Consider the following 40,477-nt stretch of genomic DNA (forward strand, 5'->3'; position numbering starts at 1 on the left):
ATCCGGACATGCGAAAAGGCGCGCAAGCCGGGCTTGCACGCCTTTTCGCGAACCGTATCGTCACGCCCCCGGAAGGGAGCGCAAGGATCAGGCGGCGACCTGGATCTTCTTCAGTTCGCGCTTCACCTTGACGGCGCGCGGGCTGAGCTTCGTGTCCGAGGTCTTCAGCAGCCAGTTGTCGAGACCACCGTTGTGCTCGACCGAACGCAGGCCGTGGGTCGAGACGCGGAACTTGAAGCTGCGCTCAAGACCGTCCGACAGCAGCGTGACGTTCTGAAGGTTGGGAAGGAAGACGCGCTTGGTCTTGTTGTTGGCGTGGCTGACGTTGCAGCCGACCTGGCGGCCCTTGCCGGTCAGTTCGCAGATGCGGGACATGTCTACTCTCGCTCGAAAAAGTCTGTGGCCGTAAATACGGGAAGGCGCGCCCTTAGCGATTCCCCGGGTGAAGGTCAAGTTGCGCACAGCTTTTTGAAGGTCTAGCGCATTGCCATGACCCGCTGGCCCCTGCCCGAATACATGGAACTCGCTCTCGCGCAAGCCCGTGAAGCCGCCGATTCAGGCGAAGTGCCGATCGGTGCGGTGGTGGTGAAGGATGGAAAGGTGATCGCGGCAGGCCGCAACGGCCCGCGCGAACGCCACGATCCCACGAGTCACGCCGAGATCGAGGCGATTCGCGCCGCGGCGCTGGTTCTGGGCAACGAGCGGCTGGAAGGCTGCGAGCTGTGGGTCACGCTGGAGCCTTGCGCCATGTGCGCGGGGGCGATCGCCCATGCGCGAATCTCCCGGCTCTATTACGGGGCATCCGATCCCAAGGGCGGTGCGGTGGAACACGGCGCCCGCGTGTTCGAGCACGACCAGTGCCTGCACAAACCGGAAGTCTATTCGGGAATCGGCGAATCGGCGGCAGCGGAAATGCTGCGGCAATTCTTTCGGCAGCGGCGCTGATCGTCAGCTGAAGATGGTTTCGTTGTCCAGGACGATGCCCTTGCGCGCGAACCAGGCGCGAGAATCGGCGCGGAACAGGTTGACGACTGCGGTGACCTGAAGCGCAGTGACGGCCGCCATAAAGATCAGGTCCAGAGCGGAACCTGCGGCGAGGATCGGCAGTGTTGGAATCATGACGAGGAGGCCGATCGCGGTCAACACGGTCAGCACCCACTTCGCCGCGTTGTTGGCGCGGCGCGAAATCAGGAACCAGAGCAGTATCATCAAGGCCATGCTGAAAGCCTGGACGCCGAGAACGAATCCGACGCTGACGGCGGACAGGGTATCGCGGGCGGCCAGGAGCGCGTTGACCACGCCCAGAACCAGAGATCCGAGATAGAAGCGATCGAATTTCACCATGGAATATGGACGCACGGCAAGTTCCCCCCGGTTGCCTGTCGGACGCGAGGGAACATGCGAGGGTCCGGCTAATTGCGCAAGATCTTCTAAAGCGGCGTGAAGTCCAGCCCGATATCGGCAGCAGGAGCGCTCTGGGTGAGGCGGCCTACCGAGACGTAAGTCACGCCGGAGGCGGCAATCGCGCCGATGGTGGCCAGGTTAACGCCGCCCGACGCTTCCGTGGGCACGCGTCCGGCGACGAGCGCCACGGCTTCGCGCAGGATGTCCGGGCCCATGTTATCGAGCAGCAGGTGATGCGCACCGGCGGCGATGGCCGGTTCGATCTGGTCCAGGTGGTCCACCTCGCAGATGATCTGCGTGACGCCTGCGGCCTTGGCGCGTGCCACGGCCGGGCCGACGCCGCCCGCCACGAGGACGTGGTTGTCCTTTATCATAGCGGCGTCCCACAGGCCCATGCGGTGATTGCGGGCGCCGCCCATGCGGGTGGCGTACTTTTCGAGGTGGCGCAGGCCCGGGATGGTCTTGCGCGTGTCCAGCAGGGTTGCATGGCCGCACATGGCGTCGACGTATTCGCGGGTCATGGTCGCGATGCCGGACAGGTGCTGGACGGTATTGAGGGCGGACCGCTCTGCAGTCAGCATGGCGCGGGCATTGCCGGTGAGGCGCATGAGCTGCGAGCCCGGCTCGACCCGCGCGCCTTCCTCGACGAGAATCTCGATTTCCATCGCAGGGTCGAGCTTGCGGAAGAACGCCGCCGCGATCGGCAGGCCGGCGACGGTGATGGCATCGCGCGAATCCATCGCGCCGGAGAACCGGGCTTCGGCTTCGATCACGCTTTCCGACGTCACGTCGCGCCCGCCCCCTGGCAGGCCGACGCCGAGGTCTTCGGCCAGGGTTGCATCGACGAAGGCGGAAAGGTCGAAACCGGGGATCGCGAAAGTGCTCATGGCCGCGTCTTTTGCGCGTTCCGGCGGGAATGTCGAGATTGGGAGAGGGGGGCATCGGCGAAGAGGGCAAGAGAAAAGGGGCCGGACCTTGCGGCCGACCCCTTCCCCGATCCCGCTTTCGCGGAAACTGGCGATCAGCGCGCCGACGATGCCTCGTCGGTCGTCACCGGCGTGATCTTGATCTCTACGCGGCGGTTCTTCGAACGGCCCTCGGCGGTGGTGTTGTCCGCCACCGGGTAGTCCTTGCCCATGCCCTTGGTCTGGATGCGGGCCGAGGACACGCCGCGGCTGATGAGGTAGCGGGCCACCGAATCGGCGCGGCGCTTGGACAGGTCGAGGTTGTAGGCTGCCGATCCGGTCGAATCGGTATGGCCGTACACGTCGACCAGGCTGTTCGGGTACTTGACCATGCTCTGCGCGACATTGTCGAGCGAGGCCTGGAACGAGGGGCTGATCTCGGTCGAATTGACGGCGAAGGTCACGTCCGGGAGGTTGACGAGGATGCCGTCGCCTTCCTGGCTGACGTCGATGCCCGAACCGGCGGTCTGTTCCTTCAGCTCGCGGATCTGCTGGTCCATCTGGTACCCGACCACGCCGCCCGCGACGCCGCCGATGCCGGCACCGACGATGCGCGCGGTCTTGCCGCCGATCACGCTGCCCAGAAGGTAGCCCAGGCCCGCGCCGCCCGCGCCGCCGATGGCGGTGCGCGAAACTTTCCTCTCACCCGTGTTGGGGTCGGTGACACAGCCCGATACCGCGACCAGTGAAAGCGCGGCGACGGCGGAGGTCAGCAGGCGTGACTTCATCATGATGTTCCCCTTCCTGTTGAGAAATTCTTCCACGACGGGTCTGTGTGGTAGTGAACATGAATAGCATATGGATGATCCGGGCAAAACGAGTGTGTCGGCAATGTGTTCCCGTGGTTACAACGGACTATTCGCATTTCGCGGAGCCTTGCCGGCGCATGACAAAACGGCCGATCCTGCAACGGCCACTTCGCAGGTGCGGCGAATTCTGCTAGCGCAGGATCACTGTGACACCTTTTCCCTGGACCGACCTCCTCATCATCGCCGGCCTGATCCTGATCAATGGCCTGTTCTCCATGTCCGAACTGGCCATAGTCTCGGCGCGCGCGGCGAGGCTCAGGGTCTCTGCCGACAAGGGCAGCGGGGCGGCCAGGACCGCGCTGGAACTGGCGGCGGACCCCGGCAAGTTCCTCAGCACCGTCCAGATCGGCATCACCCTCATCGGCATCATCGCCGGCGCCTATTCGGGCGCGAGCCTGGGCGGGCCGGTGGGCGAACGGCTTGCCGCGATGGGCGTCCCGATCCGTTTTGCAGGTGAAGCGGGCTTCACCCTGGTCATCATCGCCACGACTTTCGCCAGCCTCGTTATCGGTGAGCTGGTGCCCAAGCAGCTTGCTCTGCGCGCGGCGGAGCCGGTGGCGCTCATCATGGCGCGGCCGATGGCTTGGCTGGCCAAGGCGATGGCGCCGTTCGTCTGGCTGCTGGACAAGTCCTCGGGCCTGATCCTGCGCCTGCTGTCGGTGCGCCGGGGCGGCGAGGAGCAGCTTACGGCGGAAGAACTCCAGATGATCTTCGCCGAGGCGACCCGTTCGGGCGTCATCGAGGAAGAGGAGCGCGCGATCATGACGGGCGTGCTGCGCCTTGCCGATCGCCCGGTGCGCGAACTGATGACCCCGCGCAACCAGATCGACTGGATCGACGCGGGCGCAAGCGAGGAGATCCTGCGCGCCAAGATCGAGGCTTCGCCGCATTCGATGCTGCCGGTGGCGCAGGAAGGCTCGCCCGACAACATCATCGGCATCCTCAAGGTGCGTGAGGTGCTGGCGGCGATGCTGGCCGGACGACCGGTCGAGATCACCGCCATGATGAAGAAGGCCGAGATCCTTCCCGACCAGCTCGATGCGATGGATGCGCTGCGCAAGCTCCAGCATGCCGAAGTGACGATGGCGATGGTTCATGACGAATATGGCCATCTCGAAGGTCTCGTCACCACGTCGGACATGCTGGCGGCGCTGGCGGGGACTTTCGTGGGCCACCAGGACGAGGGCGACGAGCCCATGGTGGTCGAGCGCGAGGACGGTTCGCTGCTGGTCTCCGGCGCGATGCCGGCGGATTCGCTGGCCGACCGTCTGGACATGACCCTGCCGGACGACCGCGAATATGCCACCGCCGCGGGCTATATCCTCGCCGTGCTCAAGAAAGTCCCGCGCGAGGGGGAATACTTCATCGACCGGGGCTGGCGCTTCGAGGTCGTCGACATGGACGGGTTGAAGATCGACAAGATCCTCGTCTCCCGCCTGGACGACGATTCCGGCGACGACGGCGTGGCGGGAGAGGGCTGAGGCCCCGATCCGTCCATACCGGATACGAAAAGGGCCGGAGCAGCGATGCTCCGGCCCTTTTCGTTTGGCTGTTCGGGAAAACCGATCAGGTGCCGACGGCGGTCTGCGCGTCGCGGCCGTCGCCTTCGGGGGCGGCGAGGATCGCGCGGGTCACCTGGCCCTTGGCGACGGCGAAGGTGCCGGGATCGCCAACGGTCGAACGGATCGCCGGGTCTGACGGGCCGGCCAGGTTCAGCGTCGATTTCTCGATGTCGCTGCGGGCCTGCGGACCGCCGAACAGCGCATCAAGCGTCTGCTGCTGGAGCGAATCGTCGCTGGGGCGAGGCTGACCCTGCTTCGGCGGGGCCAGCGAGAAATCGGGCGGGACAACGAGCGGCGTCTGGCGCTGCACGGCGAACTCGTCGGGACCGGCGTGGTTCAGCAGGCCGGTGCTTCCGCAGCCGGACACCAGCGCCGCGCCCGCGGCGACGAGAATCAGGGCTCCGGTCTTCATCATGGGCATCAATTCAAATCTCCGGGGCGGCGCCAGGCGCCGTGTCATGTCCGCCATTCGTTTCCGGCTTGTCGCGCGAAAGCAGGGAGCGGGCAAGGATAATCAGGACGCCCACCGTGATGGCGACGTCGGCGATGTTGAAAATGAGGAACGGACGGAAGTTGCCGAAATGGAGGTCGGCATAGTCGATCACGTAGCCCATGGTGAAACGGTCGCGGATGTTGCCGAGTGCGCCGCCAAGCACCAGCGCCAGCGCGGCGATTTCGCCAAGCTTGCGTTCGCGCAGCATCCAGATGAACACGAACAGGGCGATGGCGGCGGTCATCGCCACCAGCGCCCAGCGGCCTTCGGGCGAATCCGCCGTGAACAGGCCGAGCGAAACGCCGAGGTTCTTGGTCCAGCGCAAGTCGAAGATCGGCAGCAGCTCGATCACGTGCACGTCGCGCAGCCTGAGCCCGTTCACGACCCAGGCCTTGAAGCCCTGGTCGATCACGAAGACCACCGCCGCGATCAGCAGGCCGATCAGGCGCTTGCGCCAGATGGACATGCTGCCGGACACGGCGCCGCTCACGCCTGCTCCTCCAGCGCGCCCACCACGTCGTCGCAGCGGTCGCACAGGTCGCCATCTTCCGAAACGTCGGGAAGGTGGCGCCAGCAGCGGCCGCACTTGTGGTCGGTGGAGGGGGTGACAGTCACGTCATCTCCCTGCCCACGCGTCACTGTCGCAGTGATGAACAGTTCGGCAAGATCGCCTTCCGGCGCGGAAGCCGGAACCGTCACGGTGGCGGCGAGGCTGGAGCCGACGATCTTTTCGCGGCGCAGCGGCTCGATCGCTTCGGTCACCTTCACGCGCAGGGCGCGCAGTTCGGCCCAGCGGGCGGCGTCGGCTTCGACGGCAGGGACGACCGGCCATTCGAGCAGGTGCACGCTCTCAGCGCCGGGGAAGCGGCTCTGCCAGACTTCCTCGGCGGTGAAGACGGTGACCGGCGCGGCATAGCGCACCAGCGCGTGGAACAGCATGTCCAGCACGGTGCGATAGGCGCGGCGCTTCGGATCCGAAGGCGCGTCGCAGTAGAGGCAGTCCTTGCGGATATCGAAGAAGAAGGCCGAAAGGTCTTCGTTGCAGAAGTCCAGCAGGGTGCGCACGTAAGTGTTGAAGTCGAAGTCCGCGACCGCCTTGCGCAGCGTGGCATCGACGCCTGCCAGCAGCGAGAGCACGTAGCGCTCCAGCTCGGGCATGTCCTCAACCGGCAGCTTCTCGTCGTCCGAGAACCCGTCGAGCGCGCCCAGCAGGTAGCGCAGGGTGTTGCGCAGCTTGCGGTACTGGTCTGCCACGCCCTTCAGGATCTCGTCGCCGATGCGGTGATCCTCGGTATAGTCGACCGAGAGCGCCCAGAGGCGGATGATGTCGGCGCCGTTGGTTTCCATCACCTTGATCGGGCTGATGGTGTTGCCGAGCGACTTCGACATCTTGAAGCCCTTGGCATCCATGGTGAAGCCGTGGGTCAGCACTGCCTTGTACGGCGCATGGCCGCGCGTGGCGCAGCTCTCGAGCAGCGAGGACTGGAACCAGCCGCGATGCTGGTCGCTGCCTTCAAGATAGAGGTCGGCGGTGGGGCCGGTGTGATCCTCGGCCGGCACCAGTTCGGGCCAGCGGCCGGATTCGAGCACGAAGGCGTGGGTCGAGCCGGAATCGAACCAGACGTCGAGAATGTCGACCACGCGCTCGTAGTCATCGGCGCTGTACTTGGCGCCGAGGTATTCCTGCGCGCGGGCGTCCGACCAGGCATCGACGCCGATCTCGCGGATGGCGTGGATGATGCGGGCGTTCACTTCGGCATCGACGAGGTATTCGCCAGACTTGCGATCGACGAACAGCGTGATCGGCACGCCCCAGGCGCGCTGGCGCGAAAGCACCCAGTCCGGGCGGCCTTCGACCATGGCGCCGATGCGGTTGCGGCCCTTTTCGGGGACGAAGCGCGTTTCGGCGATGGCTTCGAGCGCGGCCTGGCGCAGTGTCGGCGAGGCTTCGGCGGTTTCGTCCGTAGGATCGATGGCGCCGCCTTCCCCTTCCCAGCGGCGCTCGGCGCGGGTCTTGGAGGGCAGGTGGCCCAGAACCTTGTCCATCGGTACGAACCACTGCGGGGTGCAGCGGAAGATCACCTTGGCCTTGGAACGCCACGAATGCGGGTAGGAGTGCTTGTAGTCGGCCGAAGCCGCCAGCAGCGCGCCGGCCTCGCGCAGGTCCGAGCAGATCGGGCCGTCGGGGGCGTTGAACTTGGGGTTGATGACCGAGCCCTGGCCGCCGAGCCAGCCCCAGTCCTCGCGATACTTGCCGTCGGCCTCGACCACGAACTTGGGGCCGATGCCGTTGGCCTTGCAGAGCAGGAAGTCGTCCTCGCCATGGTCGGGCGCCATGTGGACGAGGCCGGTGCCGCTCTCGGTGGTGACGAAATCGCCCGCGAGCAGCGGACGCGGCTCGGCGAAGAAGCCGCCCAGCGCGTGCATGGGGTGACGGGCGAGGGTGCCTGCGAGTTCGGAGCCTTTGCCGTGCCACTCGTCGAGGTCGACGAGGCTCGCTCCGGGCCAGAAATTGCGCAGACGTTCGTTAAACTCGGAGCGGAGGACATTACTGTCCGCGATAAGAACCTTCCGACCTTGCAGCGCTAGCACTGTCGGATCAGCGAAGACGTCAACGCCGGGCTGCGCATCGACCGACACCCCGATCTGATACAGTCGATACTCAACCTCAGGCCCATAAGCGAGCGCCTGGTTGGTCGGGATCGTCCACGGCGTGGTCGTCCAGATCACCGCATAGGCGCCGACCAGTTCCTCGATCGGCGATTCGGTGATCTCGAAAGCCACGTCGATCTGGGTCGAGACGATGTCCTCGTACTCGACTTCGGCTTCGGCCAGCGCCGTCTTTTCGACCGGGCTCCACATCACCGGCTTGGCGCCGCGATAGAGCATGTCGTGCTCGGCGAACTTCAGCAGCTCGGTGACGATGGTGGCTTCGGCCTGGAAGTCCATGGTGAGGTAGGGCTTGTCCCAGTCACCGTTGACGCCGAGGCGCTTCAGCTGCTCGCGCTGCACGTTCACCCAGTTCTGGGCATAGGCGCGGCATTCGGCGCGGAATTCCTCTGCGGGAACCTCGTCCTTGTTCTTCTTCTTCTTGCGGTATTCTTCCTCGACCTTCCACTCGATGGGCAGGCCGTGGCAGTCCCAGCCGGGGACGTAGGGTGCGTTCTTGCCCAAGAGGGTCTGGGTGCGCACGACCATGTCCTTGAGGATGTGGTTCAGCGCGTGGCCGATGTGCATGTCGCCATTCGCGTAGGGCGGGCCGTCATGCAGCACGAACTTTTCGCGGCCCGCGCGGGCTTCGCGGGTCCTGGCGTAAATGTCCTGTTCCTGCCAGCGCGCAAGAATACCCGGCTCCTTCTGGGGGAGCCCGGCCTTCATGGGGAAATCGGTCTTCGGCAGGAAGACGGTCGCTCTGTAATCGCGCTGTTCGGTCATATGCGCTGCGCACTAGAACAAATGCGCGGCTCTTGGAAGTCCGTCGATGGCGTGTCGGCGTCAGCCGATGTGCGAAAGCAGTTCGCGGGCGCGGTCGCAGTCACGGCCCATCTGCACGACCAGCGCGTCAAGCGAATCGAACTTGGCCTCGGGACGGAGGAAGTGGTGGAAGGCCACCTCGATCTCCTGACCGTAGAGGTCGCCCGAAAAGTCGAAGAAATAGGGTTCGAGCAGTTCGATCGGCGGTTCGAAGGTCGGGCGCACGCCCATGTTGGCCGCGCCGGGCAGCACGCGCCCGTCCGGCATGCGGCCGGTCACGGCGTAGATGCCGTAGCGCGGGCGCAGGTAGTTGTTCATGTTGATGTTGGCGGTGGGGAACCCGATGGTCCGGCCCAGCTTGCCGCCGTGCTGCACCACGCCGCGCGCCGCGAAGGGGCGGGTGAGCAGGCGGGCGGCGGTTTCGCACTCGCCCAGCTTCAGCGCGTCGCGGATGCGGCTGGAGGAGATCACGCCCTTGTCGTCATGCACCGCGCCGACGGTACGGCCGATCAGCCCGAAGCGTGCGCCGACCTCGCGCAGGACCTGCGGGTTGCCGCCGCGTCCCTTGCCGAAAGTGAAGTCCTCGCCCGTGACGACGCCGACGCAGCCGAGCTGGCGGCCGAGCACCTGCTCGATCCAGTCCGCTGCTTCCATGGAGGCCATGGCGCGGTCGAAGTGGAGCACCAGCATGGCGTCGGCGCCGGCGGCCTCGAACAGGTCCTGCCGCTGGTCCAGCGTGGTTAGCCGGAAGGCGGGGGCGTCGGGCTGGAACAGGCGGACGGGGTGCGGATCGAACGTGGCGACGATCGCCGGACGGCCCAGTTCGCGCGCCCAGCGAATCGCTTCGCCGACCACGGCCTGATGGCCCTGGTGGAACCCGTCGAAATTGCCGAGCGCCAGAACGGCGCCGCGCATCGATTCGGGAATGGCTTCGCGGTTGTCGAGACGAATCATGTCAGATCAGGCCTATAGGTCCCGGACCAGGGTGACGAAAGCGTGTGCGGGAAATTCACCGGCGGCCGGATGTTCCTCGCGTGCGCTCTCCTGCCACTCGGTGTCGTTCTGTGCCATCTCTGTGTCGCCAGGGTAATCCGCGTGAATCTCGGTCAATTCGATGCGCCGGGCGAGCGGCAGGAACAGCCGGTAGATTTCCGCGCCGCCGATAACCGCCACTTCTCCCTCGCCCGCAAGGGCCAGGGCTTCGTCTAGGGAATGCGCGGTTTCCGCGCCCTCGGCGCTCCACGCCCTGTCGCGCGTCAGCACGATGTGGCGGCGGCCGGGCAGGGGGGAGGGGAAGCTGTCGAAGGTCTTGCGGCCCATGATCATGGCCTTGCCCATGGTCATGGCCTTGAATCGCCTGAGGTCGGCGGGAAGGCGCCACGGAAGCGCGCCGTCACGGCCGATCACGCCGTTCGCGGCGCGGGCATAGATAAGGAAGAGGTCCTGCGCCAAGTGCCGGTCAGTCGCGCCGGAAGGTGAGGCGGGTGACATGACCCATCTTGCGGCCGGGGCGGGCTGCGCCCTTGCCGTAGAGGTGCAGGTGGTTGGCCGGGTCGGCGAGGATTGCCGCCCAGTCATCCGCCTCGTCGCCGATCAGGTTGCGCATTTCCACGGCGTCGGCGGCAAGGCCGGTATCGCCGAGCGGCAGGCCGCAGATCGCGCGAACATGGTTTTCGAACTGGCTGGTGACCGCGCCCTCGATGGTCCAGTGCCCGGAATTGTGCACGCGCGGCGCCATCTCGTTGAAAACGGGTCCGTTTTCTGTCGCGAAGAATTCCAGCGTGAGCACGCCGACATAGTCCAGCGCCTCGGCCACCTTGGCGGCGAGCGCGCGCGCGGCGGGAACCTGTTCGAGCAGGCGCTGCGGCGCGGGCACGGTGCTGAGCGCGAGAATGCCGCTCTCGTGCACGTTATGGGCCGAATCGAAGTAGCGGATGTCGCCGTCCGCGCCGCGGCACAGGATCACCGAGAATTCCGCGAAGAAGGTGACGAAACCCTCGTAGATCAGGGGCTGGGCGGGAAGGTCGAGGCCCTCGGCATCCGCGGGGGTCATGATGCGCCACTGGCCCTTGCCGTCGTAACCGTCGCGCCGGGTCTTGAGGATCCCGGGCGCGCCGATCGCGGCTATGGCCTCGGCAAGGTCCTCTGCCGAATCCACCGGAGCGAAGGGGGCAGGGGTGCCACCCAGCCCGGTGACGAAACGCTTTTCGTTGAGCCGGTCCTGCGCGGTTTCGAGGGCGCGGGCGTGGGCCAGCAGCGGCACCTCGCAAAGCGCCGCGAGCGGGGCGACAGGCACGTTCTCGAACTCGTAAGTGACGACGGCGCAGCCCGCCGCGAAGCGGGCCATGGCTTCGGCATCGTCCCATTCGGCGCAAGTAAATTCAGCGCTGACTTCGGCGGCGATCGAATCGGCCTCGGGCGCGTAGATGTGGCTGCGGTAGCCGAGCTGGGCCGCTGCCATCGCGATCATCCGGCCGAGCTGGCCGCCGCCGAGAATGCCGATGGTTTCGCCGGGAGGGATCATATGCCTCGTATCACTTGCGTTATGTCCGTGCCCTTCGACAAGCGCAGGGCGAGCGGACCTTGGTAAGGTATGGGCTTCAAAACCCAAACCCGCGATATATTGCGGGCTCAAGCCCAGGTCCGCCCGTGCTGGGCTTGCCGTACCAGCCCAGCCGAGCGGCCGTCATCAGACCGGCTTTTCCGCCACGCTCGCCGTCTGGTCCGCGCGGAAGGTCTTGAGGCGTTCGGCCAGCGCCGGGTCCGACGTGGCGAGGATCGCGGCGGCGAGCAGGCCCGCATTGGCCGCGCCCGCCTCGCCGATCGCCAGCGTGCCCACCGGGATGCCGGCAGGCATCTGGACGATCGAGAGCAGGCTGTCCTGCCCCGAAAGCGCCTTGGACTGCACCGGCACGCCCAGCACGGGAAGATGCGTCATCGAGGCGATCATGCCGGGCAGGTGGGCGGCGCCCCCGGCTCCTGCGATCACGACCTTGAAGCCTTCGCCGTCCGCGCCCTTGGCGAAGTCGACCAGGCGATCCGGCGTGCGGTGTGCCGAGACGATGCGGGCGTCATAGGCGACACCCAGCTTGTCCAGCATGTCGGCTGCGCGCTGCATGGTCGGCCAGTCGGACTGGCTGCCCATGACGATGGCTACAGGAGTCCCCACCCCGCTCATCTCAACGCTCCGAAAGGTAATAGCGGTCGAGCACCGCGAGATCGTCTGCCAGTTCGTAGACGATCGGTTGACCGGTCGGGATTTCCAGACCGGTGATCTCGTCGTCCGAAATGCCCGAGAGGTGCTTCACCAGCGCGCGCAGGCTGTTGCCGTGGGCGGAGATCAGCACGTCGGCACCGGCCTTGAGGTGCGGCACGATCGAGCCTTCATAGTAAGGCAGGACGCGGGCGATAGTGTCCTTGAGGCTTTCGGTCTGCGGCACGTCGATCCCGGCGTAGCGCGGGTCGGTGGAGAGATCGAACTCGCTGCCGATTTCGAGGACCGGCGGCGGCGTGTCGAAGCTGCGGCGCCAGATCTTGACCTGATCGTCGCCGTGCTTTGCGGCGGTTTCGGCCTTGTTGAGGCCGGTGAGGCCGCCGTAGTGGCGCTCGTTCAGGCGCCAGTCCTTGGTCTCGGGAATCCACAGCAGGCCGGCGGCTTCGAGCGCGAAGTGCAGGGTGCGGATCGCGCGGGTCTGGAGCGAGGTGAAGGCGACGGTGGGCATAATGCCCTTTTCCTTCAGCAGCGCACCTGCGGCGCGGGCTTCTTCCTCACCCTTTTCGGTGAGGTCGACGTCCCACCAGCCGGTGAAGCGGTTCTCGAGGTTCCATTGGCTCTGGCCGTGGCGGACGAGGATCAGGCGAGGCAAGGCGTACTCCCAGGTCTCATCGGCGATCCCCTCGGGAAACGCCCGTTGGCAGACTGACTGAATGTCTGGGCGCAGCCCCTAGCTTTCCGGGGGCGATTTGGAAAGCCTGCCTGATTCGTTTTCGCTTTCCGATTCGGACAAGGGCGCGGAATCCCCTCCCGCGTTCAGTGCACGGGCCTGCTGCTTGCGGCGGCGAAGATTTTCGCGGAGCTTGGCTGCAAGCCGTTCCTCGCGGGATTGCTGGGCATTCGTCATGGTCCGGGCGTCTTTCGAAGGGCCTTCGATGGCGGGCGAAATGGCTTTCTGAAAAAGAATACGCAAGAGCCGCTTGACAATCCCCCCCGTCACGGACATTAGCCCGCCCCTGTCCTGGGTCGCCAGGACGGACGCCTCCGGAAACGGACATAAGGCGCTGCTGTAGCTCAGTGGTAGAGCGCGTCATTGGTAATGACGAGGTCGGGAGTTCAATCCTCCCCAGCAGCACCATTTCCCTCACATCGATAAATGGTTGCCCGCAGTTTGCTGCGGCCGCACGCGATCGGCTGCGGCGCGTGGCTGTGGCCAATATGCTGCACTGCGGCGATGTCATGGAAGTGCCACGCTGTCGGCACATAACTGTCATGAACGATGCCTAGAGGCGCCCCTGAATTCGTCGTCATATTCGTCGTAATACAGGGGCCTGCCCAGAATGAAGACTTCCATTCGCCTGATCGCGGGACTGCTCGCATCGGCTTCCTTCGCAACCATCGCCCATGCCGGCGAAGTTGTCGGCAGCGTCCATGATGCCTCGGGTTCTCGCCCGTTGCAGTCCGCTTCGGTCCGCATCGTCGAGCTGAACCGTTCTTCCGAAACCGACCGTACGGGCAGCTACGTGTTCGGTGACGTGCCCGCGGGCACTTACACGCTGGAAGCGCGCTACGTCGGCGCCGAAGTCACCACGCAGACCGTTTCGGTCCCGGCGACCGGCCGTATCTCCGGTGACTTCGATCTCCCGGCGATCGGCGGCGGAGACATCCTCGTCACCGGCCAGACCGCGAACCTCACCAGCGCCCTGTCGCGCCAGAAGGCCGCCGATGGCGTTGTCTCGGTGCTCACGCGCGACGCGGTGGGCCAGTTCCCCGACCAGAACGTTGCCGAATCGCTGCGCCGCCTGCCGGGCGTGAACATTCTCAACGACCAGGGCGAAGGTCGCTATGTGTCGGTCCGCGGCCTCGATCCGGATCTCAACGGCACTTCGCTCAACGGCGTGCGCATGCCCGCGCCGGAATCGGATGCCCGCTCGGTCGCTCTGGACGTGGTTTCGTCAGACACGATCGAATCGGTCGAAGTGAAGAAGTCCTTCACGCCGGACATGGACGGCGACTTCATCGGCGCGTCGGTGGAGATCAAGACCACCAGCGCCTTCGATTCGAAGAAGAACCGCTACTCGCTCAGCGCCGAAGGCAGCTGGAACGATTATTCGGGCAAGGTCACGCCGAAGGGCGCCTTCGACTTCACCCAGAAGCTGGGCGAAAACTTCGGCATCGCCGGCTCGGTCAGCTACTACAAGCGCAAGTTCGAGACCGATAACGTCGAGACCGGTGGCTGGCATGCTGACGACGATGGCAACGCCTGGGCCGAATCGGTCGAATACCGCGACTATGACGTTGAACGCACGCGCATCAACGCGGCGCTTTCGGCCGACTGGCGCGCATCGGAAACCACCAAGGCCTATATCCGCGGCAACTGGGCGCAGTTCGACGATCACGAATATCGCCGCCGCACCACGCTGGACTTCGGCGATTTCGACACGCCCAGCGCGATCACCGCGACCGGCGCGACTTTCGACGGCGCAGACGAGCGCATCACCGTGGAACGCGATCTCAAGGACCGTTTCGAACGCCAGCGCATCCGCTCGGTCGCCATCGGCAGCGATACCGACACCGGCACGCTGAAGTTCAACTGGCAGGCCAGCTATGCCAAGTCGTCCGAGAAGGAGACCTTCTCGATCGATCCGACCCGCTTCCGCGCCCGTTTCCGTGCCGGCACCGTCGTCGACATGGATTACTCGAACACATACTATCCGACCTATTCGGTGACGGAAGGCGCGGACACGTTCAACGACGCGTCCGAGTATGAATTCAACAAGATCGAATTGACCACCCTGTCGGACAGCCAGGACGAGGAATGGGCGGTAAAGGCCGATCTCGCCCGGACTTTCGCGGGTGACAACGGCGACTTCACCGTCCAGGTCGGCGGCAAGGCGCGGTGGCGCAAGAAGTCCTACGACTTCAACATGACCTATTACGAACTGGCGGACGGTGCGGACTACACCTTGGCCGACGTGCTGGGCACGCAGACCTATCGCCTGCTCGACATGGGCCCGGTCTCCAGCAAGACCGGCCCGGCCGACTTCCTGCTGGCCAACCCCGATGCCTTCGTGGTCAGCGACTACGACAGCGTGCTCAATTCGGCGGTGAGCGACTATTCGGTGCGCGAAGACATCCAGGCCGGCTATGCACTGGCGCGCTGGGACAGCTCGACGCTGCGCGTGATCGGCGGCGTGCGCATGGAGCGCACGCACAACAAGCTCAACGGCAGCCTCGTCTCCGACGACGGCGACACCGTCACCATCGATCCGGTGACCTACAAGCGCAACTACACCAACTGGCTGCCAAGCCTGACGATCCGCTACAGCCCGCAGCAGAACCTCGTGGCCCGTCTGGCCGGCTACAAGACGATCGTGCGTCCCAAGCTTTCGCAGCTTGCGCCGCGCTTTACCGTCAATGAGGACAACGAGGCCGAATTCGGCAACCCGAATCTCAAGCCCTACCAGGCTTGGAACTTCGACGCCGGCTTCGACTACTACTTCGCCAACAACGGAGCCTTCTCGGTTGGCGGGTTCTACAAGTCGATCAAGGACTACGCGGTCGATCGCCGCTTTTACGACTACACGATCGACGGCGCGACCTATGACGAAGTGCTGATGCCGGTGAACGGCGACAAGGCGGAAATCGCCGGCGTCGAAGTGAGCTACAGCCAGGTCTTCTCGATGCTGCCTTCGCCCTTCGACGGCCTGCTCACCCAGTTGAACTACACCTACACTTATGCCCGCGGCACGGTGTTCGACGGTGACGACGTGGCGCGCCGCATCTCGCTGCCGAATGCGTCGAAGAACACCTTCAACGTCGTGCTCGGCTACGAGAAGGGCCCGGTCAGCCTGCGTGCTGCCGGTACCTTCCGCGACAAGTACCTCGACGAAGTGGGCGACGACGCCGAGACGGACCGCACCGTCAACCAGCACTTCCAGCTTGACCTCTCGGCCAAGTACAAGCTGACTGACAACATCCGCCTCTTTGCCGACTGGGTGAACGTGAACAACGCCAAGTACTTCGCCTATCAGAACCTGGCGGGCGCCAAGCGCGTGCTCCAGTACGAGGAATACGGCTCGACCGTGAAGTTCGGCGCGCGGGTGACGTTCTGATGAAAGTCGATTTCACGAACATCGCCGGTATCGTGAAGCAGGGGTCGGGAGCTTTGCTCCCGGCCCTGGTGCTTTCCGGCGTGCTTTCCGCCGGCCTGCTTTCCGGTTGCGCGACCACGGGCGGCCCGGCTCCGGTCATGCTGCCCGCGGTCGACGTGCCGGCACAGGCGGAAACCCAGCCGGTCGGCACCGCGAACGTCGATGCGGCGGACGATCCGGCGATCTGGCGCAATGCGGCCGATCCCGCCGCCAGCCTGATTCTGGGAACGGACAAGAAGGCCGGGCTCTACGTTTACGGTCTCGATGGCAAGGTGCGCGATTTCGCGGCGGCCGGGGCTCTCAACAATGCCGACCTTCGCGAAGTGCGCTTTGCCGACGGTTCGAAGCGTATCCTGGTGGGGGCGAGCGATCGTACCGACCGGGCAGAACCGCGCATCGCCCTGTTCACGCTTGACGGCGGGACCGGCAAGCTCGCGGCGCTGGGGGCGGAGGCGTTCCTGCCTGCGGGTCATGCTCCGGCCGAGGCTTACGGTTTCTGCATGGGCAATGCCCTGGCGCGCGACGAACTGGCGAGGGCCTATGTCGTGCTCAAGGACGGGTCGGTGGCGGAAAGCCGATTGGTCGAACGGGAAGGGCGGATCGCCGCCGACTATGTGCGTCTGGTGAAATTCGCCACCCAGTCGGAAGGCTGCGTGGTCGACGATGCCGGCAAGGTGCTGTTCGTGGCCGAGGAGGACGTCGGCATCTGGAAGGTGCCGCTGGCCGGCGAGGCGCTCGTGGCCCAGCCCTTCGCCCGCGTGGGCGCCCAGGATGGCCTCGTCGCCGATGTCGAGGGGCTTGCCGTCGCGCGCGAGGATGGCGGCCGGGCGTGGCTCGTCGCCTCGAGCCAGGGCGACAATGCCTATGCGCTGTTCGACCTTTCCACCGGCAAGCCCGCGGGCCGGTTCCGCATCAATGGCGGCACGATCGACGGCACGAGCGATACCGATGGCATCGAAGTCATGCTGGGCGATTTCGGTCCAGCATTCCCCGAAGGCCTCATGGTCGCGCAGGACGGCAACAATGCGCCGGAAGCACAGAACTTCAAGTTGCTTTCATGGAAGTCGATTCGCACCGCACTCGGCATCGAGTGACGGGGTGAGCGGTTGGTCGCGTAAGTGTTGAGACTTGCGCGGCTGCTGCGGTAACAAGGCCGCGATGGTGAGATTTCCGAATCGCATGAACGGCACGGCCGCCGCTGCAGCAATGGCTGCGGCGGCCGTGGCGATTCCCGGTACCGCTTCGGCGGACGTGCTGGAAATCGGTTCCGGCGGCTATCAATGGGTGGCGGGCGGCCCCGCCAAACCTGCGGTGGATCCACTGGCGGCTTCTGCGGGCGAGGCTCCGATGGTCGAGTTCGCTAACGATGCTGCTGCCGCCGCGCCGGGCTCCGCGCCGACCGAGATAGATGCCACGCTGTTGCATCCGCGTTCGATCACGGAAGCTCTCGACGCTGCCGGTCCGATGCGCTGGCGCGCGCGTGTCGCCGAACTGGCGGCGAAGTATGATATCAGCCCGACCCTGCTCGAAGCGGTGGTCTGGCAGGAAAGCCGCTGGAACGAATTGGCGATGTCCCCCGTTGGCGCGCGCGGTCTGGCGCAGCTCATGCCGGGTACGGCCGCACAGATGGGCGTGAATCCCGGCGATCCGATGGCCAATCTGGAAGGCGGCGCGCGCTATTTGCGCATGCAACTCGATGCGTTCAACGGCGATATCGAAAAGGCGCTGGCGGCCTATAACGCCGGGCCGGGCCGGGTCCAGAAAGCAGGCGGGATTCCGCGCATTCGCGAAACCCAGGCCTATGTCGCCTCGATCATGGCGCGGTTGACCGATCCCGTTCGCCGATAATTTTTCGCAAAAAACCATCGAAGGAGCGGCCGGAGACGGAGCGTCTCCGGCACCGCAGCCTGTTCAGCCCAGCAGCTTCCGGGCGATGCTGCGCACTTCCTCACCCATGTCCGCCCGGTCGAGCGCGATGGCGAGAGTGGCTTCGACGAAGCCGACCTTGGAGCCGCAATCGAACCGCTGGCCGGCGAAAGTAACGGCGTGGAACGGCTGCTGGCCGATCAGCTTGGCCATCGAATCGGTGAGCTGGATTTCGCCGCCTGCCCCTTTGCCCTGGTTGGCCAGCAGGTCCATGATTTCCGGCTGAAGGATGTACCGGCCCGAGACGATCTTGTTGGAAGGCGCCTCATCGACCTTGGGCTTTTCGACCAGACCCTTGACCTCGGTGAGTGCGCCATTGCTGGCGCCGGGGGCGATGACGCCGTAGCTGGAAACTTCCTCACGCGGCACTTCCAGCACCGAGACGAGGTTGCCGCCGACTTCGTTATAAGCCTCCACCATCTGGGCCATGCAGCCCGGGGAGCCATACATCAGTTCATCGGGAAGGAAGATCGCGAAAGGTTCGTCGCCGATCACCGCGCGGGCGCACCAAACCGCATGGCCGAGGCCGAGGGGAACCTGCTGACGCACCGTAACGAGATTGCCGGGCTGGATTCGCGTCGGTTCCAGGGCATCGAGCGACTTGCCGCGCGCGGTCATCGTGGCTTCGAGTTCGTAGGCCGTGTCGAAGTGTTCGACGATTGCCGTCTTGCCGCGACCCGTAACGAAGACGAATTCCTCGATCCCCGCTTCACGCGCTTCGTCTACCGCATACTGAATCAGCGGCCGATCTACGACAGGTAGAAGCTCCTTCGGAATCGCCTTGGTGGCGGGAAGAAAGCGGGTTCCAAGGCCGGCGACCGGGAACACCGCTTTACGGACGGGCTTTTTGTACTGTGGTGCAGACATGGTTAAAGGTCTGACTCCGTTTGGTTACAATGAAGTTAAAGCCGCTTCGCAGACGCAGCGCAACAGTCTATCCAAGTTTCTCCGAGCCGTGCTTGCTGCACGGCCAAATCCCGTTAAAGAGCGGGCAATGGACAAGATCATCATCGAAGGCGGCAAGCGCCTTTCCGGCACCATTCCCGTTTCCGGTGCGAAGAACGCGGCGTTGACGCTGCTGCCTTGCGCCTTGCTCACCGAAGAGCCGCTGACGTTGCGCAATTTGCCGCGTCTGGCGGACATCGACGGGTTCCAGCATCTGATGAACCAGTTCGGCATCTCGACGATGATCGCGGGCAGCCGTCCTGAAGATTTCGGCCGTGTGATGACCTTGCAGGCGCCGCGCATTACCAGTTCGGTGGCGCCCTACGATCTGGTGCGCAAGATGCGCGCTTCGATCCTCGTGCTCGGTCCGATGCTGGCGCGCATGGGCGAGGCGACCGTTTCGCTGCCCGGCGGCTGCGCGATCGGCAATCGCCCGATCGACCTGCACCTCAAGGCGCTCGAAGCGCTGGGCGCACAGATCGAGATGGCGGCGGGCTACGTTCGCGCGATCGCGCCGGACGGCGGCCTGCCGGGCGGCCGCTATTCCTTCCCGGTGGTCTCTGTCGGCGCGACCGAGAACGCGCTGATGGCGGCCGTGCTCTGCAAGGGCAAGTCCACCCTGCACAATGCAGCGCGCGAACCGGAGATCGTTGACCTTTGCAATCTGCTCGTCGCCATGGGCGCGCAGATCGAGGGTATCGGCACGTCCGACATCACCGTTCACGGGGTGAACCGCCTGCACGGCGCGACTTACATGGTCATGCCGGATCGTATCGAGGCGGGCTCCTATGCCTGCGCGGCGGCTATCACCGGCGGCGAAGTCACGCTGAAGGGCGCCAAGATCGAGGATATGGAAGCCACCGTGCAGGCGCTGCGCGATGCGGGCGTCCATGTCGAACCGACGGCCGAGGGGCTTCACGTTGCGGCGGATGGTCCGCTCAGGCCCGTCACGCTTTCGACCGCACCCTATCCGGGCTTCGCCACCGACATGCAGGCCCAGCTCATGGCACTTCTGTGCCGGGCCGAGGGTTCGAGTGTCCTGACCGAGACGATCTTCGAGAACCGCTACATGCACGTTCCCGAACTGAACCGCATGGGCGCGCATATCGAAACCAAGGGGCGCACCGCCATCGTCCACGGCGTTCCCCGGCTCACCGGGGCCGAAGTCATGGCAACCGATCTTCGCGCCTCGATGAGCCTCGTGATCGCAGGTCTGGCGGCCGAGGGCGAAACGCAGGTCCACCGTCTGTACCATCTCGATCGCGGTTATGAACGTCTCGAGGAAAAGCTCGCTCTGGTCGGCGCACAGATCGAACGGGTCGGCGGCGAGTAAGGCAACCGTTCGCGATCATGGCGCGTTGCTCTTACTGAATACCCGAGAGGAGCAACGACCATGGGCCTGATCAAGTTGGCCGCAGCCGGCGCAGTCGGCTACGCACTTTACAAGTACGCGAACCGCGACAAGGAAGAAGCAGCTGCCGGAGGCGGTTTCGGCCACGTCCGCGATGCCGGGCCGGAAAGCATGACGACCAAGCCGCCGCGCTGGTCGAAGACGGACGAGGCGATCGACGAGAGCTTCCCGGCCAGCGATCCGCCTTCCAGCTACTGAATTCTACCTACTGAGTTTCCTGCGAGCCATCGCAGTGTACCCGAGGGGCGGGGCCGCAAGGCTTCCGCCCCTTCCCGTTTTCAGGCCGGCTCAGGTCCGCAGCGTATCGACCAGCCAGACGCGGATGGCGCTGGCCAGGCCGGGAGGCGTTTCTGCTTCCAGGCGGTCCGCATCGATCCGCGCGACCAGCGCGTTCAGCGGCACGCGCTGGCGCACGGCGATTTCCTTGAGCATGTCCCAGAACAGCGGTTCGAGACTGATCGAAGTCTTGTGCCCGGCGATCTCGATCGAGCGCTTGATCGGCGGGTGGTAAAGTTGGGTCATGGAAGAGAGCGTAGCCGGGTTGGGGAGGAGGGGAAACGTCAACATCGCGCCGGGATGGGGTCCACGCCGCCTAGCGTTTGGTGACAGCCAGTGCCGCACGGTCGAGCGCCTCACGCAGCTTCCAGGTTCGCGCCTCGAATGGGCCGGGCGTCAGTTCGTTGGTCATCAGGATCGCGACGACATCGTGAGCCGGGTCGGCGAAGAAATAGGTGTTGGCCGAGCCTGACCAGCTGCCGGCGCCCACCGGCAGTCCCCCGCGCGCTTCGGTTCCGGGGTCGCCTATCGCAAGGCCGTAGCCGAAGGGGCTGTCGAGATGTTCGCCGCCGCCCGTCCTCAGGCGAGGGGTGTACATGGCATCGACCGATTCCGGTTTGAGCAGCCGCTTGCCGTGCCACTTTCCGCGACGGGCCAGCATTTCCGCGAAATGGCGATAGTCCTCCAGCGTTCCGGCCAATGCACCGCCGCCATCGCGCAGCCGCGCGGAGTTTCGATATTCCGACGTTTCCGGCAGGTCCACCGCACGGAGGCCCTGTTCGGTCGCCAGGTAGCCGGTGACGAGACGTGGTGCCTGCGTGTCGCTGACGACGAAAGTCGTGTCCTTCATCTCCAGCGGGTCGAGGATGTTGCCTTTGAGGAAAGCATCGAGGCTTTCGCCGGAAACGCGCTCGATCACCGCGCCGAGTACCGTGGTGGAGAAACCATAACTGAAGCGCTCGCCCGGCTGGTGGAGCAGGGGGGCCTGGCCCAGGCGGGCCACGAGGTCATCCAGCGTCGCGGCGGGCGGCACTTGCGCATGGGCGCTGGCGACGGCGGTGGCGCGGCTGACGCCTTTTTCGCGATACCAGCGCTGGACCGGGGTATCGCCCATGAATTCGTAAGTGAGGCCGGAGCGGTGGAGTAGCAGGTCCTCGATAGTGACCGGACGTGTAGCGGCAATCGTGTCAGCCGTTTTGCTGCCGTCCCAGACGCGCAAGTTCGCCATTTCCGGCAGATACTTGCCGACAGGATCGGTCAGCGCGAGCTTGCTCCGTTCGGCCAGCATCATGATCCCGACCGAGGTGATCGGCTTCGACATCGAGTAGAGCCGGAAAATCGCATCGCGGGCGATCGGACGCCGGCTTTCGATATCGGCGTAGCCGCTCGAAAGCTCCACTAGCGGCTTGCCGTGCTGTTCGATCAGCACCAGCGCCTGTGGCAATTCGCCTGAGGCGACCATCGCGTCGAGTTCGCGTTGCAGTGTCTCGGCTGGAGCGGCGGCAAGCGAGGGCGCTGCGGAAAACAGCGCCGTCGCCGCAAGCAGCAGGTGCAACTGCATCGACGGGCTCAGAAAGGCCGGTCGCCGGCCACCGTCACGCGGAAGCCCGAGCGGACCTCGGGGAAGTAGTCCCATACCGCGAAGTGCTGGGTGCAGCGATTGTCCCAGAAGGCCACCGAATTCTTCTGCCAGCGAAAGCGGACGTGGAAATTGGCGTCTTTCACATGGTCGAACAGGAAATCGAGCACGGCCTTGCTCTCGGGGCCGGACAGCTCGTTGATCTTCGTGGTGTAGGACGAGTTCACGAACAGCAGCTTGCGGCCGGTGACCGGATGGGTGCGGATCACCGGGTGCGAATTGCAGGGGTAGGTCTTGGTCGAATCCGGGAAGATCGCCTTGTAGACGTGGTTGGCGTCGTGAACGGCGGTCAGCGGATCGAGGAAGGCCTTCATTGCCGGGGACAGCGCGTCATAGGCCGCATACATGCTGGCAAAGAGCGTATCGCCGCCGTCTTCGGGCAGGGTGTGGATGTGCAGGATCGAACCCATCGGCGGTTCGGCATCGGCTGAGAGGTCCGAATGCCAGTTTTCGCCCGCGACGAACTTCGAATTCTCGTCGGCATGGATCGCGACGACTTCGGGATGGTCGGGAAGCCCGGCGACGCCCGAGTGAATCGCCAACCGGCCGAAAGCGCGGCCCAGCGCCTTGTGCGCCTCGTGATCGATATCCTGATCGCGGAAGAACACGACCTGGTGCTTCATCAGCGCGTCGTGAATCTCGGCGAAGGCCTGGTTGCCGAGCGGCTGGCGCAAGTCGACCCCGAAGATTTCCGCGCCGATGCGCTTGGTCAGGGGGCGGACGTCGATCAGTTCATAACCCATTGTCGGGCTCCGGTTCTTGTCTTCTTGGGCACGCACCGGACGCGGAGTGAGGGCTCTCGCGTCCGGTGCGTTCGGTTTCATTCGGGATCGCGAACGCTGCCCTTCTCGGGAAAGATGCGGCGTTCGATGCGGCAGTGGATGCCCTGCGTGCCGTCGACCACCTGAGTCACGCCGAAGTCGGCAGCGACGCTCATCAGCGAATAGCCGTCGTTGCGCGAAAGGCCCTGATGCTCTGTGAGGAGGTGGAGCATGTCCAGCGAGGCGGACTTCATCGCCTTGTCCAGATTCTCTCCGAAGCCGTGGACGATCCAGCAATCCGGCGTTTCCAGCAGCGGCGAGGGGAAAGAGAAGTCCTTGCGCAAGATGATCTGGAACAGCACGTCGAGCGAGGATTCGATCGCGGTGCCGCTGATCTCGCCATCGCCCTGGCTGATGTGGGGGTCGCCGATCGAGAACAGGCCGCCCTTGACCTGCACCGGGTAATACATCGTCGCGCCCGCGCCGATGCGCCAGTTATCGATATTGCCGCCGTGAAGGCCGGGGGGAATCGTGCTCACCGCCTCGTTGACGGCCGGCGCGACGCCGGCGGTGCCGAGGTGCGGACGGGCCGGGATTGTGATGCCGGGTAGCGCGGTGGAGCGGTCGCATTCCGGGCAATGGGTGATGCGGCCGGGCACGACATATTTCTCGTCCACGTCATAGGCGTAGAGCGCGCTGGCAGTATTGGCGTTGGGATCGATCTTGTAGATCGTGACGCGCTCGGTCTCGCCGAACTCCTCGTAGAGATGGCCCCAGTTGGCGGCGAGGTTCGAGCCGTAGTTGAAGCGCGGGCGCATCGCCATGTAGCGCACTTCCAGCATGTCGCCCGGTTCGGCGCCCTCCACGAAGATCGGGCCGGTCATGATATGGCAACCCGGCGCACGGGTGGCGGGATCGATTTCGGTGAAGATGCGGCGGATGTCATCGTCGAACATCAGGTCCGGATCGTCGCCGGCATGGTGCGTGACGGCTTGCGCCTGGATCAGGTCGCCGCTCTTCACATAGAGCGCCGGCTTGATCTCGGGCGAGAAGTAGCCCCAGTGCACCGTTTCCGGCGTGGCCCGAAGATGGTGCAGGGCCGACGGCTGGAGAGCGGCCTCCCTGGCGGGCTCGGGCTTAAGGCTGATCAGTGCCATCGGAACTCCTGTTGGGAAGGAAATGGGGTGCGGGCGCTTATTCGGCGCCGATCAGCACGCTCGTCATGCTGAGCGACTTGTGCTGGATGAAATCGGGTTCGAAGGTTGCCGCCTCGTCCTCGTGGCGGGCGCCCAGGACGTAGAGCAGCGGCAGGAAATGGTCGGAACTCGGCACCGAGAGCCGGGCGGCATCGCCCAGTGCCTCGTAGTCGATCACGGTCTGCGGATCGTCGGAGGCGATCGCCTTGCACATCGTGGAGTTGAACTGCTCGGCCCAGGGATAGGGATCGGCGGCCGGGTTGGCCCAGTCCATCGCCGGCAGGTTGTGGACGATGTTGCCGGTTCCCATGATCAGCACGCCCTCGTCGCGCAGCGGGCGCAGCATGCGGCCGACCAGCCAGTGCTCGGCCGCGCTCTTGCCAAGATCCATGCCAAGCTGGATCACCGGAACGTCCGCTTCGGGATAGGCATGGACCAGCACAGACCAGGTGCCGTGGTCCAGCCCCCAGTTGGCGTCCATGCTCACCGGCATCGGGCTGAGCAGTTCGCGCACGCGTGTCGCCAGTTCCGGATCGCCGGGGGCGGGGTACTGCACGTCGAACAGAGCCTGCGGGAAGGCGCCGAAGTCGTGGATCGTGCGCGGCTGGGCCATGGCGGTGACGGCGGTGCCGCGCGTCTGCCAGTGGGCCGAGATGCACAGGATTGCGCGCGGCTTGCCGATGCCCTCCGCGATCTGGTTCCAGGTCCGGGTGACGGCGCTCTTTTCCAGCGCCACCATCGGGCTGCCATGTCCGAAGAAAACGATGGGAAGGCGGCTCATTGTGCGTCTGGCTCCGGGTATAGCTTCGATGCGTGCAGGCTATGGAGAAGCGGGGCGGGCGGTCTTGCGGCGGCGCGCACAAGAACTTGTCGCGCCGCCGTGGAAGCCCCTGCCTATTCGCGCGTGTAGTCCTCGGGAATCTGCGGATTCTCGCCGGCCTTGCCCCACAGCAGTATCTCGTTGCCCCAGGGATCGGCGAAGGCGTGGTTGTAGCCGTTGAATTCCTTCCAGTAATGGTTGCGCCAGAGCACCTTGCCGCCCAGCTTTTCGGCGGTGGCGAGAATGCGTTCGGGGCTGTCGTCGTCGCCGATCAGCACCCAGATGCGCGCCTTGCGGCCATCGGTGGACAAGGTGCGCGGCTCCACGCCTTCGGGATTCGGGTGCGGGCGGGCGTTGTTCGCGTCGAACACGCCGAGGTGGAGGTTGCCGATCTGGCTGTCCGACCCGTCCTTGTTCTGGAAGAAGCCGCCAGGGACCATGCGGTGGTAGATACCGTGCGGGCGCGCGTCGTTTTCCCAGCCGAAGACTTCCGCATAGAATTCGCCGGCCTTGGCGGGATCGTCGGTGGCGAAGTCGACGAAGATGAGGGTGTTGGTCATGTAGGCGTGCTCCCGTTGGTATGGAGACAGGCCTAGCCGGTAGGTTTGCGGACGCTCGCCATGCCGCGCACGAATCGTTGATTCCTCGCGCCTGCCCGGAAGCGCGGATAAAAAGGCGGCGCCCGGTACGAGACCGGACGCCGCAGACCGTCGGGAATGGGTGACGGTAAAACTCTGTAAATCAGGCGCGCAGGCGGGTGACCGGGGCAGCCAAAGGTTTCTGGGGCCCGCGGCGGCGGTCCCATTCGCGGCGATAGCGCTCCACCAGCCAGACGTTGAGCAGGCGCTGGGCCCCCTCCTGCCAGGAGTAGCGACCGCGCGGCGCGAACTTCGAGCGCAGGCCCTGCTGGACCAGCTCGTCGACGTGGAAGTCCTGGCTGACGATCTCCTCGACCGCTGTGTCGTTCATCTTCATCTTCAGCTCGAACAGCGGATCGTCCATGGCCTCGGGCACCATCAGCGTGCCGATGGTCAGGGCGTGCGACTGGGCCGAGCGCGGGTCCATGATGAGATAGAGCACGGTGTCGTTCAGCACGACCAGCGAGAGGCTGGGCGGCAGGTTCACGAAGAGGAGCCGGTTCTGCTCCTCCTCGGTAAGCTTGGGGAACACCGGGAAGACCGACTTCTGCGTGGCGTTGAAGGCGGCGTTCTTGTGAAGCGTGCCGTTGAGCCGGTAATAGCCCGCCGAATCTTCCGGCACTTCGGGGAAAGTGGCGAGCCCGCTCGGGATGAAGTCGTGCAGCGGCCCTGCGTGCAGGCGGCTGGCGTGGTAGCCGTCGTTGTTGTTCTCCAGCATGACTTTCCAGTTCCAGGGGAACACGGTGGCTTCCTCTGGACGCGGCCCGCGCAGGTTCGCGAAGTCATAGTTGGCGACGACATCCTCCAGCCCGGAAAGGCGCGGGGTCAGCGGCTCGGCTTCGGGGTCGAGGTTGATGAAGACGAAGCCGTGCCAGATCTCGTGCCGGATTTCCGGCAGGCTGGCGGCCTTCTTGTCGAAATTGCAGGTGCGGTTCATCGCCGGTGCGCCGACGAGCGTGCCGTCCAGATCGTAGGTCCAGTGATGATAGGGGCAGACGAAGGCGCGGGCATTGCCGTGACCCTCCGCCACCAGCATGGCGCGGTGCTGGCAGACCGCCGAAAGCGCCTTGACGGTGCCGTCGCGCGTTTTGGTGACGATGATCGGCTCGTCCGCGCGGGTCACGGTGAAGAAGTCACCGGGCTTTTCCAGCCACTCGGCACGGCCGACGCAGAGCCATTCGTGCTCGAACAGGGCAGCTTTCTCGAAGTGGTGGAATTCCTCGTCGGTATAGCAGGCCGGAGGCAGCGTGTCGGCTTCGAGCGTGTCCTTGATGGAACTGCCAAGGCTGTCGAAGAACTGATCGTTGAGTAGAGTCATTCCTGCCTGATCCCCGTATCGGTGAGACCGGGGAGAACGCCGTGCGTCCTCCCGCAACAGGGGGAGACTAGCGGGTGCCGCAGGGCAGGGCTTTGCACTGGGCGCAGTGACTTTTGGCAGGAATGGACACCGCTCTGCGAAGTCCGCTTCAAAAAAATGCAAAAGCCACCCGAAGCGACTACCGCGCTTCGGGTGGCGTTCACTTCCGGCGGGAACTGCTTATTCGGCCGGGACCATTCCGTCTTCGTCGATCGCGGCTGGCTGCGGGGCGGCTGGTGCGGGGCGATAGACCGGCGCACGCAGGAACAGCACCGCAACGATCGTGGCGGCAGCCAGCAGCAGGGCAAACACGAGGATGGCCAGCGAATAGCCGCCGGTCACGTCGGCGATCCGGCCGGCACCGATCGGGCCGAGGACCGCAAGGGTCGTTGCCGTGGTGGCCATGGCGGTCATATCGCCGGCGATGCCGGCGCCGAAGTAGCGCAGGAGGAGGATATGGGCCGAGAGCCAGGCCATGCCCCAGCCCAGTCCGAACAGCGTGGCGGCTGCCGTGGCGACAAGCACCATCGAGGCGGACCACAGCAATGCCATGGCCAGGGCCTGCAGGGCGAGTCCCGCTACAAGAATGCGGCGCGGGTCGATGCGTTCGCACAGGGTGCCGGTCAGCCCCTTGGCGCCGGTGCCGGCAAAGGCCAGCAGGCTCATGGCGATCGCGCCGGGCGCGGCGCCTTCGCCGAGGTTGGCGATGTGAGCCACGAGAATGGAGTGCGCCGAAGTGACCGCCGTCTGCACCACCGTCATGATGAGGGCGAGAATCAGGAAGCTCGGGGTCATCAGCGCCTGCTTCACGGTCCACACGCTGTTCTGCGCCGGGGCGGCCTGCTCATGGCCCGCGCCCTTGACCTGCTCGACGCTTTCCACCTTCACCGCGTCGCGGATGCAGGCGAGGCAGATCAGGCCGAGGATGAGGGCGCTTACGGACATGACCAGCCAGTGCAGGCGCCAGTCGCCGGTCAGGCCGACGATGCCGCCGACGATCAGGGGGCCGACGATGCCGCCTGCCGCGCCGGTCATGAAGTAGAAGCCGATCATCCGCGAGGAGGTGCGCGGGAACCATGTCGCCAGCAGGTAGACGGCGGGCGAGGGAGCGACGAGCGAGAAGCCGATGCCCATCAGCGTGGTGGCCACGAAGAACAGCGTCAGGTGCTCGATCTGCGAAGCGATGAAGAACCCGGCGGCAAGGGTGAGGCAGCCCGCAAACATCGTCAGCCGGGTGCCGATGGATTTCATCAGCAGCGGCGGCAGCGGGCTGGCGAGACCACAGGCGAGCCCGAGCAGCGAGAAGCTGAGCCCCGCGGCCGCCTTCGACCAGCCGAGCTGCGCCACCATCGTATAGAGCACATAGCCGAGAGAGGTGAAGGTCGTCGCCGTCACGAAGAAGAACCCCAGCGAGGCGGCGAACATGACGAGGGCACTGCGCGGCATTGCTACTCCTGCGGGCTCCGTCCGGATGGAATCGCCGGACTGACACGCCGTGCAGGCTCTCATGCTGCGGCTGCACACTCTTGATGACCTGCGCCTAGATAGTTGATCGAGGCTGCGGAACAAGGATCGGCGGCACTTTGTCCGAAAAGGAAAGGGCGCGGAGACCGAAGCCTCCGCGCCCTTTGCCGTTCCCGCGACCCTTTCGGGCCGGATCAGAACTTGTAGCCGACCGAAAGGATCACCTGACGCGGCGGAATGAAGGTCTCCATCACCTGGGCGCTGCCGTAGGGGTCGGAGAAGCGCGAGTTCACGCCGTTCTTATCGAAGAGATTGACGACGCGCAGGGTGACGTTGGTGTTGGTGTCCTGGGGTTCGTACTTCAGCATCAGGTTGACCTGCGTGTACGAGGGCGTGATGTCGACATCGCCTTCGTTGAACAGGCGGTACTGGTACTTGCCCCGGTAGATCAGCTGGGCACGGGCGGTCAGTTCGCCCGGACCGACCTGACCGTTCCAGGTCGCGGCCACATTGCCCTGCCAGCGCGGCAGCTTGGGGATGCGGTTACCCTTGATATCCTCCCGCGCGGCATCGCGTGCCGCCACGGCGGCGGCGAAGTTGGTCCAGAACAGGTAGTCGGGATAGCCCGCCGCGTTCTGGGCATTGGCGGCGTTGGTCGGATCGAGCGCGAGGTAGTGCGACGTGAATTCGCCCTCCAGATAGGACATCGAGGCGTCGAAGCGCAGTCCTTCGGTGGGAATGTAGGAGCCTTCGAGTTCGAGGCCGTAGACACGCGCCTTGGGGGCGTTGCTGATGCCCTCGCCGTAAAGGATCGGGTCTTCCTCCAGGAACTGCATGTTGCGATAGTTGTAGAGGAAGGCCGAACCGTTGATCTGGAGCGTATCGCCCAGGAACCGGTTCTTGGTGCCGATCTCGAACGAGTCGACGGTTTCCTGCTTGTAGGTCGGCAGGATCGAGTAGCTGTTGCCTGCGGAAGCGGAAGAGTTGATGCCCCCCGGCTTGAAGCCGCGCGTCCAGCTTGCATAGACCATGTTGTTTGGCGTGATCTGGTAATCCAGCGCGACCTTGCCGGTCCATGCATCGCCCTTGCGGCCTCCCGTGGAGGAAGGCTGGAGATAGGCGCCCGAGGTCTGGCTGGAAGTGCCGCCGGACATGCTGTCGAACATGCCGGTGGCCTTGTCGTGGTTGTATCGCACGCCGGCGGTCAGCTTGAGCTGGCTGGTGAGATCGTAGGTGCCCTGTGCGAAGAAGGCGTAAAGATCGCGCTTGATCGAGGACAGCTCGGCATAAGTCAGGTTTTCGATCGCGGGATCGTTCCAGGCCGTGCTGGTGGGCAGCGCCGGGGAAAGGATGTCGCCGGTCGAACCGCGGTATTCGTTGATGTACTGGCTGTTCTTGGAGTGCAGGTAGACCCCGCCGAGAACCCAGTTGAACGGGCCGCTGCCGTTGGAGGTCAGGTTGAGCTCCTGGCTCCAGCTCTTGGTGTCCGATTCCCACAGCGGCACATGGTCGTAGGCCACGCCGGTGAAGCTGATCGGGTTGTAGGTGTTCTGGAAGAACGTTTCGGTGTCGAGGCCGTCCGAATCCCACGCCTGTTCGGAATGGAGCTTCTGGTAGCCGGTGATCGACTTGATCGTGGCGAACGGCGTCTCCCACTTCACCACGCCGGTATAGAGCTGCGTCTTGACCTTGGAGCGCCCCGGATAGTCCTGCGTCAGTACGCGCGGATCGGTTTCGGGATCGAGGATGTTCTTCTGGGCGGGGCCGTTGGTCTCGCTGTTGAACTGCACCGTGTTCAGCACGACCGAGAAGTTCGAGGCAGGCTGCCACTTGGCGCCGAGACGCCAGCCGGTCTCGTCCTGATCGTCGAGGTCGTACTTTTCTACACCGGGCACCTTGGTGGCATAGGCGTAGCCGTCATGCTTGGTGTACTGGAAGGCGCCGCGCACCGCGAGGGTGCTGGACAGGGGCACGTTCACCGCGCCCGAGCCCTCCATGTAGTTGTAGTTGCCGATCCCGGCGTTGAGATTGCCGCTCAGGCTCTCGGTGCTCGGCTCGATCGATACGACGTTGATGGTGCCGCCGGTCGATCCCTGTCCGAACAGGGTGCCCTGTGGACCGCGCAGTACCTCGACTTGCGCCACGTCGATGAAGGCCGCGCTCGCGGCGATCGAGTTGAAGATGTAGACGCCGTCGATGTGATAGGAGACACCCGGCTGGGTGTTGGTGTTCTCGGGCGTTTCCGAACCGATGCCGCGGATCGAGATGATGCGCTCGCCGCCGCCGCTGCGGGCGACCACGAGACCGGGAACCGTACCGTTGAGGCCGGTAATGTCGTTGATGTTCGAGGCCTTGAGCGTTTCGGCGGTGATGGCGCTGACCGAAAGCGGCGCCTGTTGCAGGCTGACGTCGCGGCGCTCGGCAGTGACGACGATATCGGTAAGGCCTTCGGACGGCGCGGCGGCAGCGGTGGCTGCTGCTGCTGCGGCTTCCTCGGCGTGCGCGCTGCCCGATGCGAACGCGAGGAGAGAAACGCTCGAGGCGAGCGCGTAGGCGATTCGTGACTTGCTGATCATGGTAGCTCCCCGAACAAAGTCAGACCGATTCCCGGTTTTGCGGCTCGTGCTTGTGCTTGTGGCCGCTTGTCGGAAAATCTGGCGCGGGGAACGGACGCGGTCTTGTGCATTTGCGAATAAGTACTTGACCGTTGAAACCTGCGACGGAGGGCGAAGTTAGTACGAATCGCCGGTTTTCCAAGGCTTGTACGGGTTAACGAACAGGAGTTTTCCCGCAGCCCGCTTTCTTGCAATGCAAAATCGGCGGGGCATGGCGTCTTGCGTCAAGCTGCCGGGTGGTCTGGCGACAAGACCGGGCGCCGGAGGCATGGCAATGGCGGGATGAGTTCGAAGGTCGGCGGCGCAGGCTTTGATCACGCCGCCCCTCAGGGAGAAGCATGGCCATGACCACCGGCATCGCAGAAAGGCTCGCCACCCGTCCGCTCGGTTTGACGGGCATGGAGATCAGCCGCGTCGGATTTGGCGCCTGGGCCATCGGCGGGCCGGACTGGGCGGTCGGCTGGGGCGCGCAGGACGATGCAGATTCGATCCGTGCCATCCGCCATGCCGTGTCACGCGGAGTGAACTGGATCGACACGGCGGCGATCTACGGCCTTGGCCACTCCGAGGAGGTGGTCGCGCGCGCCCTTGCGGAGATGCCCGTTCACGAACGGCCCTATGTCTTCACCAAGTGCGGGCAGGTCTGGGATCCGAACGACCGCAATTCCAAGATTCGCGTCGGCCGCAAGGCGTCGATCGTGCAGGAGGCCGAGGATTCACTGCGGCGCCTGCGCGTGGAGCGGATCGACCTGCTGCAGATGCATTGGCCGGCAGAGGACGGCTCGGCGCTGGACGAATACTGGGGCGCCTTGCTGGAACTGAAGGCGGCGGGGAAGGTGAGGGCGGTCGGCCTGTCCAATCATGATGCCGGGCAACTGGCCGAGGCTGAGGGCATGGGCCATGTCGACACCCTTCAGCCGCCGCTTTCGGCGTTGAAGCGCGGTGCGATGGAACGGGACCTGCCATGGTGTCTTGCCCGGGATACCGGGGTGATCGTCTATAGCCCGATGCAGTCGGGCCTGCTTTCCGGGGCCTTCTCGGCCGAGCGCGCGGCGGCGCTTGCCGCGGATGACTGGCGTAGCCGCCATCCTGACTTCACCGGGGAAAATCTTGTTCGCAACCTGGCCGTGGCAGCGGCGATGAAGCCGGTGGCAGAGCGGCACGGGGTGTCGCAGGCTGCGGTGGCGGTTGCCTGGGTGCTGGCTGTTCCGGGCGTGACGGGGGCCATCGTCGGCGCGCGCAGCCCGGCGCAAGTGGACGGCTGGGTGGCCGCGGCCGGTCTAGTGCTGAGCGATGAGGACTTGGCCGGAATTGCCGCCGCCATTCGCGATTCCGGTTCGGGCTCCGGTCCCGTTCCCGGCTGATTTCCTTCTTTCCCTCGATCAGGACTCTCCATGAATCGCCTGCTTTCGCGCCTGAGCATCGACCCTTATCTTCTCCTGCTGGTCTCGACGGTGGGGCTGGCCTCGGTGCTTCCGGCGCGCGGGGTCTGGGCGGATGTGGCGGGCGGGGTGGCCGATGCGGGGATCGCGCTGCTGTTCTTCCTGCACGGCGCCAAGCTCTCTCGCGAGGCTATCCTCGACGGGGCGCGGGCGTGGAAGCTGCATCTGACGGTGGCCTGCCTGACTTTCGTGCTGTTCCCGCTGATCGGCCTTGGCGTGAGTGCCATTCCGGGCCTCGAACCCTCGCTGGCAACCGGGGTGCTGTTCCTGACCCTGCTGCCCTCGACGGTGCAGAGTTCGATCGCCTTCACCGCGATTGCGGGCGGCAATGTGGCGGCGGCGGTGTGCAGCGCCTCGTTCTCGAACCTTGCGGGCATTTTCCTGACCCCGGTGCTCACCGCGCTGCTCATCACCGGCAAGGCGCAGGGCTTCTCGACCGATCCGATCGTCACGATTTCGCTCCAGCTGCTGCTGCCGTTCGTGGCGGGGCACCTGCTGCGGCCGTGGATCGGGGGCTTCGTCCAACGGCACAAGAAGCTGCTGGGCTATACGGATCGCGGTTCGATCCTGCTGGTGGTCTATACCGCGTTCGGGGCCGCCGTGCTCGAGGGACTGTGGCAGAAGGTGACGCTTTCCGAACTGGCGCTCATCGCGGCGCTTTCGCTTGGGATTCTGGCGCTCGTGATGGTGCTGGGAAATGTGCTGGGCAGGCTGCTGGGCTTCAATCACGAAGACCGCATCGTCATCCTGTTCTGCGGCTCGAAAAAGAGCCTGGCGACCGGCGTGCCGCTGGCAGGCGTGCTGTTTCCCGCCGCGCAGGTGGGCGCGATCATCCTGCCGCTGATGTTCTTCCACCAGATCCAGCTCATGGTCTGCGCCGTTCTCGCCCGAAGGCTCGCCGCCAAGGCCGAAGAGCGGAAGGGCGACGGGGCGCTTTCTCCGGGGTGAATCAGGCTGCCACCGCCAGTTCCGCTCCACTGTGGAAGCGAGCCCGATAGTCGCCGGGAGTCAGGCCAAGTATCCGGCTGAACACGCGGCGAAACGCGGTGGCGTCCTCATAGCCCACCGACCAGGCGATCTGGTCGATCGAGCGCCGGGTGAATTCCAGCAGTTCGCGCGCCTTGCCGATGCGCAAGTGCTGGACGTGTTCGGTGGGCTTCATCCCGGTCGCGCTCTTGAACCGGCGCTGGAGCGTGCGTTCCTCAAGCCCGGCCATATCCGCCATTTCGGCCACGCTGGCCGGTCGGCCGCCGCGTGACTGCAACCAGTGCTGCACCTTCAGGATCGCCTCGTCGCCATGCGTGAGTTTCGGCGCGAAGCTGGAATAGTGCCGCTGTTCGCGCCCGGCGGGATCGACGAGCAGGAACTTCGCGGTTTCGATCATGACGGTCGGGCCAAGCAGGCGGTCAACCAGCCGCACGCCCAGATCGGTCCAGGCCATGAGTCCGCCTCCGGTGATGATGTCACCGTCCTCGATCACGATCTTGTCAGGTTCTACGAGAACCTTGGGAAACCGCTCCCGGAAGTCCTGCGCGAAAAGCCAGTGCGTGGTTGCCGGACGGCCGTCGAGAAGCCCGGTTGCGGCGAGGATGAAGGCGCCGCCGCAGCTGGAGGCCAGCGTGGCGCCGCGTGCATGGTGCTCGCGCAGCCATCGGGCATAAGGGGCGGCTTCTTCCAGGCCGGCAGGTCCGGAAAGGCGGCCGGGGACTATCAGCACCGAAGGTTCTCCCGGCCGGTCCGCCGCGGTGTCGTGGCATCGCGCGAACTGGCCCTCTTCGCTGCGCATCCAGTGACTGACGCGAAGGGCCGGCCCGCCGCGCCCGGTGGAGAAGTGGGAAGCTATGGCGAAGAGGTCCGTAATTCCATGGATCATCGCCATCTGGCAGCCGTGGTAGAGTAAGAGGCCAACTTCCAGTTCAGGCCGCGAAGTCGGTTTCATCGTCGCGAACATCCTTTGTCGGTTTTGGCCTGCTCAATGTCGCAAGCGCCGCGCCCCGAACGGGACGGCAAAGCCTATCTCCAATCGTGCCCGGCGCAAAGACACCGACCCCGAAAGCAATAGAAGCCCAGGAGAAGTACGATGAGCAAGAACACCTACCTCGTTACCGGCGCTTCCGATGGCATCGGCGCGCTCTATGCCGACCGTCTGGCCCGTCGCGGGCATGACCTGATCCTCGTCGCTCGCCGCAAGGACAGGCTGGCCGATCTCGCCGCGCGGCTCGAGGCGGAAACCGGCGTCGCGGTGGAAGTGATCGCTGCCGATCTCGCGGTGGCCGAGGATCTGTTGCACGTGGAACAGCGGCTGCGCGCCGACGATGCGATCGTGGGCCTCGTCAATAATGCGGGCATCGCCAACGAAGGCTCGATCGTCGAAGCCGACCCCGACTATCTTTCGGGCATGATCGACCTCAACATCCGCGCCGTAACCCGCCTTTCGGCGGCGATCGCGCCCCGGTTGGCTGCTGCGGGAGAGGGGACCATCGTCAACATCACTTCCGTCACGGCGCTGATGCCGGATGCCTTCACGGCGGTCTATCCCGCCACGAAGGCCTATGTGCTGGCATTTAGCGAAGCGCTCGCCGCCGAACTCGGCCCCAAGGGCGTTCGCGTCCAGGCGGTTCTGCCGGGGATCACTCGCACCGCGATCTGGACCGATGAGAAGATGGCGACGCTTCCCGCGCACATGGTCATGGAAGCGCAAGACATGGTCGATGCCGCGCTCGCCGGTCTCGACATGGGAGAAGCGGTGACCATCCCGGCGCTGCCCGACATGGCGCAGTATGAAGCCTATCTGGCGGCGCGCCTCGCGATGCGTCCCAACCTTTCGCTTTCAACACCCGCGCTGCGCTACGGCGCGGTGGCGGCCAACTGAGGGAGCGTGTCATGATCCTTGGTCTCGATATCGCCCAGTTCACCGCACTCCATGTCGCGATCAGCTTGGTAGCGATCGCGACCGGGATCGTGGTCATGCTGGCCTTCGCATCGGGCCGCGTGAGAGTGCGGTTCCTCACAGGGCTCTTTCTCGTCACTACGGCGGCGACGACGCTCACCGGTTTCCTGTTTCCGATCCGCGCGATTACGCCGGCGCTCATTACCGGAATCGTCTCGACCCCGGTTCTCGCAGTCGCCTTCATTGCGGTCTACCGTTACGGGCTGAAGGGCCGCGCGAGGGCTATTTATGCTGTGAGCGCGAGCCTGGCGCTTTACCTCAACCTGCTGGCCTTCGTGACACAGGCCTTCCTGAAAGTGCCGTCGCTTCATGCTCTCGCTCCCCAAGGGACCGAGACTCCATTTCTCGCGGCACAACTCGCGACGCTCGCCGCCATGATCGCACTGGGCACCCGTACTTTCTCGGTCGCCCGCCGGACAGCCGCCTGACCCCTGTTTCGACACCTGCCTCCGCCTGAACCGGCCTCCGGCGGAGGCGCCATTTTGCCTTGCCAACCAAAAAGGCTGACAATCTGTGAAATCACGGCTTAACGGCCTTGCCATCGGCTCTTGCGCTGCTGCATGACGGGAACGTGCTTTCGCAGAAAACCCGATACGCCATCCGCGCCATGCAGCATCTTGCCGACAACTACGGGCAAGGTCCGATTCAACTCGCGCAGATCGCCGAAGCACAGAACATTCCCGCCAAATTCCTGACGACGATCCTGTCCGAACTGACCCGGTTCGGCATTGTCGATTCCCAGCGAGGCAAGGATGGCGGCTACCGGCTTGCGGTCTCCCCGATCGACATCACTTATGGCGATCTCATTCGCCTGATGCGCGGATCGCTCGCACTCGTGCCCTGCGCCAGTCGTTTCGCGCACGAAAAGTGCAAGAATTGCCTTGAAGAAGGTGAATGTCGCACTCGTGCCTTGATGCTGGAAGTGCGTGATCGCACCGCTGAACTGCTTGACGGCGTGCGTCTTTCTGACCGGATCGACCCCGTTCCCGCGCAGATCGACGAAGACGTCTAAGCGCGGAAGCGCCGCCCCGCGCGGCAAGTAAGTATCCATTTTATTTATATTTTTCGCGAAGCGATGCCGTCCGGATAGCCGGGCGGTCGATGGCTGCGATCCCTATTTGCCATCCTGTTCAAAGGGGGGAGCCATTCATCGCTTCGGCGTAAATAGATTTTGCTTTGGCGTGAAAACGAGAAACTTTCGGGTAGGCGTATTGTCAACTTATTAAGTTGAGAATACGAGTGCGGACGGCGGCAGGATAAAGCCGCGCTCGGAGGAAGATTCGCAATGTCTCAACCGTCATCGGACAACCAGCGATCGGGACTGCACCTCTCCAGGGATTCAGAGGGCACAAATCCCAAGGCGGCACCTCTTCAGGTAGTCGCCGATGCCCTGGATCAGATGCGCTACGGCGTCATCCAACTGACAGTCCACGATGGAAAGCTCGTTCAGCTGGACATCACTGAACGGCGGCGCTTCGCCTCGTAGGCGTGCGCTTCACCGGAACCTGACAGCCTGCCGCGCAGACCGGACCGCCGGATGTGAGGCCCTTCGAAAAACATAAGGGGGACTTCATGAGAAAGTTTATTCGCGGGCCGCTTCCGGCCCCGCTTCCACTCGCTTGCCTATCGTTCACGCTCATGCTGGCCGCGACGCCCGCATTGGCCGAGGAAGCCGCGGAACCGGTGGCGACGACGACATCGGTCAATGCCGACGGCACCGAAGAGGGACCGCCGACCTCGGTGGGCACGGGCGCCCACGATCGCGGTGGTGAGATCCTCGTGACGGCACGTCGCCGTCAGGAATCGAGCCAGGAAGTGCCTTTGGCGATCTCCGTGGTGGGCGGCGAGCATATCGACTCCACCGGCTCGTTCAACGTCGGCCGCCTCCAGCAGCTCACGCCTACACTGCAGTTCTATTCCTCGAACCCGCGCAACACGGCGGTCAACATTCGCGGTCTCGGAGTGCCGTTCGGCCTTACCAATGACGGTATCGAACAGGGCGTCGGTATCTACATCGACGACGTCTACAACTCGCGCGTCGCCTCGGCCACGTTCGATTTCCTCGACGTCGCCCAGATCGAAGTGCTGCGCGGACCGCAAGGCACGCTCTACGGCAAGAACACCACGGCCGGCGCGATCAACATCACGACGAACCAGCCCACCTTCGACTTCGAAGGCAAGGCCGAAGTCTCGATCGGCAACTACAACTTCAAGCAGGCCAAGGCCGCTGTTTCCGGCCCGCTGACAGACAAGCTGGCGGCACGCATTGCCATCTCCTCGACTGACCGTCGCGGCACGATCTACAATGTGACGACCAACCAGTGGATTCAGAGCCAGGACAACCTCGGCCTGCGCGGCCAGTTGCTCTGGAAGCCGACCGACACGCTGGCGATCACGCTTGCAGGGGATTTCAGCACGCAGGATGCGAACTGCTGCGGTTCGGTCTACGTCCGCACCGGTACGACCCAGCGTGCGCTCAACCGCCAGTTCGCCGCGCTTGCCGCAGCGCAGGGCTATGCACCGCCCAGCACCGATCCTTTCGACCGTCTTACCGATCTCGACACGCCGCTGAAGGCGAAGAACAAGATCGGCGGCGCTTCGCTGCGCGTGAAGTGGAATCTCGGCGCGGGCGAACTGACCTCGGTCACCGCCTGGCGTTTCTGGGACTGGGATCCGTCCAACGACCGTGACTTCACCGGCCTGCCGATCGTCTCCCTGTCGCAGAACCCCTCGCAGCAGGACCAGTATACGCAGGAACTGCGCTACAACTACAGCAGTGACAAGATCGACTTCGTCGTCGGTGCCTTCGGCTTCTACCAGCGCATCGATACGCAGGGCACCGAAGCGCAAGGCGCCGCCGCCAGCCGCTGGAGCATCAATCCGGGCAACGACTCCGTCGTCCCGCCGGGCTCATCGGGCTGCGGCCCCACGACGTCGAACCAGCTCGCCTGCGATCCTTCGGTGCTGAACGGCCTGGTTGCCTACAACACGCAGTATCTCAAGAACACCAGCGCTGCGCTGTTTGGCCAGTTGAGCTGGCATCTCACGCCGGAACTGACGCTCCAGCCCGGCGTGCGCCTGAACTATGACAAGAAGGAAGGCTACTACCAGCGCCGCGTCTTCGATGGGCAGGGCAATGAACTGCTGCTCGGTCAGGCGTCCTATACGCCGCGCCAGACCGCGCAGTTGGCGATCTACACCCCGCAGGAAATCTCGCCCGAATTCAGCGACTGGAACTTCAGCTACGATTTCAACGCAAGCTACAAGATCACGCCGGACGTGCTGTTCTATGCAACTTACGCAAAGAGCTTCAAGTCGGGCGGTATCAACCAGAACGGCGTGCCGGTCGACCTTCAGAACAACCCGATTCTCGCCTCGGCCACGGTGAAGCCGGAATCGGTTCATAACTACGAGGCCGGCATCAAGACCCAGTTCTGGGACCGCCGGGCCACTCTGAACCTTTCGATCTTCCGTACCGACATCGGCAATTATCAGGCCAACGTTACCAACGGCCAGTATGGCGTGCTGCGTGGCTATCTCGCCAATGCGCAGAAGGTTCGCTCGCAGGGCGTCGAGTGGGACTTCTCGGTCCGTCCGAGCGAGCGTTTCAACGCCTACGTCAACGGCGCCTATACCGACGCGACCTATCGCAAGTTCACTGATGCGCCGTGCCCGCCGGAACTTTCGGGCGGTACGGCTGTCATCACCGGCCAGACGCCGGGCGCCGCCGGCGTGCCGAACTCGCTCAGCCCCCAGAACTGCGACATTTCGGGCCAACGCCTGCCTGGTGTTTCGAAGTGGTCGTTCTCGTTCGGCGCGGAGATCAACAACCCGGTCTCCCTGCTTGGGAAGGAGGGCGAAGTCTACTTCGGCTACGACGGCAGCTATCGTTCGAACTTCTCGTCGAATCCGTCTCCTTCGGCCTACACCTGGATCGATGGGTACAGCCTTTCGAACTTCCGTCTCGGCTTCCGGGCTGACAGCGGCTTCGATATCTACGGCTGGGTTCGCAATGCTTTCGACCAGAACTACTTCGACCAGCTCTTCGTCGGTCCCGGCAACACCGGCCTGATCGCGGGGCTTCCCGGTGATCCGCGTACCTGGGGCATGACCGTCCGGTACAGCTTCTGATCTCCGTCATTCACGGAACAGGGAGGACAACCTCATGTTCGATCTTGGATTAAGCCTGGGCGATATCCTGCCCTTCGTGGTCGTCGGGTTCGCCGCGCAAGTCATCGACGGCGCCTTGGGCATGGCTTTCGGTGTGATTTCCCAGACGATGCTGGTCAGCGTCCTGGGAGTCGCGCCGGCGGCGGCTTCGGCCAGTACGCATCTCGTGGAGATATTCACGACGGGTGCTTCCGGCGCGAGTCACATCGTTCACCGCAACGTCGATTGGGGGCTGTTCAAGCGGCTGGTTCCCTTCGGCGTGGCGGGGGGCGTACTCGGAGCCTACTTCCTGTCCAACATTGATGCCTCGGTCGCGAGGCCCTACATCATGCTCTATCTCACGGGCATCGGCTTCTATCTGCTGGTCAAGGCGATCCGCATGTCGAAGCCGCGTTTCGAGGACCCCCGGATGACCCGCCCGCTGGCGCTCACCGGCGGCTTCCTCGATGCGGCCGGTGGAGGGGGCTGGGGCCCCGTCGTCACTTCGAACCTGCTGATACAGGGCGGAGATCCGGCCAAGGTGATTGGCACGGTGAACACGGCGGAGTTCCTTTTGTCCCTCTCGATCTCCATCTCCTTTATCGGCGCGCTGGGGTTCAGTGCCTTCAGCGGGGTGACGATCGGGATGATCATAGGGGGCGTGATCGCAGCGCCGTTCGGCGCGCTGTTGGCCAAGCGGGTTCCGCCGCGAACTTTGCTGTTCGCAGTCTCGCTCGTTCTGATTGCCTCCAGCGTTTTCAGTATTGCGAAGGCATGGAACCTGATTCCCGGCCTTTGAGGCGCTGATCGGGA

The 40,477-nt window shown here is 64.6% G+C and carries 39 protein-coding genes and 1 tRNA gene; 16 read left to right on the forward strand and 24 right to left on the reverse strand.

From position 1 onward, the window contains the following. Window positions 1–87 precede the first annotated feature (87 nt). Window positions 88–375: a 50S ribosomal protein L28 gene (gene rpmB, locus ACLIMP_RS03375; protein WP_054442023.1), complete on the reverse strand. Its 288-nt coding sequence runs from the start codon at window positions 373–375 to the stop codon at window positions 88–90. Window positions 376–489: 114 nt separating this feature from the next. Between rpmB and ACLIMP_RS03380 the strand changes: the two genes are divergently transcribed. After that, window positions 490–945 (forward strand): nucleoside deaminase, encoded by a 456-nt coding sequence (locus ACLIMP_RS03380; RefSeq protein WP_324697539.1) that lies wholly within the window; start codon window positions 490–492, stop codon window positions 943–945. Window positions 946–948: 3 nt separating this feature from the next. Here ACLIMP_RS03380 and ACLIMP_RS03385 read toward each other — a convergent pair whose 3' ends face one another. The 3 genes from ACLIMP_RS03385 to ACLIMP_RS03395 all read right to left on the reverse strand — a co-directional run bounded on the left by ACLIMP_RS03385 (window position 949) and on the right by ACLIMP_RS03395 (window position 3,100). Then, the gene (locus ACLIMP_RS03385; protein WP_443478038.1) at window positions 949–1,359 is read right to left on the reverse strand and encodes a hypothetical protein; all 411 of its coding nucleotides are present in this window, start codon (window positions 1,357–1,359) and stop codon (window positions 949–951) included. A 71-nt stretch (window positions 1,360–1,430) separates the two neighbouring features. Continuing rightward, window positions 1,431–2,291, reverse strand: a complete 861-nt coding sequence (nadC, locus tag ACLIMP_RS03390) for a carboxylating nicotinate-nucleotide diphosphorylase (protein ID WP_054442020.1) — start codon at window positions 2,289–2,291, stop codon at window positions 1,431–1,433. Window positions 2,292–2,425: 134 nt separating this feature from the next. Then, window positions 2,426–3,100, reverse strand: a complete 675-nt coding sequence (locus ACLIMP_RS03395; RefSeq protein WP_054442260.1) for a YiaD family glycine zipper/OmpA-like lipoprotein — start codon at window positions 3,098–3,100, stop codon at window positions 2,426–2,428. A gap of 224 nt (window positions 3,101–3,324) precedes the next feature. On the opposite strand from ACLIMP_RS03395, the gene ACLIMP_RS03400 reads away from it, so the two are divergent. Next, window positions 3,325–4,659 (forward strand): hemolysin family protein, encoded by a 1,335-nt coding sequence (locus ACLIMP_RS03400; protein ID WP_324697544.1) that lies wholly within the window; start codon window positions 3,325–3,327, stop codon window positions 4,657–4,659. 85 nt (window positions 4,660–4,744) lie between these two features. Here the strand turns inward: ACLIMP_RS03400 and ACLIMP_RS03405 are convergent, their stop codons facing one another. From ACLIMP_RS03405 to ACLIMP_RS03445, 9 genes are all read right to left on the reverse strand, one after another. Then, entirely contained in the window at window positions 4,745–5,161 is a 417-nt protein-coding gene (locus ACLIMP_RS03405; protein ID WP_054442259.1) for a DUF3035 domain-containing protein, read from the reverse strand. A gap of 4 nt (window positions 5,162–5,165) precedes the next feature. After that, a complete protein-coding gene (lspA, locus tag ACLIMP_RS03410) occupies window positions 5,166–5,699 on the reverse strand; it encodes a signal peptidase II (RefSeq protein WP_054442019.1) in 534 nt (177 codons plus the stop codon). Between the two features lie 20 nt (window positions 5,700–5,719). Beyond that, the gene (ileS, locus tag ACLIMP_RS03415; RefSeq protein WP_443478039.1) at window positions 5,720–8,668 is read right to left on the reverse strand and encodes an isoleucine--tRNA ligase; all 2,949 of its coding nucleotides are present in this window, start codon (window positions 8,666–8,668) and stop codon (window positions 5,720–5,722) included. Between the two features lie 60 nt (window positions 8,669–8,728). Beyond that, a complete protein-coding gene (locus tag ACLIMP_RS03420) occupies window positions 8,729–9,661 on the reverse strand; it encodes a bifunctional riboflavin kinase/FAD synthetase (RefSeq protein WP_185998309.1) in 933 nt (310 codons plus the stop codon). A gap of 12 nt (window positions 9,662–9,673) precedes the next feature. Next, the gene (locus ACLIMP_RS03425) at window positions 9,674–10,198 is read right to left on the reverse strand and encodes a dihydrofolate reductase (RefSeq protein ID WP_185998308.1); all 525 of its coding nucleotides are present in this window, start codon (window positions 10,196–10,198) and stop codon (window positions 9,674–9,676) included. Further along, window positions 10,167–11,231, reverse strand: a complete 1,065-nt coding sequence (locus ACLIMP_RS03430; protein WP_324697550.1) for a 5-(carboxyamino)imidazole ribonucleotide synthase — start codon at window positions 11,229–11,231, stop codon at window positions 10,167–10,169. The genes ACLIMP_RS03425 and ACLIMP_RS03430 overlap by 32 nt, the downstream gene beginning before the upstream one ends. A gap of 165 nt (window positions 11,232–11,396) precedes the next feature. Beyond that, the gene (gene purE / locus ACLIMP_RS03435; RefSeq protein WP_324697552.1) at window positions 11,397–11,885 is read right to left on the reverse strand and encodes a 5-(carboxyamino)imidazole ribonucleotide mutase; all 489 of its coding nucleotides are present in this window, start codon (window positions 11,883–11,885) and stop codon (window positions 11,397–11,399) included. Window position 11,886: 1 nt separating this feature from the next. Beyond that, a complete protein-coding gene (gene gpmA, locus ACLIMP_RS03440; protein WP_324697555.1) occupies window positions 11,887–12,573 on the reverse strand; it encodes a 2,3-diphosphoglycerate-dependent phosphoglycerate mutase in 687 nt (228 codons plus the stop codon). A 78-nt stretch (window positions 12,574–12,651) separates the two neighbouring features. Continuing rightward, window positions 12,652–12,927 carry a hypothetical protein gene (locus tag ACLIMP_RS03445; RefSeq protein WP_185998949.1) on the reverse strand — a complete coding sequence of 92 codons (276 nt, stop codon included), beginning with the start codon at window positions 12,925–12,927 and terminating at the stop codon, window positions 12,652–12,654. 57 nt (window positions 12,928–12,984) lie between these two features. On the opposite strand from ACLIMP_RS03445, the gene ACLIMP_RS03450 reads away from it, so the two are divergent. From ACLIMP_RS03450 to ACLIMP_RS03465, 4 genes are all read left to right on the forward strand, one after another. Next, window positions 12,985–13,059 (forward strand) — tRNA-Thr (locus tag ACLIMP_RS03450). Between the two features lie 202 nt (window positions 13,060–13,261). Next, window positions 13,262–16,036, forward strand: a complete 2,775-nt coding sequence (locus tag ACLIMP_RS03455; RefSeq protein WP_443478040.1) for a TonB-dependent receptor — start codon at window positions 13,262–13,264, stop codon at window positions 16,034–16,036. Further along, a complete protein-coding gene (locus ACLIMP_RS03460; protein WP_324697559.1) occupies window positions 16,036–17,169 on the forward strand; it encodes a phytase in 1,134 nt (377 codons plus the stop codon). Before ACLIMP_RS03455 ends, ACLIMP_RS03460 begins: the two co-directional genes overlap by 1 nt. Before the next feature lie 85 nt (window positions 17,170–17,254). Beyond that, a complete protein-coding gene (locus tag ACLIMP_RS03465) occupies window positions 17,255–17,923 on the forward strand; it encodes a lytic transglycosylase domain-containing protein (protein WP_324697561.1) in 669 nt (222 codons plus the stop codon). A gap of 63 nt (window positions 17,924–17,986) precedes the next feature. Here ACLIMP_RS03465 and galU read toward each other — a convergent pair whose 3' ends face one another. Next, complete coding sequence (galU, locus tag ACLIMP_RS03470; RefSeq protein WP_054442011.1) at window positions 17,987–18,868, reverse strand: UTP--glucose-1-phosphate uridylyltransferase GalU; 882 nt, start codon at window positions 18,866–18,868, stop codon at window positions 17,987–17,989. Window positions 18,869–18,995: 127 nt separating this feature from the next. Here galU and murA point away from each other — a divergent pair, with 127 nt between their 5' ends. Beyond that, window positions 18,996–20,279: a UDP-N-acetylglucosamine 1-carboxyvinyltransferase gene (murA, locus tag ACLIMP_RS03475; RefSeq protein ID WP_185998301.1), complete on the forward strand. Its 1,284-nt coding sequence runs from the start codon at window positions 18,996–18,998 to the stop codon at window positions 20,277–20,279. 60 nt (window positions 20,280–20,339) lie between these two features. After that, a complete protein-coding gene (locus ACLIMP_RS03480; protein ID WP_054442009.1) occupies window positions 20,340–20,555 on the forward strand; it encodes a hypothetical protein in 216 nt (71 codons plus the stop codon). Window positions 20,556–20,645: 90 nt separating this feature from the next. On the opposite strand, the gene ACLIMP_RS03485 is transcribed toward ACLIMP_RS03480, so the two are convergent. The 9 genes from ACLIMP_RS03485 to ACLIMP_RS03525 form a co-directional block, all read right to left on the reverse strand. After that, window positions 20,646–20,879, reverse strand: a complete 234-nt coding sequence (locus ACLIMP_RS03485; protein WP_324697565.1) for a ribbon-helix-helix domain-containing protein — start codon at window positions 20,877–20,879, stop codon at window positions 20,646–20,648. A gap of 70 nt (window positions 20,880–20,949) precedes the next feature. Continuing rightward, window positions 20,950–22,194, reverse strand: a complete 1,245-nt coding sequence (locus ACLIMP_RS03490) for a serine hydrolase domain-containing protein (RefSeq protein WP_324697567.1) — start codon at window positions 22,192–22,194, stop codon at window positions 20,950–20,952. Window positions 22,195–22,202: 8 nt separating this feature from the next. Then, window positions 22,203–23,015: a TauD/TfdA dioxygenase family protein gene (locus ACLIMP_RS03495; protein ID WP_054442007.1), complete on the reverse strand. Its 813-nt coding sequence runs from the start codon at window positions 23,013–23,015 to the stop codon at window positions 22,203–22,205. 77 nt (window positions 23,016–23,092) lie between these two features. Next, the gene (locus tag ACLIMP_RS03500; RefSeq protein WP_324697569.1) at window positions 23,093–24,190 is read right to left on the reverse strand and encodes an acetamidase/formamidase family protein; all 1,098 of its coding nucleotides are present in this window, start codon (window positions 24,188–24,190) and stop codon (window positions 23,093–23,095) included. A 37-nt stretch (window positions 24,191–24,227) separates the two neighbouring features. Further along, on the reverse strand, window positions 24,228–25,010 hold the full coding sequence (ygiD, locus tag ACLIMP_RS03505; RefSeq protein WP_132468611.1) for a 4,5-DOPA-extradiol-dioxygenase: 783 nt from the start codon (window positions 25,008–25,010) through the stop codon (window positions 24,228–24,230). Window positions 25,011–25,123: 113 nt separating this feature from the next. Beyond that, window positions 25,124–25,609, reverse strand: a complete 486-nt coding sequence (locus tag ACLIMP_RS03510) for a VOC family protein (protein ID WP_324697572.1) — start codon at window positions 25,607–25,609, stop codon at window positions 25,124–25,126. A gap of 181 nt (window positions 25,610–25,790) precedes the next feature. Continuing rightward, window positions 25,791–27,005 carry an aromatic ring-hydroxylating oxygenase subunit alpha gene (locus ACLIMP_RS03515; RefSeq protein WP_054442004.1) on the reverse strand — a complete coding sequence of 405 codons (1,215 nt, stop codon included), beginning with the start codon at window positions 27,003–27,005 and terminating at the stop codon, window positions 25,791–25,793. 219 nt (window positions 27,006–27,224) lie between these two features. Further along, window positions 27,225–28,490: an MFS transporter gene (locus tag ACLIMP_RS03520; RefSeq protein WP_292635196.1), complete on the reverse strand. Its 1,266-nt coding sequence runs from the start codon at window positions 28,488–28,490 to the stop codon at window positions 27,225–27,227. A 212-nt stretch (window positions 28,491–28,702) separates the two neighbouring features. After that, window positions 28,703–31,084, reverse strand: coding sequence for a TonB-dependent receptor (locus ACLIMP_RS03525; RefSeq protein WP_324697576.1), 2,382 nt, complete (start codon window positions 31,082–31,084; stop codon window positions 28,703–28,705). Between the two features lie 383 nt (window positions 31,085–31,467). On the opposite strand from ACLIMP_RS03525, the gene ACLIMP_RS03530 reads away from it, so the two are divergent. Continuing rightward, the gene (locus ACLIMP_RS03530) at window positions 31,468–32,487 is read left to right on the forward strand and encodes an aldo/keto reductase (RefSeq protein ID WP_443478041.1); all 1,020 of its coding nucleotides are present in this window, start codon (window positions 31,468–31,470) and stop codon (window positions 32,485–32,487) included. Between the two features lie 30 nt (window positions 32,488–32,517). Further along, complete coding sequence (locus ACLIMP_RS03535) at window positions 32,518–33,513, forward strand: bile acid:sodium symporter family protein (RefSeq protein ID WP_324697580.1); 996 nt, start codon at window positions 32,518–32,520, stop codon at window positions 33,511–33,513. Between the two features lies 1 nt (window position 33,514). Here ACLIMP_RS03535 and ACLIMP_RS03540 read toward each other — a convergent pair whose 3' ends face one another. Then, window positions 33,515–34,504 (reverse strand): GlxA family transcriptional regulator, encoded by a 990-nt coding sequence (locus ACLIMP_RS03540; protein ID WP_443478042.1) that lies wholly within the window; start codon window positions 34,502–34,504, stop codon window positions 33,515–33,517. 141 nt (window positions 34,505–34,645) lie between these two features. On the opposite strand from ACLIMP_RS03540, the gene ACLIMP_RS03545 reads away from it, so the two are divergent. The 6 genes from ACLIMP_RS03545 (at window position 34,646) to ACLIMP_RS03570 (ending at window position 40,463) form a co-directional block, all read left to right on the forward strand. After that, a complete protein-coding gene (locus tag ACLIMP_RS03545; protein WP_324697584.1) occupies window positions 34,646–35,437 on the forward strand; it encodes an SDR family NAD(P)-dependent oxidoreductase in 792 nt (263 codons plus the stop codon). Between the two features lie 11 nt (window positions 35,438–35,448). Then, window positions 35,449–35,943, forward strand: coding sequence for a hypothetical protein (locus ACLIMP_RS03550; RefSeq protein WP_324697586.1), 495 nt, complete (start codon window positions 35,449–35,451; stop codon window positions 35,941–35,943). 143 nt (window positions 35,944–36,086) lie between these two features. Beyond that, window positions 36,087–36,527 carry an RrF2 family transcriptional regulator gene (locus tag ACLIMP_RS03555; protein ID WP_054442256.1) on the forward strand — a complete coding sequence of 147 codons (441 nt, stop codon included), beginning with the start codon at window positions 36,087–36,089 and terminating at the stop codon, window positions 36,525–36,527. Between the two features lie 273 nt (window positions 36,528–36,800). After that, window positions 36,801–37,001 carry a YezD family protein gene (locus ACLIMP_RS03560; protein WP_054442000.1) on the forward strand — a complete coding sequence of 67 codons (201 nt, stop codon included), beginning with the start codon at window positions 36,801–36,803 and terminating at the stop codon, window positions 36,999–37,001. Between the two features lie 86 nt (window positions 37,002–37,087). Continuing rightward, window positions 37,088–39,646 (forward strand): TonB-dependent receptor, encoded by a 2,559-nt coding sequence (locus ACLIMP_RS03565; RefSeq protein ID WP_185998290.1) that lies wholly within the window; start codon window positions 37,088–37,090, stop codon window positions 39,644–39,646. A gap of 34 nt (window positions 39,647–39,680) precedes the next feature. Then, the gene (locus tag ACLIMP_RS03570) at window positions 39,681–40,463 is read left to right on the forward strand and encodes a sulfite exporter TauE/SafE family protein (protein ID WP_054441998.1); all 783 of its coding nucleotides are present in this window, start codon (window positions 39,681–39,683) and stop codon (window positions 40,461–40,463) included. Window positions 40,464–40,477: the final 14 nt, after the last annotated feature.

Origin of the sequence: Novosphingobium aeonii (genome assembly GCF_052279045.1) — a bacterium.
Classification (GTDB): Bacteria; Pseudomonadota; Alphaproteobacteria; order Sphingomonadales; family Sphingomonadaceae; genus Novosphingobium.

Excerpts from the sequence above, each read along its gene's own strand:
- ACLIMP_RS03545 (WP_324697584.1), top strand. The coding sequence starts at position 34,646 with ATGAGCAAGAACACCTACCTCGTTACCGGCGCTTCCGATGGCATCGGC.
- ACLIMP_RS03570 (WP_054441998.1), top strand. The coding sequence starts at position 39,681 with ATGTTCGATCTTGGATTAAGCCTGGGCGATATCCTGCCCTTCGTGGTC.
- ACLIMP_RS03520 (WP_292635196.1), bottom strand. The coding sequence starts at position 28,490 with ATGCCGCGCAGTGCCCTCGTCATGTTCGCCGCCTCGCTGGGGTTCTTC.
- ACLIMP_RS03490 (WP_324697567.1), bottom strand. The coding sequence starts at position 22,194 with ATGCAGTTGCACCTGCTGCTTGCGGCGACGGCGCTGTTTTCCGCAGCG.
- ACLIMP_RS03530 (WP_443478041.1), top strand. The coding sequence starts at position 31,468 with ATGACCACCGGCATCGCAGAAAGGCTCGCCACCCGTCCGCTCGGTTTG.
- ACLIMP_RS03525 (WP_324697576.1), bottom strand. The coding sequence starts at position 31,084 with ATGATCAGCAAGTCACGAATCGCCTACGCGCTCGCCTCGAGCGTTTCT.
- ACLIMP_RS03460 (WP_324697559.1), top strand. The coding sequence starts at position 16,036 with ATGAAAGTCGATTTCACGAACATCGCCGGTATCGTGAAGCAGGGGTCG.
- ileS (WP_443478039.1), bottom strand. The coding sequence starts at position 8,668 with ATGACCGAACAGCGCGATTACAGAGCGACCGTCTTCCTGCCGAAGACC.
- ACLIMP_RS03465 (WP_324697561.1), top strand. The coding sequence starts at position 17,255 with ATGAACGGCACGGCCGCCGCTGCAGCAATGGCTGCGGCGGCCGTGGCG.
- purE (WP_324697552.1), bottom strand. The coding sequence starts at position 11,885 with ATGAGCGGGGTGGGGACTCCTGTAGCCATCGTCATGGGCAGCCAGTCC.
- ACLIMP_RS03540 (WP_443478042.1), bottom strand. The coding sequence starts at position 34,504 with ATGAAACCGACTTCGCGGCCTGAACTGGAAGTTGGCCTCTTACTCTAC.
- nadC (WP_054442020.1), bottom strand. The coding sequence starts at position 2,291 with ATGAGCACTTTCGCGATCCCCGGTTTCGACCTTTCCGCCTTCGTCGAT.
- galU (WP_054442011.1), bottom strand. The coding sequence starts at position 18,868 with ATGTCTGCACCACAGTACAAAAAGCCCGTCCGTAAAGCGGTGTTCCCG.
- ACLIMP_RS03485 (WP_324697565.1), bottom strand. The coding sequence starts at position 20,879 with ATGACCCAACTTTACCACCCGCCGATCAAGCGCTCGATCGAGATCGCC.
- ACLIMP_RS03380 (WP_324697539.1), top strand. The coding sequence starts at position 490 with ATGACCCGCTGGCCCCTGCCCGAATACATGGAACTCGCTCTCGCGCAA.
- ACLIMP_RS03480 (WP_054442009.1), top strand. The coding sequence starts at position 20,340 with ATGGGCCTGATCAAGTTGGCCGCAGCCGGCGCAGTCGGCTACGCACTT.
- ACLIMP_RS03560 (WP_054442000.1), top strand. The coding sequence starts at position 36,801 with ATGTCTCAACCGTCATCGGACAACCAGCGATCGGGACTGCACCTCTCC.
- ACLIMP_RS03395 (WP_054442260.1), bottom strand. The coding sequence starts at position 3,100 with ATGATGAAGTCACGCCTGCTGACCTCCGCCGTCGCCGCGCTTTCACTG.
- ACLIMP_RS03500 (WP_324697569.1), bottom strand. The coding sequence starts at position 24,190 with ATGGCACTGATCAGCCTTAAGCCCGAGCCCGCCAGGGAGGCCGCTCTC.
- ACLIMP_RS03550 (WP_324697586.1), top strand. The coding sequence starts at position 35,449 with ATGATCCTTGGTCTCGATATCGCCCAGTTCACCGCACTCCATGTCGCG.
- ACLIMP_RS03425 (WP_185998308.1), bottom strand. The coding sequence starts at position 10,198 with ATGTCACCCGCCTCACCTTCCGGCGCGACTGACCGGCACTTGGCGCAG.
- ACLIMP_RS03455 (WP_443478040.1), top strand. The coding sequence starts at position 13,262 with ATGAAGACTTCCATTCGCCTGATCGCGGGACTGCTCGCATCGGCTTCC.
- ACLIMP_RS03405 (WP_054442259.1), bottom strand. The coding sequence starts at position 5,161 with ATGCCCATGATGAAGACCGGAGCCCTGATTCTCGTCGCCGCGGGCGCG.
- ACLIMP_RS03565 (WP_185998290.1), top strand. The coding sequence starts at position 37,088 with ATGAGAAAGTTTATTCGCGGGCCGCTTCCGGCCCCGCTTCCACTCGCT.
- ACLIMP_RS03535 (WP_324697580.1), top strand. The coding sequence starts at position 32,518 with ATGAATCGCCTGCTTTCGCGCCTGAGCATCGACCCTTATCTTCTCCTG.
- ACLIMP_RS03445 (WP_185998949.1), bottom strand. The coding sequence starts at position 12,927 with ATGTCCGTGACGGGGGGGATTGTCAAGCGGCTCTTGCGTATTCTTTTT.
- rpmB (WP_054442023.1), bottom strand. The coding sequence starts at position 375 with ATGTCCCGCATCTGCGAACTGACCGGCAAGGGCCGCCAGGTCGGCTGC.
- ACLIMP_RS03510 (WP_324697572.1), bottom strand. The coding sequence starts at position 25,609 with ATGACCAACACCCTCATCTTCGTCGACTTCGCCACCGACGATCCCGCC.
- ACLIMP_RS03495 (WP_054442007.1), bottom strand. The coding sequence starts at position 23,015 with ATGGGTTATGAACTGATCGACGTCCGCCCCCTGACCAAGCGCATCGGC.
- lspA (WP_054442019.1), bottom strand. The coding sequence starts at position 5,699 with ATGTCCATCTGGCGCAAGCGCCTGATCGGCCTGCTGATCGCGGCGGTG.
- murA (WP_185998301.1), top strand. The coding sequence starts at position 18,996 with ATGGACAAGATCATCATCGAAGGCGGCAAGCGCCTTTCCGGCACCATT.
- ACLIMP_RS03430 (WP_324697550.1), bottom strand. The coding sequence starts at position 11,231 with ATGATCCCTCCCGGCGAAACCATCGGCATTCTCGGCGGCGGCCAGCTC.
- ACLIMP_RS03420 (WP_185998309.1), bottom strand. The coding sequence starts at position 9,661 with ATGATTCGTCTCGACAACCGCGAAGCCATTCCCGAATCGATGCGCGGC.
- ACLIMP_RS03515 (WP_054442004.1), bottom strand. The coding sequence starts at position 27,005 with ATGACTCTACTCAACGATCAGTTCTTCGACAGCCTTGGCAGTTCCATC.
- ygiD (WP_132468611.1), bottom strand. The coding sequence starts at position 25,010 with ATGAGCCGCCTTCCCATCGTTTTCTTCGGACATGGCAGCCCGATGGTG.